Origin of the sequence: Streptomyces sp. NPDC006510 (genome assembly GCF_040611955.1) — a bacterium.
Classification (GTDB): Bacteria; Actinomycetota; Actinomycetes; order Streptomycetales; family Streptomycetaceae; genus Streptomyces.
Map to the genome: position 1 here is coordinate 1 of NZ_JBEXPH010000069.1, position 42,009 is coordinate 42,009.

Annotated in this window: 41 protein-coding genes and 5 pseudogenes; 17 read left to right on the forward strand and 29 right to left on the reverse strand. The window is 69.1% G+C overall.

Features of this window, described 5'->3' with window-relative positions; all coding sequences use genetic code 11:
* Nucleotides 1-91: 91 nt before the first annotated feature.
* The 3 genes and pseudogenes from ABZY11_RS21365 to ABZY11_RS21375 all read right to left on the reverse strand — a co-directional run bounded on the left by ABZY11_RS21365 (nt 92) and on the right by ABZY11_RS21375 (nt 2,048).
* The gene (locus ABZY11_RS21365) at nt 92-724 is read right to left on the reverse strand and encodes a hypothetical protein (RefSeq protein ID WP_356480643.1); all 633 of its coding nucleotides are present in this window, start codon (nt 722-724) and stop codon (nt 92-94) included.
* Nucleotides 725-952: 228 nt separating this feature from the next.
* Nucleotides 953-1,165, reverse strand: coding sequence for a DUF397 domain-containing protein (locus ABZY11_RS21370; protein ID WP_356480644.1), 213 nt, complete (start codon nt 1,163-1,165; stop codon nt 953-955).
* A pseudogene (locus ABZY11_RS21375) lies at nt 1,162-2,048 on the reverse strand (helix-turn-helix transcriptional regulator). Before ABZY11_RS21375 ends, ABZY11_RS21370 begins: the two are co-directional and overlap by 4 nt.
* 324 nt (nt 2,049-2,372) lie before the next feature.
* Here ABZY11_RS21375 and ABZY11_RS21380 point away from each other — a divergent pair.
* The 8 genes and pseudogenes from ABZY11_RS21380 (at nt 2,373) to ABZY11_RS21415 (ending at nt 7,337) form a co-directional block, all read left to right on the forward strand.
* Nucleotides 2,373-3,245, forward strand: coding sequence for a helix-turn-helix domain-containing protein (locus ABZY11_RS21380; RefSeq protein ID WP_356480681.1), 873 nt, complete (start codon nt 2,373-2,375; stop codon nt 3,243-3,245).
* A 439-nt stretch (nt 3,246-3,684) separates the two neighbouring features.
* Entirely contained in the window at nt 3,685-4,149 is a 465-nt protein-coding gene (locus ABZY11_RS21385; RefSeq protein WP_356480645.1) for a hypothetical protein, read from the forward strand.
* Between the two features lie 86 nt (nt 4,150-4,235).
* Nucleotides 4,236-4,424 (forward strand): annotated as a pseudogene (locus ABZY11_RS21390) (DUF6444 domain-containing protein); the annotation flags it as partial.
* 88 nt (nt 4,425-4,512) lie between these two features.
* Nucleotides 4,513-4,632: pseudogene (locus ABZY11_RS21395) on the forward strand (IS66 family transposase zinc-finger binding domain-containing protein); the annotation flags it as partial.
* 157 nt (nt 4,633-4,789) lie between these two features.
* Nucleotides 4,790-5,638 (forward strand): annotated as a pseudogene (locus ABZY11_RS21400) (IS66 family transposase); the annotation flags it as partial.
* A gap of 221 nt (nt 5,639-5,859) precedes the next feature.
* A complete protein-coding gene (locus tag ABZY11_RS21405; RefSeq protein ID WP_356480646.1) occupies nt 5,860-6,432 on the forward strand; it encodes a dihydrofolate reductase family protein in 573 nt (190 codons plus the stop codon).
* Nucleotides 6,433-6,485: 53 nt separating this feature from the next.
* The gene (locus ABZY11_RS21410) at nt 6,486-6,878 is read left to right on the forward strand and encodes an AraC family transcriptional regulator (protein WP_356480647.1); all 393 of its coding nucleotides are present in this window, start codon (nt 6,486-6,488) and stop codon (nt 6,876-6,878) included.
* 48 nt (nt 6,879-6,926) lie between these two features.
* Nucleotides 6,927-7,337, forward strand: coding sequence for a VOC family protein (locus ABZY11_RS21415; protein ID WP_356480648.1), 411 nt, complete (start codon nt 6,927-6,929; stop codon nt 7,335-7,337).
* Between the two features lie 201 nt (nt 7,338-7,538).
* On the opposite strand, the gene ABZY11_RS21420 is transcribed toward ABZY11_RS21415, so the two are convergent.
* Nucleotides 7,539-7,802 (reverse strand): hypothetical protein, encoded by a 264-nt coding sequence (locus ABZY11_RS21420; protein ID WP_356480649.1) that lies wholly within the window; start codon nt 7,800-7,802, stop codon nt 7,539-7,541.
* Nucleotides 7,803-8,279: 477 nt separating this feature from the next.
* A complete protein-coding gene (locus ABZY11_RS21425; protein ID WP_356480650.1) occupies nt 8,280-8,816 on the reverse strand; it encodes an ATP-binding protein in 537 nt (178 codons plus the stop codon).
* 318 nt (nt 8,817-9,134) lie between these two features.
* On the opposite strand from ABZY11_RS21425, the gene ABZY11_RS21430 reads away from it, so the two are divergent.
* Nucleotides 9,135-9,986 carry a helix-turn-helix transcriptional regulator gene (locus tag ABZY11_RS21430; protein ID WP_356480651.1) on the forward strand — a complete coding sequence of 284 codons (852 nt, stop codon included), beginning with the start codon at nt 9,135-9,137 and terminating at the stop codon, nt 9,984-9,986.
* 11 nt (nt 9,987-9,997) lie between these two features.
* Nucleotides 9,998-10,189: a hypothetical protein gene (locus ABZY11_RS21435; RefSeq protein WP_356480652.1), complete on the forward strand. Its 192-nt coding sequence runs from the start codon at nt 9,998-10,000 to the stop codon at nt 10,187-10,189.
* A 64-nt stretch (nt 10,190-10,253) separates the two neighbouring features.
* On the opposite strand, the gene ABZY11_RS21440 is transcribed toward ABZY11_RS21435, so the two are convergent.
* The 14 genes from ABZY11_RS21440 to ABZY11_RS21505 all read right to left on the reverse strand — a co-directional run bounded on the left by ABZY11_RS21440 (nt 10,254) and on the right by ABZY11_RS21505 (nt 22,234).
* Nucleotides 10,254-10,835 (reverse strand): OmpA family protein, encoded by a 582-nt coding sequence (locus tag ABZY11_RS21440; RefSeq protein ID WP_356480653.1) that lies wholly within the window; start codon nt 10,833-10,835, stop codon nt 10,254-10,256.
* A gap of 77 nt (nt 10,836-10,912) precedes the next feature.
* On the reverse strand, nt 10,913-11,527 hold the full coding sequence (locus tag ABZY11_RS21445; protein ID WP_356480654.1) for a hypothetical protein: 615 nt from the start codon (nt 11,525-11,527) through the stop codon (nt 10,913-10,915).
* 31 nt (nt 11,528-11,558) lie between these two features.
* Nucleotides 11,559-12,167, reverse strand: a complete 609-nt coding sequence (locus ABZY11_RS21450) for a pilus assembly protein TadG-related protein (RefSeq protein WP_356480655.1) — start codon at nt 12,165-12,167, stop codon at nt 11,559-11,561.
* The gene (locus ABZY11_RS21455) at nt 12,167-12,397 is read right to left on the reverse strand and encodes a hypothetical protein (protein WP_356480656.1); all 231 of its coding nucleotides are present in this window, start codon (nt 12,395-12,397) and stop codon (nt 12,167-12,169) included. The genes ABZY11_RS21450 and ABZY11_RS21455 overlap by 1 nt, the downstream gene beginning before the upstream one ends.
* Before the next feature lie 254 nt (nt 12,398-12,651).
* Complete coding sequence (locus tag ABZY11_RS21460) at nt 12,652-13,749, reverse strand: response regulator transcription factor (protein WP_356480657.1); 1,098 nt, start codon at nt 13,747-13,749, stop codon at nt 12,652-12,654.
* A gap of 52 nt (nt 13,750-13,801) precedes the next feature.
* The gene (locus ABZY11_RS21465; protein ID WP_356480658.1) at nt 13,802-15,118 is read right to left on the reverse strand and encodes a histidine kinase; all 1,317 of its coding nucleotides are present in this window, start codon (nt 15,116-15,118) and stop codon (nt 13,802-13,804) included.
* 49 nt (nt 15,119-15,167) lie between these two features.
* Nucleotides 15,168-16,055 carry a DUF5936 domain-containing protein gene (locus ABZY11_RS21470; RefSeq protein WP_356480659.1) on the reverse strand — a complete coding sequence of 296 codons (888 nt, stop codon included), beginning with the start codon at nt 16,053-16,055 and terminating at the stop codon, nt 15,168-15,170.
* 14 nt (nt 16,056-16,069) lie between these two features.
* On the reverse strand, nt 16,070-17,008 hold the full coding sequence (locus ABZY11_RS21475; RefSeq protein ID WP_356480660.1) for a type II secretion system F family protein: 939 nt from the start codon (nt 17,006-17,008) through the stop codon (nt 16,070-16,072).
* Nucleotides 17,009-17,018: 10 nt separating this feature from the next.
* Complete coding sequence (locus ABZY11_RS21480) at nt 17,019-18,356, reverse strand: CpaF family protein (protein ID WP_328512241.1); 1,338 nt, start codon at nt 18,354-18,356, stop codon at nt 17,019-17,021.
* Nucleotides 18,357-18,415: 59 nt separating this feature from the next.
* Entirely contained in the window at nt 18,416-18,814 is a 399-nt protein-coding gene (locus tag ABZY11_RS21485; RefSeq protein WP_356480661.1) for a TadE family protein, read from the reverse strand.
* Nucleotides 18,811-19,278, reverse strand: coding sequence for a TadE/TadG family type IV pilus assembly protein (locus ABZY11_RS21490; protein WP_356480662.1), 468 nt, complete (start codon nt 19,276-19,278; stop codon nt 18,811-18,813). The genes ABZY11_RS21485 and ABZY11_RS21490 overlap by 4 nt, the downstream gene beginning before the upstream one ends.
* 15 nt (nt 19,279-19,293) lie before the next feature.
* Complete coding sequence (locus tag ABZY11_RS21495) at nt 19,294-20,577, reverse strand: AAA family ATPase (RefSeq protein ID WP_356480663.1); 1,284 nt, start codon at nt 20,575-20,577, stop codon at nt 19,294-19,296.
* 7 nt (nt 20,578-20,584) lie between these two features.
* On the reverse strand, nt 20,585-21,292 hold the full coding sequence (gene cpaB, locus ABZY11_RS21500) for a Flp pilus assembly protein CpaB (RefSeq protein ID WP_356480664.1): 708 nt from the start codon (nt 21,290-21,292) through the stop codon (nt 20,585-20,587).
* Between the two features lie 75 nt (nt 21,293-21,367).
* On the reverse strand, nt 21,368-22,234 hold the full coding sequence (locus tag ABZY11_RS21505; RefSeq protein WP_356480665.1) for a hypothetical protein: 867 nt from the start codon (nt 22,232-22,234) through the stop codon (nt 21,368-21,370).
* 697 nt (nt 22,235-22,931) lie between these two features.
* Here ABZY11_RS21505 and ABZY11_RS21510 point away from each other — a divergent pair.
* The 3 genes from ABZY11_RS21510 to ABZY11_RS21520 all read left to right on the forward strand — a co-directional run bounded on the left by ABZY11_RS21510 (nt 22,932) and on the right by ABZY11_RS21520 (nt 29,118).
* Complete coding sequence (locus tag ABZY11_RS21510) at nt 22,932-24,668, forward strand: glycoside hydrolase family 18 protein (protein ID WP_356480666.1); 1,737 nt, start codon at nt 22,932-22,934, stop codon at nt 24,666-24,668.
* Between the two features lie 195 nt (nt 24,669-24,863).
* Complete coding sequence (locus ABZY11_RS21515) at nt 24,864-27,062, forward strand: serine/threonine-protein kinase (protein WP_356480667.1); 2,199 nt, start codon at nt 24,864-24,866, stop codon at nt 27,060-27,062.
* A gap of 145 nt (nt 27,063-27,207) precedes the next feature.
* Nucleotides 27,208-29,118 carry a serine/threonine-protein kinase gene (locus ABZY11_RS21520; protein WP_356480668.1) on the forward strand — a complete coding sequence of 637 codons (1,911 nt, stop codon included), beginning with the start codon at nt 27,208-27,210 and terminating at the stop codon, nt 29,116-29,118.
* On the opposite strand, the pseudogene ABZY11_RS21525 reads toward ABZY11_RS21520, so the two are convergent.
* The 4 genes and pseudogenes from ABZY11_RS21525 to ABZY11_RS21540 all read right to left on the reverse strand — a co-directional run.
* Nucleotides 29,061-29,297 (reverse strand): annotated as a pseudogene (locus ABZY11_RS21525) (hypothetical protein); the annotation flags it as partial. The gene ABZY11_RS21520 and the pseudogene ABZY11_RS21525 sit on opposite strands and share 58 nt — an antisense overlap.
* A 140-nt stretch (nt 29,298-29,437) precedes the next feature.
* A complete protein-coding gene (locus tag ABZY11_RS21530; RefSeq protein WP_356480669.1) occupies nt 29,438-29,848 on the reverse strand; it encodes a RidA family protein in 411 nt (136 codons plus the stop codon).
* A 6-nt stretch (nt 29,849-29,854) separates the two neighbouring features.
* Nucleotides 29,855-30,613 carry an IclR family transcriptional regulator gene (locus ABZY11_RS21535; RefSeq protein WP_266415006.1) on the reverse strand — a complete coding sequence of 253 codons (759 nt, stop codon included), beginning with the start codon at nt 30,611-30,613 and terminating at the stop codon, nt 29,855-29,857.
* Nucleotides 30,610-31,677, reverse strand: a complete 1,068-nt coding sequence (locus tag ABZY11_RS21540) for a sugar kinase (protein ID WP_356480670.1) — start codon at nt 31,675-31,677, stop codon at nt 30,610-30,612. Before ABZY11_RS21540 ends, ABZY11_RS21535 begins: the two co-directional genes overlap by 4 nt.
* 182 nt (nt 31,678-31,859) lie before the next feature.
* Here ABZY11_RS21540 and ABZY11_RS21545 point away from each other — a divergent pair, with 182 nt between their 5' ends.
* Both ABZY11_RS21545 and ABZY11_RS21550 read left to right on the forward strand, forming a co-directional pair.
* Nucleotides 31,860-33,143: an alanine racemase gene (locus ABZY11_RS21545; RefSeq protein ID WP_356480671.1), complete on the forward strand. Its 1,284-nt coding sequence runs from the start codon at nt 31,860-31,862 to the stop codon at nt 33,141-33,143.
* 93 nt (nt 33,144-33,236) lie between these two features.
* A complete protein-coding gene (locus ABZY11_RS21550) occupies nt 33,237-34,868 on the forward strand; it encodes a D-aminoacylase (protein WP_356480672.1) in 1,632 nt (543 codons plus the stop codon).
* 33 nt (nt 34,869-34,901) lie between these two features.
* On the opposite strand, the gene ABZY11_RS21555 is transcribed toward ABZY11_RS21550, so the two are convergent.
* On the reverse strand, nt 34,902-35,738 hold the full coding sequence (locus tag ABZY11_RS21555; RefSeq protein WP_356480673.1) for a siderophore-interacting protein: 837 nt from the start codon (nt 35,736-35,738) through the stop codon (nt 34,902-34,904).
* 83 nt (nt 35,739-35,821) lie between these two features.
* Here ABZY11_RS21555 and ABZY11_RS21560 point away from each other — a divergent pair, with 83 nt between their 5' ends.
* The gene (locus tag ABZY11_RS21560; protein WP_356480674.1) at nt 35,822-36,643 is read left to right on the forward strand and encodes a TetR/AcrR family transcriptional regulator C-terminal domain-containing protein; all 822 of its coding nucleotides are present in this window, start codon (nt 35,822-35,824) and stop codon (nt 36,641-36,643) included.
* A gap of 99 nt (nt 36,644-36,742) precedes the next feature.
* Here ABZY11_RS21560 and ABZY11_RS21565 read toward each other — a convergent pair whose 3' ends face one another.
* The 5 genes from ABZY11_RS21565 to ABZY11_RS21585 all read right to left on the reverse strand — a co-directional run bounded on the left by ABZY11_RS21565 (nt 36,743) and on the right by ABZY11_RS21585 (nt 40,290).
* Complete coding sequence (locus ABZY11_RS21565; protein WP_356480675.1) at nt 36,743-37,603, reverse strand: serine protease; 861 nt, start codon at nt 37,601-37,603, stop codon at nt 36,743-36,745.
* A gap of 132 nt (nt 37,604-37,735) precedes the next feature.
* Nucleotides 37,736-38,605 (reverse strand): AraC family transcriptional regulator, encoded by an 870-nt coding sequence (locus tag ABZY11_RS21570; protein WP_356480676.1) that lies wholly within the window; start codon nt 38,603-38,605, stop codon nt 37,736-37,738.
* 160 nt (nt 38,606-38,765) lie between these two features.
* Nucleotides 38,766-39,437 (reverse strand): class I SAM-dependent methyltransferase, encoded by a 672-nt coding sequence (locus tag ABZY11_RS21575; RefSeq protein WP_356480677.1) that lies wholly within the window; start codon nt 39,435-39,437, stop codon nt 38,766-38,768.
* A gap of 91 nt (nt 39,438-39,528) precedes the next feature.
* Nucleotides 39,529-39,858, reverse strand: a complete 330-nt coding sequence (locus ABZY11_RS21580; RefSeq protein ID WP_356480678.1) for a hypothetical protein — start codon at nt 39,856-39,858, stop codon at nt 39,529-39,531.
* Between the two features lie 123 nt (nt 39,859-39,981).
* Nucleotides 39,982-40,290 carry a helix-turn-helix domain-containing protein gene (locus tag ABZY11_RS21585; protein ID WP_356480679.1) on the reverse strand — a complete coding sequence of 103 codons (309 nt, stop codon included), beginning with the start codon at nt 40,288-40,290 and terminating at the stop codon, nt 39,982-39,984.
* A gap of 302 nt (nt 40,291-40,592) precedes the next feature.
* On the opposite strand from ABZY11_RS21585, the gene ABZY11_RS21590 reads away from it, so the two are divergent.
* Nucleotides 40,593-41,804 (forward strand): pyridoxal phosphate-dependent aminotransferase, encoded by a 1,212-nt coding sequence (locus tag ABZY11_RS21590; RefSeq protein ID WP_356480680.1) that lies wholly within the window; start codon nt 40,593-40,595, stop codon nt 41,802-41,804.
* Nucleotides 41,805-42,009: the final 205 nt, after the last annotated feature.

The window sequence follows — 42,009 nt, forward strand, 5'->3', positions numbered from 1 at the left end:
CACCCGGACAGAATGACGCCCACGCGCCGTCCACCACAGCACCCGGACGGCGCGTCACATCACAACAGGGCAAAGGTTGCCTGATGCGGCACTAGTGACCCGTCATGCGGAGCCACTGCATCGTTGTGGCGAGCTCTTCGCCGAAGCCCTCGCAGAGCGCGAGCAACTCGCGACCCGTGGACGAGTCGAGCAGCCCTGCGGAATCGGGGAGAACCCCGAGAGCACCATGGCAGGCGGTCTCGACGGCGATGTGGCGCGACGCGAAATAGCCCTCGCTCGCCCGGTCCGCCAGGTCGGCGAGGTACTGGCGGTGGGCTTCCTCCGCGGGGTGAGAGTAGAAGGAGCCCTCGACGAGACCGTCGAGGTAGTTCGCCAGGCCGGCCGAGGCTTCGACCACTCGCTCGACTTCGTCCACGCCAGGCATGTCCAGCAGTTCGCCGAAGGTCAGCAGGTTACTGATGGTCTCCAACTGGAAGAGCTGGACCGTGTCCGGGTCGACTTCAGACGTGAAGAGCGGGGCCGTGCACAGCTCGGCGATTGCTCGCCGGTATGCGCGCTCCGACTGTTCACCAGGGGGTGATGCTGCCAGTCGGAACAGCGACTCCAGCACGGACTGGTCGACGCCCCACTCTGCATCCAATTCGAACGCGAGTATCGGCGCGCGCCACCGCCACAGGGCCAGGACGGCCGCCTGACGCCGGTGAACGGGCTTCAGGTCCGCCAATCGCTCGATCCGTACCACGTTCTTGAGTCAGCCCTTCTGATCTACCGTCCCCGCCCGCCGCCTTTACCTCGGGACACTGTAGAAGCTGCCGAAGGACCACGTGACCGCCAGGACGGTGCCTGGCACAAGCCAACTGCGGGAATCGGTCATACCGGTTCAGAATGCCCTCTGACAGCAGCGCGCCCCCGCCCGGGCACCGGCCGAGCGGGGGCGCGAGTACGGACGGGATCAGCGCCCAGCGGCGTACGAGACGAAACCCACCCATGCTTCCTCGCCGAAGGCAAGCTGCGGCCCCGGCAAGTTCTTCGAGTCGCGGACGCGCACCGCACAGGACGCAGTCGCCACCTCGACGCAAGAGTCCCCTTCGCTGCTGCTGTAGCTGTAGCTGCTCTTGAACCACTTCAGCTCGGAAGCGGCCCCGGCAGAGGTCTTGCGGATCACGTCTCTCCCAGCAGTTGCTCGATGAAGGCCAGCGACTCCCGTAGCGCGAGAGCCTGGGCCCGGATCATCCCCTAGCGCAGCTCAAGGATCCTGAGCTGCTTCGGATCGGAGACCGGCCGTCCGGCGAAGGCGCCGTCCGACCGCCCCACCGCGGTGCCGTCCTCGAACTTCAATACTTCGACTCCGCCGCCCATTCCTGCGTGATCCTCACGATTGGTCGGCATCACCTGAATCTCGATATTCCTCAACTGCCCGACCTCCAAAGTCGTTCGAGCTGTCGACGCAGCACCATCGTGCCGCCGATGGGACGGCGCAGCGTCACCTCTTCCTGTACGAAGCTGAGCGCAGGGGCGGGTGACCTCTCGAAGACCGCTTGCCTGGCCATACGCGCAGCCAACACTCGCTCCACTTCATCCTGCGAGTACGAGGGCCGCCTCATCTCGAACAGTGCCCGCGCATACTCCGATGTCTGCAGCAGGCCGTGGATGTTGCGGTTGCCGTACAGCCCCATCTCAACAGCACGCTTCTCCATCTTCGTCAGATCCCGGATCTTCTTCGGGTGCCGGACCTCCGCCACGTCCTGTTTCATCGCGGCGATCTTCCCGCGCGCCCCGAGTACTTCGTCCGCCCTGTCCAGGAGCTCCAGCCGGGGGATGCGACGGCCGCCCTCCACCTTGTAGATCTGGTCCTCCCCGTACCCGATCGCGGCCCCGAACTCGCCGGCCCGCAGCCCCGCAGCCTCCCGCCACGCCTTGAGCTGGCGGCCCACCGCCGCGACCACGGCCGCCCCCGACTCGTCGTCCGGGTCGACGTCCCAGCCCGGCTCGTCCGCCCCGCCGTCATCCGTGCCCCACTTCCGATGTGCATGCGGTTCCTGGCCCAACCCCCGGTGTCCCCGGCACGTCACCCCGGACAGCCGGGACAGCACTGGACAAGCACGGGACAATCACCGTACGTAAGGGGCTCGTTGCTGTTCACGGTACGCACACCCCGGCCACGCTGAGCGGCGTGAACCAACACATCACCCGAACCGAACATTCCGCTCCCACCCGGCAGTTCACCGTGCTGCTCTCCCCCACCCGCCGGGGCGCAAAGATCTGGGCCGAACCCAGCCTCGTACCGCGACCGCTCCACCGGGTCGCGGAAACCCACGACCCGGTGAGCCACGTCCCCCGTACCCGGAGACGCCACGCCGTCGTCCGGTGTCATCCACATCAACTTCCGGCATGCCGCAGGCTTCACCGTCATCGGCAACCACCTCGCCCAGCACCGCGGACTCTCCCTCGCCGCGATCGGACTCGCCGCCCACATCCAGTCGCTCCCCGCCGGAGCCAGGATCAGCATCAAGCACCTCGCCGAACACTTCCCCGAGGGCGAAACCCGCATCGCCGCCGCCCTGCACGAACTCGAAGCCCACGGCTACCTCCACCGCAGCCGCGCACGCCTCCCCGACGGCCGCATCATCACCCGCACCGTCTCGTACAACCAGCCCGGCGCGGTCACCCACCCCATCCCGGCACCTCGGCCCCGGACGGCCCCCAGCCAGCCGACCCCGCAGCCCACACCACCGTCACCGTCACGCGTAACCGCTCCCGAACCGCGCCCGGCACCCACACCGCAGCCCGCCCCCGTCCTCGTACCGGCCCCCACGGCGCGCACGACGCCGCCACCGCCGCTCCCCCAACCACAGGAACTCACACCGGAGCTCCGGCGCATGGCCACCGCACTCCTCGCCGACCTACGCCGCCACGCACCTCAACTCGTCCTCTCCGAGAACGACATCCACACCCTCACCCCCGGCATCGCCACCTGGCTCGAACGCGACGCCCACCCCGACACCATCCGCCACACCCTCACCACCGACCTCCCGCGCCCCCTGAAACACCCCGCCAAGCTCCTGCGCCACCGCATCGCGACACTCCTGCCACCACCGCTGCCAGGAGCCCAGGACATCGCACTCGCACGCCCCGGCGTCATCGTCATCCCGCTCCAGAACTGCGACGACTGCGACCGCGCCTTCCGCTCCCGCCACCCCGGCCACTGCCGCGACTGCCGGACAGACCTCCACACAGCCGCCTGACAACCACCAGCCGCTCCACCCGCAACTTCCGGACCCGCCCCCGAGAACATCGCCGCAGCCATCGTCAAACGCACCGCACAGGGCCTGGGTAACCGTCCGGCCACACAACAGCGGAAAATCCTGATGGTCATCTCCCGGACTCCTCAAGGAATGAGCCGTTCCGTGATCACAATCAGACGATGAGCGGCCACTACAGGCACTGACTCTCAGGTGGCAGGTATGAAGGAAGCTGACCAGTCACGTCCGGATCAGGGGGACTTCTGTGCGAACCGCCCACAAGAGATGGATAGTCGTCGCAATCACCATCGCGGCTGCGAGTGGAACATTAGGAACAGCCTCGCCCTCACCCCAGGACAGTTCTCAGAAAACCCGGCTATCCACGAGTGAGGTTGACGAGCTGTCGCAGCTTGCAGGGGAATATCTGCAAGCGCGCGCAGGCATGGTCACCACCACTCCACCCCCGGCAAGAATCTCGGGAATCTCAGCCACCCCGGCCATGGCGAATCGCACCTCGGATGAATTCGCCCAGCTCGCAGCAAAGGGAAAGCGGTACGAGCAGGTGGACGGCGGCTACACAAAGGCCGTCGTAGACGTCACCGTCACGGACTCGTCGCTGGCGGGAACCACCGCCACCATCCAACTCACCGAAGACACCCGGCTCTACATGCCGTTCACGGCCGCAGAAGTCGCCGAAGGGGCGCCCGAGTACGAAGAGTTCTCTCTTCCGCACACGGTGACGTTCACCCGATCCGCCGACGGTACGTGGCTGCTCGCCTCGGACAAGGCCGACACAGGGTCAGGCCCCGCCCCCAGTACGCAGTTGACCGAACCCGATGCGGCAGAAGACACCGATGGCGGCACACCGGACAAGGACGAAGGCGTAACTGTTTGGGACCGCTCGTGAGCTGTAGTGATGCGGTCCGGAGGGTCACCGATATCCGGTAGATTGATCTCGTGTCCTCCGTCCAGCCGCCGCCCTCGTAGGAGGAGTTGGCGACGCTGGTCGTCGAGCTCAAGCTGCTGGTGACCGCGCAGGCTGCGACGATCGCGGAGCAGGCGGAACGCATCGCGGAGTTGGAGCGGCAGGTGGCCGCCGATTCGCACAACTCGTCCAAGCCGCCGTCCAGTGACGGGGCTGCGGAAGAAGCCCGCGCCGAAGTCGCTGCGGCAGCACACGGGGCGCAAGCCGGGCCAGGCCAAGGGCGATTCGGGCGGACGGCTGGAGCAGGTCACCGACCCGGACGTGTTAGTCGATCACCATCCCGAGGTGTGCGGTGGGTGCGGGGAGGGCCTGACCAGCGCGAAGAGTACGGGCTATCGGGCCCGGCAGGTCTTCGACCTGCCCGAGACCGCCCCGCGGGTGACCGAGCACCGGCTGCACCGGGCGGTGTGCGGCTGCGGGCGGACCACCACCGCCGAGGCGCCCGGCGAGGTACCGGCGGCCACCGTGTACGGGCCGGGGGTCCGGGCGGCGATCTGCTGCCTGTCGGCCTACCAGCACCTGCCGGCCCAGCGCCCGGCCGAGGCGATGGGCACCCTGTTTCGCCCTGCCCGTCTCCACCGGCACCGTCCTGTCCGTGCTGGCCCGCGCCCACGCGGGGCTTGCCGACTTCGAGCAGCAGGTCAAGGACCATCTGGCCGCCGCCCCGGTGGCGCACGCCGACGAGAGCGGGGTACGGGTGGCGGGCCGGCTGCACTGGCTGCACGTGATGTGCACCCACCTGGTCACCTTCTACGACGTCCACGCCCAGCGCGGACGGGACGCGATGAACGACCTGGGCATCCTGCCCGCCTTCACCGGCACCCTGGTCACCGACGCCCTGGCCTCCTACATCGTCTACGGCAACGCCAAGGCCCTGTGCGGTGCCCACGTCCTGCGCGAACTCATCGCGGTCACCGAGGACACCCGCCGCGACCAGACATGGGCGAAGGCCGTGACCGACGTGCTCATCGAGGCGAAGGACGCAGTCGCCGACGCCCTGGCTGCCGGACAGAGCGCGCTTGCCCCGGACACCCTCACCGCCTTCCAAGACCACTACCGGCAGGCGGCGTTGTGTGGCATCGCCGCCAACCCCTACTCCGGCACGGGGCCACGGTCCAAGGCCAGAGCACTGGCCGAGCGGCTCAGGGACCGAACTGATGAGTACCAGCGGTACATGACCGACTTCACGGTCCCGTTCGACAACAACGCTGCGGAGCGCGACCTCAGAATGGTCAAGGTGCAACAGAAGATCTCCGGATCCTGGCGGACCCTGACCGGTGCGAGGCGCTTCGCCCGTATCCGCTCCTACATCTCCACCGTGCGCAAACACGGCATCAACCCCCTGACCGCCCTACGCGACCTCTTCGCCGGACGGCCATGGATGCTGCCCGCAACCAGCTGGAACTCCTAAACAGTCACGTCTTCGGCGTCCGCCACATCTGGTCCCGCACCCGCACCATGGAGGAGCTGTACTTCATCGGCGGCTGACTCGTTCGGCGACGACCGATGAGTTTCTCCACTGTCCGCGGTCAATCATTCAGTATGAGTTGGTGCACCGCAGGCGCGAAGCCGGCCGAAGCGGGCACCGGCCGAACTCTCTGCGAATCACGACATGACATTGGGAGACCTCAGATGCGCACCCTGATCAGCACCGCCTTCATCTCGCTCGACGGAGTGGTGGAGGCCCCGGGCGGGGAGTTCGGCTACCGGAATGCGGGGTGGACCTTCAAGGACATCGAGTTCGTCCCGGAGGCCTTCGAGATCAAGGGCCGCGAGCAGCAGGAAGCCACCGCGATGATGATGGGCCGGGTCAGCTACCAGGCGTTCAGCCCGGTCTGGCCGGACATGGCGGACTTCGCCGATTACAAGGTGATGCCGAAGTACGTCGTCTCCACCACCCTCACAGAGGACGACCTGGTCCAGAACTGGGGCGAGACCACGATCCTGCGCTCGCTCGACGAGATCGCCGCCCTGAAGGAGACCGACGGCGGCCCGATCATCATCCACGGCAGCGCCACCCTCAACCACAGCCTCTCGGACGCCGGCCTGATCGACCGCTACCACCTCCTGGTCTTCCCCCTGCTCCTCGGCGCGGGCAAGCGCCTGTTCAGCGACACGGACAAGGACACCCAGAAGCTGAAGCTCGTCGAGCACGAGGCGTACTCCAACGGCCTGCAGAAGAACGTCCTCGACGTCGTCCGCTGAAGCCTGGAGGACTCCGACCGTTGGATACGGATGCTGTGTGGTGTCATGGCTCCGTGAACCGCGCCGTGGAGGAGACCAACCGCCGGATGCTCCGGGCGCGGGACGCGATGGACCGCGCCTATGCGCAGCCGCTGGACGTCCCGGCCCTGGCCCGGATCGCGCACGTGTCGCAGGCCCACTTCACCCGTACGTTCCGGGCCACGTTCGGCGAGACACCCCACCGCTACCTGCAGCGCCGCCGCGTCGAGCGTGCGATGTTCCTGCTGCGGGAGACCGACCGCAGCGTGACCGACATCTGCTACGAGGTCGGCTTCGGCAGCCCGGGGACGTTCAGCCGTACGTTCCACGACATCGTCGGCCGCTCGCCCAGGGCGTACCGCAAGGAAGCGACGGCCACGGGCGTCCCGACGTGTTTCACCATGACGTGGATGCGCCCGAGCAGCTGAGCAGTTTTGGATAAGTTCTTTTCGAGCATGCCCCGTAGCGTGATGCACATGTTCAACGCCATCACGCACTCACAGATATACGTCCTCGACCAGGACGAGGCCCTCGATTTCTACGTCGGCAAGCTCGGCCTGGAGGTCAACGCCGATGTGGACATGGGCTTCATGCGCTGGCTGACCGTCAGCGTCCCCGGCCACCCCGAGCGCGAGATCATGCTGGAGAAGCCGGGCGCCCCGGCCATGTCCGAGGAAACAGCGCAGCAGGTACGGGAGTTGGTGACCAAGGGCGCGATGGGCGGCTGGCTCATCCTCACCACGGACGACTGCCGCAAGACGTACGAGACGCTGCTGGCCCGGGGCGTCGAGTTCACCGAGGAACCCACCGACCGCCCGTACGGAACCGACTGCGGCCTGCGCGACCCCTTCGGCAACCGCATCCGCTTCACCCAGCCGAAGACCTGAGCACACTCCCGATCGCACAGCGGGGGCCGGAGCGAGTTCGCACCGGCCCCGCTCGCGCGTCTCGCAGAGCATGGCTGTCCGGCGCACCCACACCTGCCGCGACCATCCGCAGATGCGCTCCGACCCGGCGCTCGGGATGGCTGCACAAGCGGTTCCCGGCCCGTCCGCGCAGCAGAAAGCATTTTCGCCAAGACCAAGGCATCAGCCATGGTTTGCCCAGAACACGACACCCGTGATCAAGAGAATTCCGCAGCCGAAGACCGCACCGATCCCAGGATTTCTGCGCTGCGCGATGGCCCGGCCGAGCATCCCCAGAACCGGAATCCAGCCAGCCGCATATACGAGCCAGGCGATCTTCTGCATCGATGGACCGGAATCCACCTTGAACAGCACCCACGCCACGAACACAAAAAGCGCTGGCATGGCCCACAGGTTGCGCTCGATCACTTCCTGGCGTTCCGACAACGAAATCCTCCTGGATCGATGAGATCGTGCCCCCTCCCTTCTGGAAGGGGACACGGCCTCCCTGCGGCTTTACTAGAAGTTGCTGATCAAGTACGAGACAACCTCGTCGATCACGTAAGCGGGCGCGGCCTTGCTCGCAGCCTGGCATGTCCGACACTTATCGCGCCGCCGGCACCTACTGACCAGCAAACAAGGGAGGATGTCTAAATCATTGGCCAAATTTTGCCCACCCTGAAATCCCTTCACTGCTTTGCAGCAAATAGATCGGCGGTGCTCCACCTGCCGTAGCGAGGGCGGCAGCTGGACCCCCCCCCCCCCGGTCAGAGGCTGCTCGCCTTCGCCCGGGTGCTCCGACGGCGGAGCCAGTCACGCAGAAGCTCCGCAGCCGCACACGGTCGGCGAGGGCGACACCGGTGAGCCCCTGCCGCTGGCCCGACGGGCGGCCTCCCGCCCGCTCCCCCGACCGCCCCGTAGCCGTCAGCGCGGCAGCACCACCCAGGACTTGATGCCTGCGTGCGGCGAAGATGCCTCGCTGACGCCCCACTCCCCACCCCAGTCGTCCACAACAGCCGCGAGCAGCCAGAGCGCCCGCCGACGCCGCGTTTCGCAGAGCGTGGCCAGGTCGGGTTCGGCGTGATGCGGGTGCTGGTCCCAGACGAGGAGACGGACCGCGTCGTCCCGCTGGCGCAGGGATACATAGAGCTCCTTCCCCGGGCTCATTCTGGCGGTGACCGCGACCAGCTCGTCCACAGCATGCGTGGCCGGCCAGACGTACGGAGCGAGCCCGTGCGCCTCCAGCGCGGCGACGACCACCGTACGGGCGATGAACGCGCTGCGGATGTCACCGGGAAGCGTGAAACTGAGGGCGAGCCCGCGCCCCGAGTGCCCCTTGGGGCGCAGGTAGGGCCGGGGGTACGACTGCGGGTTCGTTTGCGGGGTGGGGTATGGGTACGGGACCGGCATACGCGCCTCGGCGGCGGCCGGACAGAGTGCGGCGCGTGGAGATGAAGGCATGACTGACTCCCCTGATACGGGTGGCGAGTTGGCGGCGTCTCTCTTTCGCGTGGGCGCGCACGGGTGGCTCACGTTGTTGTGCTCCGGACGAGCAGTGGCCTGTCTCCCTGACGCGGGACCGCCCCTCCCAGGGCAGGAGGTTGCGGGCAGGACCGCGTGATGCACTTCCGGCTCGTCGGCATTGCGTGAGCGGTGCAGCACCTAACGTAGCGCTGTGGGGGTAAAATTACCCCTCGCGTCTGGAGAATGAACCCTTTCGTGGCAGCCAGGGGCGCGCACGCGGCAGACTGCCGGTGACCGCATGCGGAAAGGAACGGCATGGCAGCAAGGACGTCTCCTACCGAACGTCAGAAGCGGCTCGGCGCCGAGCTGCGGAGGATGCGCACATCGGCCGATGTCTCCGCCGAGTTCGCGGCCGGACTGCTCGGCGTGGACCGGGGCAAGATCTCGAACATCGAGGCCGGCACACGACCCATCAGCTCGGACCGCCTGCGCACGCTGGCGTGCAACTGCTCCTGCACCGACGAGAAATACGTTGACGCGCTGGTCGACATGGCCCAGCACAGCGGACGCGGATGGTGGGAGAGATACAGGGGACTACTGCCCCAAGGTCTGCTAGACATCGCCGAGTTGGAGATTCACGCAGCACGCATGCGCGCTGCGTACTCCATGCATATTCCCGGCCTGCTCCAGACCTCGGACCACGCTCTGGCTCTCTTCCGAGTGGTTATCCCCCAGCTACCGGAGCGGGAGATCGCGCTGCGACTGGCGCATCGCGTGGAGCGCCAAGAGGTTCTGGACGGGGGCACACCGACGCCGTACACAGGAATCGTGCACGAGGCAGCACTCCGCATGCAGTTCGGCGGCCGCACTGTGGCACGCGCTCAACTCGATCACCTGCTGAAGAAGTCCGAGCAGACGAACATCGCGCTGCTGGTCATCCCCTTCGAAGCAGGAGCCTTCCCCGGTGCCGGGCAGACCGTTCTCTACGCGGAGGGGCCGGTGCCTCAGCTCGACACCGTGCAGATCGACAACTCCCACGGACCTTTGTTCGTCCACTCGGAAGCCCAGCTGAGCAAATACCGGGCTCACCTGGACTGGATGGAAGAGATCGCACTACCGCCGGACAAGTCGCGGGACTTCATCCACACCATCGCACGCCAACTCTGAGGAGATGACAGATGCCGGACGTCAAATGGGAAGACGCGTTCTGCGGCGAAGGGAACTCCTGCTATCGGATAGGAACCGATGAACAAGGCAGCAGCTACATCGCTGTCAGCGGTGCAGAGGAACACTTCCTCACTGACAGCCGCGAAGCACTTCAGCAGCTGATCCGCGACATCAAGGCCGGCAAGGCCGACCACCTGCTGTAAACGCGCAAAGGGCCCGGCACCGCGATGCGCTCGCAGTGCCGGGCCCTTGCTGTGGCGCGGGTCCTCAGGAAGACGTACCGCGCGGGAAGGAGACCTCCACGCGTCGGTTCTTCTTCCGGCCTTCTTCCGTGCTGTTGTCGGCGATCGGGTACTGCTCGCCGTAGCCACGGATCTCGAAGCTGATGCCCGACCCCAGGTCCTTGGCCAGCACCGCGTGCACGGCGTTGGCGCGCTGCTTGGACAGCACGTCACCGTGGGCCGACGAGCCGAGGTTGTCGGTGAAGCCGAAGACGCGCACCTTGGTGGCGTTCTGCTTCTTGACCTCGGCCGCGATGGCCGCGATGCGGGAGTTGGCCGCGGGGCTGAGCTTGGCGCTGTCCTTGCCGAAGAGGACTTCGGCCTGGAGCGCGAACTTGACGTTCGCGTTGCTGTCCTCGCGACGCTCCTCGCCGCCCATGTCCTCGACGACCTGGATGATGTCGAGAACCCTGGCGGGGGCGAGCGTGGCACCGTCGACCATTTTGAGGTCGGGGTCCTGACCGTCCACCTCGACCGGAGGCTTCGAGGACGCCTCGGTTCCAGGCGGAACGCTCGGTCCGTCGTCCGCCAGGGCGGTCGAGGCACCGATGACGGATGTGCCGGCCATAAGCGCAACCGTCGCGATGGCCATGCCTGCGAGCTGGATCGGCCGACGCCTCGTGCGGATGTGTGTCATGGCGTCCGTCACCCAGAGATCTTCAGCGACGTGGTGGCAAACGTCGGCAGGTTGAAGTCGACTTCGGTTGTGGTGCTGGGCGGTGCCGGGAACTGCATGAAGACCGGGACCGACTTTCCGGGCTGGACCGCAGACATCCCGGTCGTGCAGAGGCAGCGCCCATCAGTGTCCCGGAGGATGTAGTAGCGCTTCTTGCCCACCTTGTCCACGAGCGTCGCGCCACCGACGGAGTTGAGGTTGTTGGTGACGATCGCGTTTTCGTTTCCGGCCCATACGGACGGGTTGACAGCGACGTCGCCCTGATTCTTCAGCTCGCCCTGAACCGTCACGAACCCGCCGGAGTCCCTCTTCACCTGGTTCACGACCAACAGCATGTTCTTTTCGCCCTTGGCCTCGGCAAGCTTCACATTCGGGTCCACGTTCTCCCCGGCCGCGGTGTCCTCCTGCTTCTTTCCCTTGTCCTCGTCGGAGGGCTCGGGAGACGCAGGGGAGGACGGCGAGCCGGTGTCCTTTGTCCCTCCGCCGTCCTCGGCACCGCAGCCGGTGACGGCCAGGGCCAGTGCCGCCGTCATCGAGACGGCTGCCACTACCCTTCGGGACTTGATGGAGCGCCGAATGCTCATCGCTTCTGATTCCTTTACTCGTCGTTCACTGTCAACTGTCGACCAGGTGCACGTCAAAGAGAATCTTGCTCACCTGTTTCCAGGGCGGGGGGCTGCTCGGACTGATTGCGAGCATCTCTCCTCCCCTGCACGAGAAGAAGTACATGTCCTGGATGGTGTCGTCGTTGTAGTCGACGGACCTCCACCTGGGACAGCGCCACTCGATGACAGCGGTGGCGTGTCCCTTGGCAAACTTCCGCTTCATGCCAGGAACCACAGACGCACCCACGGGCTTGAGGGTCTTGACCTCAACCTCGATCTCGTCCCGCTCGCCGCCGGGCGACGGACGGCAGTAGTTGACCTTCGCCTCGTTCTCCGCGGCAAGCGCATGAGCCGCAGGGCATCCCAGAACCGGGTGCCCCTGCAGGAACATGTCCAACATGCTCTCGGGAAGTGAAGCGAGGAACGGGGCCTCGAACTGCTCGCGGGACTGCTGGGCGGCAGCCAGTGCGGCAGCGTCCGCTGCTCCCTGGGCCCCGTTGCGCAGGGCCGCGGCCTTGCCGACGGTAAAGAAGGCAAACGCGAGAAAGAGCAGGCCCGCCACCATCACAACGTAGATGGGGAAAGCCTGCCCTGCCTCGCCGCGAAGTTTCGCGATCATTAGCCGGCCTTGATCTGGTCCACCAGCTTGGAGATCTTGCTCGAGATCGATCCGCCGATGCCCGAGGCCGCGATCGCACCGATGATCGCCACGACCACCAGGATGATGCCCAGGTACTCGAACGCCGTCTGGCCACGGTCCATGTTCGCGTAGCGCTTCTGGATGCGGGTCACGGCGGTGTTGGCCCAGCCGTTGATGCGAACGGCGGTCTTCAGGGTGATGTCCGACATGGTGTTCCCCTCCGGGTTCGGCCGACCGATAGCCGGCCGACTCGCACGTTTCCTGGGTGTCGCCTGCGGTACCGGCTTCCTCCTGGCCGGTGCCGCTGGCGACATGAGAAACATACGGCGACGCGCCCCGCTCGCCGGAGGGTCCCAGGGCCCATTCCCGGGCCCAAAGCGTCCGTTGGGTCTTCGTCACCGATACGTGCAGCCGGGCCCCACGCCCCGCACATCCCGTCACGGCCCCGCTCCCGGCCTGCTGCTCAGCCACGGTGACCACCGGCCTCGCGCGCTCCTCGCCCCGCTGAGGGAGCCGTGCCGAGCCAGCGGGCGATGGCCTCGCTGCGGCTCGCGCTGTGCAGCTTGGTGAAGATGCGGTTGATGTGGTTCTTGACCGTCTTCTCGCTGATGAAGCAGGTGGCGGCGATCTGCTGATTGCTCATGCCGGACGCGATCAGCTCCATGACCTCCACCTCCCGTGAACTCAGCCCGTACTGCTGCCTGTTGAGTGCCGCGCCCGGTTCCCCGGTCATGGAAGACTGTGCCACAACTGGTTGCATCTGCGAAAGACCCTGCGGTGTACGGACGGGTCGCGGCGCAGGTGGAAACGGTTCCGGCTTGGGCGCGTGTGCAGGCGCACCGTGTTGCTGAACGGAACTCGGGGCGTGGCCGTCGTACCCGGGCCCCTGGTAGGGAACACCTGTGGTCAGTGCCGTTCCGAGCCCCTCCGGAAGCGATCGCGACTGCGGTCCCGGGCCCTGGCGCATGTGGGCGAGTAGGGCGTTGGCCGCGGTGGCGGTGAAATGTGCGCGGCCGTCCCTCGTGTCGCGTACTGCCTGCACCAGCTGGTCGGCCGTGAATTCGCCGTGTACCAGATAGCCACTCGCGCCCAGACGCAGCGCCTCGTGGACGATCTCGTTCTCACGGCTGTAGGTCAACATCATCACGGGTGCGACCTGCACGAGGTGCGGCAGCGCGGAGATGCCGTCGACACCGGGCATCCGAACATCGAGCAGGACGACATCCGGGCGGTGCTGGACGGCCATGTCGTAGGCCTGGCGGCCGTCCGCGGCCTCCGCGACGACGTCGATGTCGTCACGGCCGGAGAGCAGAACGCCGAGGCCGGCCCGGACCACGGGGTTGTCGTCGGCGACGACGACCCGCAGGGCGCCGGGGGTGGCCATGGGCGCGGCCGGAGGGAAGGGAGGCATGGGCTCGGATGCCGCGGACTGCTGGGGAACGGGGAACGCGTTGGAACTGGGCTCCGAGTTGAGCGGGGTGACGTGCGAGGACGTGTGCTGGGACGCGTGGTTCTGTGCGGCCCAGTTCTGGCCCGACGCGCGGGAGACGTCGTCCGGCATCTGCGACCTCCTCTCAAGGGTCTATGGGGGGTGAGGGCGGAGTGTGAGCGGTTCAGTCGGGCTGCTCCGCACCGGAAACGGCGAGCAGAGCGGCGATCGGGAGTTCCAGGCGTACCTCGGTTCCCTTGGCTGCCTGCCCCTTTCCGATACGGATGCGGGCGCCGATGGACGCGGCGCGCTCGACCATTCCGACCAGGCCGAAGTGCCCGGCGTGTCGGAGGTCGTCGAGCGTCGTGCCCGGGGGCAGGCCACGCCCGTCGTCGTACACGCTGACGCGCAGGACGTCGCCCTTCACACCTGCGAGTACGACGAGGTAGGTGGGTTGTGCGTGACGGTGGGCGTTCTCCATCGCCTCGGAGGCGATGGTGAGCAGTTGGCGGGCGACGACCTGGGGGACGTGCGGTATCGGTGTGTCGTTGAGAAGCCGGAACGTCGCGGTGAGTCCGTGACGTCGGGTGAAGTCCTCCGTCCGGGCCCGGAGTTCACGTACGACGTCCACGCCGCCGTCGAGTCCGGATTCGCGGCGCAGGTCGGAGAGCAGTTCTCGGGACTCGGCAGCGGCGCGGCGGGCGGCACGGGCGACCAGTTCGGCCTGGTGCTTGACGGTGAGCGGGTCCATCCGGTCGGAGGAGACCGCCAGGCCGTCGGCTGCCAGTGCCAGACCGTGCAGGGTCTTGGCCACCGAGTCGTGCATTTCCCGGGCGAGGCGAGCACGTTCGCCCTCCACCGCCTCGCTGACGGCGAGCCGCGCCTTCGTCTCGGTGAGAGCCTGGCTGGCGGTGCCGAAGCGGAGAAGTAGGTTGCGCAGAGTGACTCCGACCGCCCCGGCAATCACGCAGAAGCCCGGAAGGAGGAACGCCGTCGCATTGGACGGTTCCAACTTCGGGTCGGCCCCGTAAACACCGAGGACGATCGCGGTCTGGAGCGCCGCGAAGACCGCGGCACCCCGCCAGCCGTAGACCAGCCCGGCCAGCAGTGGGGTGCAGACAGTGACGTAGGCGAGAGTGGATTCCGGCGAGGCGGTGATCAGCAGCAGAGCGCCGAAGAAGGCGTCTATGCCGAGCAGCCAGGGATGGCGGAGCAGGACGGGGCCGAAACGTTCCCAGTCACGGAACAGAACATAACTGCCCATGAAGGTGCTGAGAATGGCGGAACCGATCAGCCACGTGGCCAGGCCCGAGGCGGCGTGGTCGATCGCGAACGGCGTGGCCACGGCGATCATGGCGAGCCGAAAGCCGAAGACCTGGCGGCACATCGCCTGGAGCGCGTTGAGCTGGATCGCGAATGCCGGGCGTGATCCGGGATCGGCGATCGCCTGGCGCACCTCGGCGTTCAGTCCGTTCTGGATGCTGCCGAGCTGGAACGACATGGCGTGTCACCTCCCTCCGCCGGTCTGCCCACCGTCCGCCTCGTTCACGTCATCCGCCCATGAGGGCGCTGAAGTCGACGTTGACCCCGTAGACGAATCCGACCGTCAGCATCACCAGCGTTCCGGGAAGAAGGAACGTGGTGACCGCGAAGGTCGCCTTGGGAACCGCCCTGGCCGCCTTCCGACGGGCGTTCTGGGCGTCGGTGCGCCGCATGTCGTTGGCGATCTGGATCAGCGTCTCGACGATCGGCGCGCCGAGTTCCTCGCCCTGCTGGAGCGTGGTCACGAACATCGCGACCTGCTCCGAGTCATTGCGCTTGCGCAACTGCTCGAAGGCCTCACGGCGGCTGACACCCATGTCCATCTGGCGCAGGGTGATACGGAGCTCGTCCGCCCAGGGCCCCTCGTACTTGTCGGCGACCCGGGCCAGGGCCTGCCGGAAGCCGAGGCCGGCGGATACCACGACGGCGAGCACGTCGAGGAAGTCCGGAAGCGTCCGGTCGATGTGGTCACGGCGGATGCGGACCGCGGACCAGATGCCGACCTCGACCCAGAACAGTCCGAAAGCGATCAGCACCAGGGAGAGGAAGATCTGCCCGCGGATGATCATTGAGAAAGCGCCGAGCAGACCGAGTCCGCCGTAGACCGCTCGGCGGGCAGCGTAGCGGTCGATGGTCAGACCGCCCGGGTTACCCGCCATGTCGATCTGGCGGCGCTTCTTGTTGACCGCCTTGGGGCCCATCATCCTCAGCACCATGGGGGCCCAGCGCATGCCCAGACGGTCGATGCCGGAGCCGACCGCACTGGTACGGGTCGAACCGACTTCCAGAGCGATCGCAAGGTCACCGGGGAGCTTCGCATCGGCCCGGTACATGCGGACACCCGCGATGGCTCCGAAGACCGCGAGCCCTACTACGCCTGCCAGGAGCAGATCCATGTGTGCACCGCCCATCAGACGTCGATCTTGGACAGGCGGCGGATCACGAGGAATCCGATCGCGTACAGGGCAAGGGAGACGATCACCGCGACCTGGCCGATGAGCGCACCGGTCATACGGTCGAGGGCGCCGGGCATGACCGCGTTCATCAGGAGCATGGCGCCCAGGCCGAAAGCGGGAACGGCGTAGGCCGTGACCGTCACCTGGGAGAGCTGGGTCTTGACCTCGCGTCGGGTCTCCTTGCGCTCCTCCAGCGTCTCGGTGAGGTTGCGCAGCGAGCTGACGACCGTACCGCCGGCCCGGTTGGACAGGACGAGGGTGGTGACCAGGACGACGAGTTCGCGGGAGGGCAGCCGGTCGGTCAGTTCGCTCATCGCGTCCTCCAGCGATTCACCGACAGCGAGGCGGCGGGCGACCCTGGCCAGCTCCTCGCCCGCCGGGTCCTCCAGTTCATCGGCGGCCATGCCGATGGAGGTGCGCAGCGCCAGGCCGGCCTGGGTGGCGTTGGCGAGGATGCGGGCGAGCTCGGGGAGCTGATTGATGAAGTGCTCGGTGCGTTTGGTCCGTTGCCAGTTCAGGAAGGCGTTGGTCCCCCAGAGGCCGATGAGCGCGGCGACCGGCCCGAAGAAGCTGGCGAGCATGGACGAGGCGATCATCCAGAGCCCGGCCAGGGCGACGACGGCGTAGACGAAGAACTCGCCCGGCGTGATGTCGAGGCCGGTGGCAGCCAGCTTCAGTTCGAGCTTCCGGCCCAGGCCGGTCTTCCGCAGTCGGCTGTCCAACGACCGGAATCGACGGCGTCGGCCGGTCTCCGGAATATGACCGGTGTGCGAAAGACGGTCTACCAGGGCATCCCGGTCGGCCTTGCCACCGGAGTAGGCGTGCAGACCCACGACGCCCGTGACGCCGGCGAGCAGCGTGACGCCGATGGTGAGAAGAGGGAGATTCGTCATGGCACGGTACCTAGTTGGCCTCTCGGGTGGCGAGCTGTTCGGCGGAATCGGCAACCCCGAAGGCCTGCGGGATGGGCTGGCTGGCCATGTAGAGGCGCTCGGCGATCTTGCGCGGGATCGGGAGGTACTGGAATTCGCCGTTGATCCGCCCTTCGGCGTCCATCGGCTGTGCATTGAACCGGGCGACGGACACGATGCGGTAGGGGTCGCGGCCGTGCGAGTCGAGGACGGCGATCTCGGTGATCTTGCGGGAACCGTCGGCGTGCCTGGTGAGCTGGACGATGACATCGACAGCGCTGTTGATCTGGTCGTGCAGCGCCTCGAACGGAATCTCGATCTCGGACATCGAGGCCAGGGTCTGCAGACGCATGAGCGCGTCCTCGGCGTTGTTGGCGTGGACAGTGGCGAGCGAGCCGTCGTGACCGGTCGACATCGCCTGGAGCATGTCGAGCGATTCGCCACCACGGACCTCACCGACGACGATGCGGTCGGGGCGCATACGCAGGGAGTTGCGGACCAGGTCACGGATGGAGATCTGGCCCTTCCCCTCCACGTTCGCCGGTCGGGACTCCAGCCGGATGACGTGGCTCTGCTGGAGCTGGAGCTCGGCGGAGTCCTCGATGGTGACGATGCGCTCCCTGTCGGGGATGAGGCCGGAGAGCGCGTTGAGGAGCGTCGTCTTCCCGGTACCGGTGGCGCCGGAAACGATGATGTTGAGCTTGGCCTGGACGAGTCCGGACAGCAGGATCAGCATCTGCTCGTCGAGCGAGCCGACGTTGATCATTTCCTGGAGCGTGAAGGCCCTGGGGAACCGTCGGATGGTCAGCGTCGCACCGGTCAGCGACAGGGGCGGGATGATGACGTTGACACGTTCACCACTGGGTAGACGCGCGTCGACCATGGGGTTCGACTCGTCGACGCGGCGGTTGACCGTCGACACGATGCGTTCGATGGTCTGCATCAGCTGCTCGTGCGAACTGAAGCGCATCGGCAGCTTCTCGACCTTGCCGCTGCGCTCGACGAAGATCTGGTCCGGTCCGTTCACCATGATTTCGGTGATGGACGCGTCTTCGAGGAGCGGTTCCAGAATGCCGAGCCCGAGGGCCTCGTCGACGACCCGGCGGATCAGCTGGGTGCGTTCGACGGTCGAGAGGACCGGCCCCTCGCGGCTGATGATGTGGCTGAGCACACGCTCCAGCCGCGCTCGCCGGTCTGCGGCGGCGAGCGAGGACATCTCGGCCAGGTCGATCTCTTCGAGCAGCTTGGCGCGGTAGGTGGCCACCATGTGGCTGTCCTCCCGCGCCCCGCCGTTCTTCTCGGGGGCGGTCATGCGTGCCCGCAGACTCATTGCGTAACTCCTCGCTCAGACTTGCTTGTGGTGCTCCGGTTGTGCGATGCGGGCTCCGCTCACCCTCGCGGCATGGTGGAGCTGCGCTTGGCCCAACCCCAGTCGTCGATACCGGGAACGACGGAGGGGATCCTCACGCGAGTGGTGTACGTCACTTCGCCGGACCCACCATGGCGTCTGAACTTCGCGTTCTTGTGGCTGCCGAGCCAGTCACTCATCGCCTCGCGGCCCGCCCGCTCGGAATCCCCGCGCGGCACGTCCTGGGTGGCGGTACGCGCCGCCGCGCGGGCACCGGTGCCCGCCTGGTTGGCGGCGTACGCGGCGACCCCCAGCTGAATCGCGAAGAGGCCCACCAGGAGCAGTAGCGGGATGAAGCCCATGTATTCAATGGCGACTTGACCGCGGTCCCGGCGATGTGCCGCGGTCCTCTGACCCGGCGTGTGTACGCGCATGCTCATCGCTTGGCCTCCAGCGGCGACGCGGCGTTGCCCTCGATGGTCATCGGCCAATTGAGTACGCCGGGCACCAGTACCGGTACCCGAAGCTTCACCGTGGCCTTGTACAGCGCGCCCGAGCTCTCGCACTTCGTCCGCTTCATCGACTCCCGCCAGACCTTCGGCAGGTCCTCCTCGGCCGCGTCCCGGCACGCCTGTCCTCGCGTGCCCTCCGAGATGGCGCCCTTGTGTGCCGCTTGGTCCGCCGAGTTCCCCGCCAGGGAGAACGTGTAGCCGATCAGCGCGCACTGCCAGAGCGCGATCAGCAGCAGGATGATCAGCGGTGTGACACCCAGGAACTCGATCGCGGTCTGGCCACGGTCCCGCTTGCGGCCGAGCAACTGACCGCGGATCCGGCCCCACGCCGGGGAAGGATCACCGTGGAGCCTTCCCCGTATCTCCGTGTCTCTCGTCTCGGTAAGTGCCATTGGTCAACTTGCCCCCTAGGTCGTCGGCCGTTTCCGGGAGTCGCCGTCGCGGTCGCGTCGGCGCCCGATCGAGCCTCGGTCGTTCTTGAACTTCGCGCCGGTCTTCGCGCCGTTCTTCTCCTTCTCAGGAACCTTGACGATGCCGAGCTCGCCCGCAAGGGCCCAGAGGGCCTGTTTGACCGTGCTCTTCGAGTCGAGTTCGTGCAGTCGGCCGGCGTCGACGACGGCCTGGAGTTCCTTGAAGTTCGCCGGAATCGCGGTGTTGGCCGTGCTGGTGCCGGTGATCTTCTCGATCAGCTGCGGCTGGATCTCGGTGTTGCGGATGAAGCGGTTGACGACGGTCGTCGTCTCCTCCGCCTTGCGGATCTGGAGCCGGTCCCACATCCGTACGACCCGCTTGGCACCGCGCACCGCGATCACATCGGGTGTGGTGACCAGCAGTGCCGTGTCGGCCATCTCGATGGCCGCCGCGCTGGCGCCCTGGAGCTGGCTGCCGCAGTCGACGATCAGGACCTCGTAACGCGACCGCATGGCGCTGACGATCTGCCGGGCCGAGCGGTCGCTGACCTCCTCGGCGCTCTCGCCCTCGCTGGGCGCCAGGAGCAGCGCCAGACCGGTGTTGTGGCTGAACACGGCGTCGGACAGGACGCGTGGCGATATGTCGGTGATCGTCGACAGGTCGACGATGGACCGTCGGAACTGCACATCGAGGTACGAGCCGATGTCACCGGCCTGGAGGTCCATGTCCACCAGCGCGACGCTGCGCCCGGATGTCTGGGCCGCCAGGGCCAGTTGTACGGCGGTGACGGTGGTCCCGACGCCGCCCTTGGCGCCGCTGACCGTGATGACCGTACCGCCGGGGCCGGTGAAGACATCGGTGCCGGTGGTCAGGTGACGGCGGACGCCGACGGACCACTGGGCGGCGGATTGAACCCGGTTGGCCAGTTCCTCGTAACTCAGGGGGAGGGTGACGACGCCTCGTGCGCCCGATTCCATCGCGGACGAGAACAGGCCGGGGGTGACATCGGCGGTGATCAGCACGACCCCGATGGCGGGGAAGCGCAGGGAGACCTCCCGGATCAGTTCCAGCGCCGGCACCGGCCCGATCCGCTCGTGGACCAGCACGACCTCGGGCAGATCGTCGAGTGACTCGCCGGCGAGCCGGGCGAGGGCGTCGATGAGCTGGGTCGAATCACTGACCGGAGTGGCCGGCTCCGCGTCGGGGAGCTGGCTGAGCAGGGTGGTGACGGATCTGGCCGCGTCGACGTCACCGACGGCCGGGAGGATCCTCGTGGTCATTCGATCCTCACTTGTCCTTGTCGAGCGTGTAGGTGCGGTCACCCGGGCGGATGGTGCTGTCGCTGCCGGAGGCGAGGAGCGCGAGGCGTACGTGCTCCGCGAAGGACTCGGCGTAGGCGATGCGCTGGGTGTCGAGCGTGTTGAGCGCGAAGGTGATCGGGACGGCCTCGGTGCCCATGTTGGACTTGCCGTCGTGGCTGGGCTCCAGGGCGGTCAGCTTGCCGACGTCCAGCACCTTGGCGTTGGAGACGATGACCTTCGACTGGGAGGGATCGCCGTCGCGCTCACCGGCGAAGGTGGCGTAGATGTTGACGGTGGCACCGGGGGTGATCTTGCCCGCGACGCCGGTCGCGGCGTCGATCATGATGGCGATCTCCTGCTCCCCGGGCTGCAGCTCGGGACGGCGCTGCATCATGTCGGACTGGAGCAGCGAGCCCTTGCGCAGCTGGGTGACGGCGATCTTGCCGTTGACCTCGGAGAGGTCCGTCACCGCGTTGGTGGACAGCCAGCGCTTGGGCATCGAGATCTTTTCGAACTGCCCGGAGGACAGGGCGGTATAGGGCGCTACGTCGGACTTCAGCTGGTAGGCCGAGACCTCCGGCCCGACCTTGGAGTTGACATCGCTGATCACCGAGAGCACGCCGGCGAAGGCGCCGAAGGCGCACAGAACCGACAAAAGCAGGAGTATCACGCCGCGGCGCTGACGGGAGTTCATGGGCCGGACAACCTCGTTCGATTCGGATGCGTGGGGCAGCGGACGGAAGGGCGTCTACGGAGGAAAGCGGAAGCGCTAGGACTGCGGTGGTGCGAGCGCTCCATGGCTGAGGACACCGGCAGAGTGCATTCGGTTCTCCGCTGCGGGTAGCGGGGAGGAGCAGAACCCGCAGAGGTCACCGATGAGTTCCATTCCGCACCAGTGGCAGTTCTCACGGCGCACGGAGGCCACCAATTGGTACAGGACGGAGATGTCTGGCAGGTAGGCGGCGAATTCCACCAGTTTTCCGGTTCCCCACCATGCCGGGGAATCGGACGGAAGTGCGGACTCGTGAATGGACTGGACCTGCCACGCGGGGGCGAGGGTCTCCTTCACCCACTCCGACTGCGACTGCCCCTTGGCGGTCATCAGATGGGTGGCGAATTCCGGGCCGGTCGGCGGGTCCGCCTTCGGGCCGACCTTGACGAGCTGGGGCTCGGGCCCCGCGACCACGGCGAACTGGGAGCCGGGCACCCAGGACTTGGCATGGGTCCTGAGGTCGACCGGGACCCGGTCGAACTTGGTGACCGAGTGGAGCAGGGCGCCCGCGTGGATGTAGTGCGTCAGCAGCCGGGCGGCGGAGGCGACCACTCCGGGGCTGAAGTCACAGATGGACAACTGGCGCAGCTGCCTGACGAGTACGGCGACGCCCAGCGGCGGGAGATCCACCTTGACCAGGGCGATGCGGTCGCTCTCCAGGACGGAGCGTACTGAGTAGAGCCTGCGCTCGTGGGCGGGCGAGATGCCGGTCGGGTAGACGGCGACGACATAGCCGTGCTGTTCGAGCAGCACGTGCATGTCACCGATGGCCATCTCCAGCGCCTGGGCATCGGGTGCCTGCAGCAGGGCGGCTGTCGGTGTCTGCTGATCGGTCGGAGGTAGTACCAAGTCAGCACTGGTCACTGCTATTGCGGTCGGCACGCTGTTCCCCGTTTCGGCTCCGGCCGGACGCCGGTCATGACGTCGGCCGCAATCGCTCCTGCTCCGCGGTTCTGCCTCAGCACTTTATCCACGTCTTACCTGGCAGAGAACACTTTTCGGAGGCCAGTCCGACAACGTGTGCGAGGCGCCCGCGTAACGCCCCGGTGCTAAATCGGATCAAATCGAAAACCGTCAACTTCTGTACAACTGCGGAGGGTTACCGATCAACCTTGCCGTTACCCGGGCCGGGAATTCATTTCCGCACGTCAACACGGATGCGGAACCTCCCGCACCGGCCCCCGCGGAGGGCCGGTCCGTCACTGTCCGGGCACCCTCGCCGCATCACCCGCACGTGGCCCCGCGAGGTCAACAAAACGTCAATTCACAGGGAGCGCGGGGCCGATCCGGAGCCCCGGCGGAGGTACTCGCGGGCCTCCGGCGGACCGGTCCGGGAGCGACCGGGCGGACCCGGTCGTCGCAGGTCCCGTTGCCAGAGGTCTTGACAACTCGATTGGTCTGGACCAGCTTTGTCGGCCAGCGGTGGCCACCGTTCCTCAACTCCACATCCCCTTCTTCTCCCCGTCACCTCCCGGACGGCCCGGAGTCCGCCGGTCCACCCCGCCGGCTCGTCCCCCGGTACTCCCGGCAGGCATCCCCAACTCCCCCACGGAGGCAGCAAGTGGAACCTTCCCCCGGTAACGGCCACAGAATCCGCAGGCGGTACAACCGTCCCCTTGTCGGCGCCGTCGCGGCCGTCCTCGCGGCCGGCGCGCTGACCGCCACGGGTCTCGCCGGAAACGCCCAGGCCGCCGATATCAACGTCGCCAAGAACGCGGGCTTCGAGTCCGGGCTCGCCAACTGGACCTGTTCCGGCGGCAGCGGCAGCACCGTCTCCTCCCCCGTGCACGGTGGCACCGCCGCCCTCAAGGCCACCCCGTCCGGCCAGGACAACGCGCGGTGCACCCAGACCGTGGCCGTGAAGCCCGACTCGACGTACACGCTCAGCTCCTGGGTGCAGGGCGGGTACGCGTACCTCGGCGCCAGCGGTACCGGAACCACCGACGTATCGACCTGGTCCCCCGGCTCCGGCAGCTGGACACAGCTCACCACCAGCTTCAGGACCGGCCCCGACACCACCTCGGTCCAGGTCTACACACACGGCTGGTACGGGCAGGCCGCCTATCTGGTGGACGACGTCTCGGTCAACGGCCCCGACGGCGGGGGCGGTACCGACCCGGAGCCCACCATCCCGTCCGCCCCGGCCGGGCTCGCGGTCGGCGCGACCACCTCCTCCTCCGTGGCCCTGTCCTGGAACGCGGTCTCCGGCGCGACCGGCTACACCGTCTACCGCGACGGCCAGAAGGCGACCACGACCACCGGGAGCTCGGCGACCGTCACGGGGCTGGCCGCCGACACGGCGTACCAGTTCGCGGTCACCGCCACCAACGCGGCCGGTGAGTCCGTCAAGTCCTCGACGGTCGGCGGCCGTACGGCCAAGGAGGGCGGCGGCGAACCCAACCCCGGCACCTCCGTCCCCAAGCATGCGGTGACCGGCTACTGGCAGAACTTCAACAACGGCGCGACCGTGCAGAAGCTCAGCGACGTGCCCGCGAACTACGACATCATCGCGGTCTCCTTCGCCGACGCCACCGGCACACCGGGCGCCGTCACCTTCAACCTGGACACGGCGGGCCTGAACGGCTACACCGTCGACCGGTTCAAGGCCGACATCAAGGCGAAGCAGGCGGCCGGGAAGAACGTCATCATCTCGGTCGGCGGCGAGAAGGGGTCCGTCTCGGTCAACAGCGACGCCTCCGCGACCAACTTCGCCGACTCGGTCTACTCGCTCATCCAGGAGTACGGCTTCAACGGTGTCGACATCGACCTGGAGAACGGTCTCAACTCCACGTACATGACGAAGGCGCTGCGCTCGCTGTCGCAGAAGGCGGGCTCGGGCCTCGTCATCACGATGGCCCCGCAGACCATCGACATGCAGTCCACCGCCGGTGAGTACTTCAAGACGGCGCTCGGCATCAAGGACATCCTGACCGTTGTCAACATGCAGTACTACAACAGCGGTTCGATGCTGGGCTGCGACGGCAAGGTCTACTCGCAGGGCTCGGTGGACTTCCTCACCGCGCTCGCCTGCATCCAGTTGGAGGGCGGCCTCGCCCCGTCCCAGGTCGGCCTCGGTGTGCCCGCCTCCACGAGCGGCGCGGGCAGCGGTTACGTCCCGCCGTCGGTGGTGAACGCGGCCCTGGACTGCCTGGCCTCCGGCACCAACTGCGGCACGTTCAAGCCCTCGAAGACGTACCCGGGCATCCGCGGCGCGATGACCTGGTCGACCAACTGGGACGCCAAGTCGGGCAACGCCTGGTCGAACGCGGTCGGTCCGCACGTGCACGGCCTGCCGTAGCCGTCGGCCGCACCTCCTGACCAGCAGCGCCGCCGCTCCCCCGGCGGCGCTGCTGCACGTTCCGGGTCCGGTGGCCGTCCCGGACCTGTCCCGGACCGGCAACAGAGTGCCCGGGACTTCCTGCATCCCATGGCTGTTCGGGCGCGCTCGTGGCACCGTTGTGGGGCTCGATCGTGGTGCGACAGGGGGAGGGACATGGCCGGGGCGCGGGTGCAGGCACTGGGCGCGGGCGATCCGGCGACGCTCGGACCGTACCGGCTGATCGGACGGCTGGCGTCCGGCGGCATGGGGCGGATCTATCTGGCCCGCAGCGGTGAGCGCGGCAGCCGGGGCCTCGTCGCCGTGAAGACACTGCTGGCCGAGGGAAACGTCGGCGAGGTCGACCGCCGGCGCTTCGCCCGTGAGGTATCGCTCGCGCAGCGGGTCGACAGCGCGTACACGGCGCGCGTACGGGACGCCGACGCGAACGCCGAGCGGCCCTGGATGGCCATCGACTACATAGCCGCGCCCCCGCTCTCCGAACTCGTCCGCACCTGCGGGGTGTTACCCGCGTCGGCCGTGCGATGGATCGCCGCCGGAACCGCGGAGGCACTGGTCACCCTGCACGGGGTGGGCATCGTCCACCGGGACGTGAAGCCGCAGAACGTGCTGCTGCCGCTGGAGGGCCCCCGGGTCATCGACTTCGGCATCTCGCACGCCAGTGATCTCACGCTCACCGGTCTCACCCTGGGCACGATCGCCTTCACCTCGCCCGAGCAGGCCCGCGGCGAGGCGTCGACCGCGGCCTCGGACGTGTACTCACTGGGCGCGACACTGTTCCTGCTGGCCACCGGACGGCCGCCCTACGCCGCCGACGGCGACACCCTGCGGCTGCTGGCCCGCGTCCAACGCGGCGAACTCGACCTCGACGGCCTGCCGAAGGAACTCGTCGCGACGATCCGGCCCTGCCTCGCCACCGACCCCGCCGCACGCCCCGAACCAGCCGACCTCCTCGCCCGCTTCCGCAAGGACCAGGCCGGCCTGCCCGCGACCCACAGCGGCACCCGCTGGCTGCCACCGCGGTGGACGGAACTGATCGGCGCGTACGCGACCCAGGGCCTGGAACTCGCGAACGACCGCCATACGGGCCCGGCGGACCCGACCGTCGACGAACGCACGAACGTGGTGCCGCCGCCCCGCCCGACGATGGTCTACACGGAGGAGCGCAAGGCCCGCGCCGCCCGCGACCGCGCCCGCCGCGAACGTACGCGGCAGGAGCTGGCGGCGCTCGCGGCACTGGCGGAGCGGCAGCGGGCGGAGCAGGCCGAACGGGAACAGGCGGAGCGCGAACAGGCCGAACGCGCCGTACGGGAACGGGCGGAGCGGGAACGCGCGGAGCGGCAACGCGCGGAGACGGCTCGCCTGGAGGCCGAGCGCGCCGAACGGGAACGGGCCGCGCAGCGGCGGGCCAGGCTGGAACGGGCCGCGCAGGAGCAGGCCAGGCGGGAGCGGGCCGAGAGGCAGCGCGCCGAGCAGGCGGCCCGTGCCGCTCGGGCTCGTGCGGCCGCATCCACCACCGCCTCCCCCACGCCGGGCACGCGGCGCACGACGCCCCCGCCGGCCGCTCCTTCGGGCGGCTCCTCGAACTGGGGCTGGCTGATCGCCATCGCCGTGGTCGTCGCGCTGGTCGTCTGGCATCCCTGGGAGACCTCGGGGAACGGGAGCGGCAGCGGCGGGTCCACTTCCGGTGCCGTCACGGCCGGCAGCAGCCTCGGCACCCATTCCGAGGACGACACCGGCACCGGCGACAGCGAGAGCGGCGACGCCTCCGGAGGTACCGCGGACGAGCCGGACAGCAGCACCGACGAGCCGTCTCCGACCCCCACGCCCACTCCGACCCCGACGCCGACCCCCACCCCGGACGCCACCGACCTGGCGTTCCGCGCCGTGCGCGCCGGTGACTGCCTCGACGTGTACAGCGACGGGCACGGAAAGATGAGCGCCGAGACTCCGGTCCGGGTCAACTGCCGGGCCCGGAACGCCTACATGCATGTCAACCGGGTCACCTCCCGGTCCGGGGACGCCAGCTCCTGCGACACGGGACAGGGCTTCACCTGGTGGCACAAGTCCGGTGAGGACGGGATCGGGCGAACGCTCTGCCTCGACCGGGTGTACCAGGTGGGCCAGTGCTTCCCCGCACAGGTCCGGGGTGCCGTCAGCGCCGATCTGACGGTGGTGCTGGCCTGCAACTCGTCGACCGTCCCCCGGGCCGGCCAGTCGATCCTCCGGATCACCGGGTTCTACCGGGCCCCCTCGGCCGGCACCAATTGGACCTGCCCTGCGGGGCGCGGGGAGCGGTTCTGGTACTGGCCGGTGAACAAGGGCCGCAGCATCATCTGCGCATCGGCGGCCTGAACCGGAACAGGACAACGCAGCACAGCGTCCCCCTTCGCCTGTCCCGGACCGTCCGCGCACTGTCCGGGACAGCCCGACCCGTGGTCCCCCGGGGGTTCGCGTGCCACCGTGTTGGGGGGCGCGGTTGTACGACAGGGGGAATGACATGGCCGGGGCGCGGGTTCAGGCGCTGAGCGGGGACGATCCGACGGTTCTCGGGCCGTACCGGTTGACCGGGCGGCTGGCATCCGGCGGCATGGGGCGGATCTATCTGGCCGTGGGCGGCCCTCGGAACGACGGCGGGCAGGGTTCCGGGGAACTCGTCGCGGTGAAGACGCTGCTCGCCGAGGGGGAGGTCAGCGAGGTCGACCGGCGGCGCTTCGCCCGTGAGGTGAAGCTCGCGCAACGGATCGACAGCGTGCACACGGCACGCGTACGGGACGCCGACGCGAACGCCGAGCGGCCCTGGATGGCCATCGACTACATAGCCGCGCCCCCGCTCTCCGAACTCGTCCGAAGCTGCGGGGTGCTGCCCGCGTCGGCGGTGCGGTGGGTGGCGGCCGGCACGGCGGAGGCGCTGGTCACCCTCCACCGGGAGGGCATCGTGCACCGCGACGTGAAGCCGCAGAACGTGCTGCTGCCGCTCGACGGGCCGCGGCTGATCGACTTCGGCATCTCGCACGCCGACGACCTCACCCGTACCGGCCTGACGCTGGGCACGATCGCCTTCACCTCGCCCGAGCAGGCCCGCGGCGAGGCGTCGACCGCGGCCTCGGACGTGTACTCACTGGGCGCGACACTGTTCCTGCTGGCCACCGGACGGCCGCCCTACGCCGCCGACGGCGACACCCTGCGGCTGCTGGCCCGCGTCCAACGCGGCGAACTCGACCTCGACGGCCTGCCGAAGGAACTCGTCGCGACGATCCGGCCCTGCCTCGCCACCGACCCCGCCGCACGCCCCGAACCAGCCGACCTCCTCGCCCGCTTCCGCAAGGACCAGGCCGGCCTGCCCGCGACCCACAGCGGCACCCGCTGGCTGCCACCGCGGTGGACGGAACTGATCGGCGCGTACGCGGCCCAGGGCCGGGAACTCACCCGCGCGAGCCGGACCGGCCCGGAAGCCCCGACCGCGGACCAGCGCACGCGAGTGGTACCGCCGCCGGACCCCACCCGGATGTACACGGCGGAACGCGAGGCGCGGCTGCGGGAGCGGGAGCGGGCCGCGCGGGAACGGGAACGCGCCGCGAAGGAACACGAGCGCGCGGAGCGCGAACGTGCGGAGAAGCGGGCCGCACGGGAACGGGCCGCACAGCGCGCCCGTGCCTCGTCCTCGTCGGAGCGCCCCAACAAGCCCAAGTCCCAGCCCGAGCCCGAACCGACGCCCACGCCCGCCCCCTCGCCGACACCGACGCCCAAGAAGTCTTCCGGCTTCGGCTGGCTGTTTCTCGCGTTCGTTCTCTTCGTGTACTTCGTCTGGCAGCCCTGGGAGACGGACACCAGCAGTACGTCGACCACGGGCAGCGCCTACGGCTCCACCGCGAGCCGGACCGCTACGCCCACACCCACCCCCACCCCGACCGCCGACGCCACGGACCGGGCCTTCCGGTACGTACGCAGCGGCCAGTGCCTCAACGCCTACGACGACGGGCACGGGAACTGGAACTCCACAGTGCCCCTGCCGGTCGACTGCGACTCCGCCAACGCCTATGTCTTTGTCACCCGTGCCTCCTCCACCGGCGGTACCCCCGACCCCTGCCCTTCGGGCAACGGCCGCGGCAGGTGGTACCACCGCGCGAACGACGACATGAACACGACGCTCTGCCTGACCCGTCAGTTCCGCAAGGGCCAGTGCTTCCCAGCCGATCTGAAGGGCAACGGCAACGCCGATCTGCTGGTGGTCTGGAGTTGCAGCGCCGACAAGGTGCCCGTCGCGGGGCAGTCGATCGCGCAGATCACCGGCTACTACCGGGCGCCCAAGTCGTTCAGCGGCCAGATCTGTCCGACGGACAACGGGCGGCGCTACTGGTACTGGAAGGTGGACGGCGGCAAGAACATCGTCTGCGTCAGCCAGGCCTGAGTCCACGTCGGCCAGGACTTCAGGGTGTCGCGTCCGGAGATGCCGAAGTACTTCGACACCATCCAGAAGCCGCCGTCGTTCACGTGCGAGGCGAAGATCGAGTCGGCCGAGATCGCCATGATGATCAGCGCCAAATGGGCCTGCGACAGGTCCTGTCCCTCGACCAGGGGGACGACGATGCGGCGAGCAGCATGCGTAACTCCTTTGTCGGAGAGGGTTTTCGGGTGTGGGGGAGCGCGGCACGGCGCTCCCGTGGGGCGGGGCGCCGTGCCGCGCGCGGTGGTGCGTCGGTGCGGGTGCGGCAAGTGGATCAGCTGGTTCAGCCGAGTACCGCGAGCGCGTCGATCTCGATGAGCAGGCCCTTGGGGAGGCCGACGTAGACGGTCGTGCGGGCGGCGGGGGCCGCCTTGAGGTCCTGCTCGCCGAAGTAGGCGTTGTAGATCTCGTTCATCTCGGCGAAGTGGTCCACGTCCGTGAGGTAGACGCGCATCATCATCACGTCGTCCCAGCTCGCGCCGCCCTCCTCCAGGATCGCCTTGACGTTGGCGAAGGTCTGGAGGGTCTGCTCGCGCAGCGTGGGACCGGCGGGGGTCGGGGCCTGGCCCTCGACCGCTGGCAGGAAGCCGACCTGGCCTGCGACCTGGAGGATGTTCCCCTTCTTCACCCCGTGCGAGAACTTCGCGGGGGGCGTGGTGTGGGTGCTCGGGGTGAGGGCGGTCTTCTCGGTCATGGCTGTTCAGGCTTTCTTGGGTCGGGTGGTGCCGGAGTACTCCCGGCTGATGGAGTCCGCGGTGCGGCGCACCAGCGGGAGCAGGGTGAGGAGTTCCTCGGCCGTGACGACGACATTGGGCGCGGAGACCGACATCGCGGCGACGACCCGTCCGTCCGCCCCTCGGATGGGGGCGCCGACGCAGTTGATGGACTCCTCGTGGCCGCCGAGGTCGGTGGCCCAGCCCTGTTCGCGGACGACGGTGAGTTCCTTGAGGAAGGCACCGGCGTTCGGGGTCGAACGGGACGTGTACATGGGGTAGTCGAGCTTCTCGGCAACGGCGCGCCGCTCGGGCTCGGTGAGGTCGGCGAGGAGCAGCTTCGCGACGGCGGCGACGGTGATCGCGACGGGCTTGCCGATCCGCGAGTACATCCTGACCGGGTAGCGGCTCTCGACCTTGTCGATGTAGAGGACCTCCTGCTCCTCGTACACCGCGAGATGCACGGTGTGGCCGCAGCTCTCGTTGAGTTCGACGAGGTGGGGGTGGGCGATCTCCCGTACGTCGAGGTTCTCGACGGCCTCCTGCGCGAGGGCGAAGAGACGGGCGCCGAGGCGGTAGCGCTGGTCCTGCTGGCGGTAGACGAGTCCGTGCTCGTGGAGCGTACGGAGCAGGCGCAGTGCCGTGGACTTGTGGACGCCGAGCCGCTCGGCGACCTGGCCGAGGTCGGCGGGTCCCTGGGCGAGCAGCGGCAGGATGCTCAGCGCCCGGTCGACGGTCTGACTCATGTCGTACGTACCTCCTGGTCCTCCCCCGTCCACCCGGGGCCGAGACGAAGTCTCCCCCAGGCGTCGTCGTCCAGTGCGGCGAGGGCGTCGGCGTGCGCGCGGGCCGGCGGTCCGGTGAGGTCGCCGGGGACGGTGAGGACGGCGGCGGCCATGAGGTGGCCGTGCCGGACGCGGTCGCGTACCGGGAGGCCGCGCAGGGTGGCGGAGAGGAACCCGGCGGCGAAGGCGTCGCCGGCGCCGACGGGGGCGACGACGTCCACCCGGAGGGCGGGGACGGTGGTGACGCTCCCGGCCTCCGGGGCGCGCGAGGAGCGGGGCGCCGAGAAGACCGTCGCGCCCTCCGCTCCCCGCTTCACGACCAGCACCTCCGGCTCCGGCAGCGCCGCGCGGATCGCCTGCGCGCCCGTCACCCCCCACGCCTCCTCCGCCTCGTCCTCGCCGACGAAGACCAGGTCGCTGCGGCGGGCCAGGTCGAGGAGCACCTCGGGGGACGCGTCGGCGTCGCGCCACAGGCCCGGCCGGTGGTTGACGTCGAAGGAGACCAGCGGGCGGCCGGGCCGGGGCGAGGTCAGGTCGTGGAGCAGGGCCAGGCAGTCGGCGGAGAGCGCCGCGGTGATGCCGGACAGGTGCAGGACCCGGGTGGCGGGCAGCGTCTCGTACGGGATGTTCCGCGGGGACATCGCGGACGCCGCGGACCCGGCCCGGTAGTAGGCGACCTCGTGCACGTCGGTGGCCCGGTCGGTCGCGGTGCGGAAGTAGATCCCGGTGGGCCGCGACGGATCGCGCCGCACTCCGGAGGTGTCGACCCCGTAGCCGGCGATCGCCTCGACGAGGTGGTCGCCGAAGCCGTCCGCGCCGACCCGGCTGACCCAGGCGGCCCGGTGTCCGGCGGCGGCCAGCGCGCAGGCGACATTGGACTCGGCGCCGCCGATGCCGCGGCCGAAGGAGGGTACGTCGGCGAGGCGTCCGGGCTGCGACGGCAGGAACGTCACCATGGACTCGCCGAGGCACACGACTTCGGCGGCCGTGGCGGCGTCGGCGGTCCTGGCCGGGGTTCCGGGCACTCGGGGGCTCCTCGCGGGTTCGGCGGTTCGGTGGTGGGGCAATACGGCGGGCGGCGGCTCGGGGTGCGGTGCGGGTACTCGCCATTGACCCGGTGTCGGCTCGGATGTTAGACAGCGTCAAGCGATATACGCAATGGGTGTTGCATATAGTGCAACGACGACTTCGATCGAGGAGGCCCCCCTTGGCCGCCGACCGTCCTGTGTCCGGACTTGCCGACGAGCTGGTCGACCACCGCTTCAAGGCGCTCCCGCCCGACGCGGAGGGCCTGACCGTCGGCGCCCTCGCCGCCGAGCGGCGCAACCTCTTCACGGGCGGCTTCACCACCCCGGTGCTCGCCCTGTCCGCCGAGTCGGTCGAGCACAACCTCGCCCTCCTGGAGACGTACGCGGAGCGCCACGGCCTCGCCTTCGCCCCGCACGGCAAGACCTCCATGTCCCCGCAGCTCTTCGCCCGCCAGCTGGAGCACGGCGCCTGGGGCATCACCGCGGCCGTGCCGCACCAGGCGCGGGTCTACCGGGCGTACGGAATCCGGCGGATCTTCCTCGCCAACGAGCTCGTCGACGCCGCGGCCCTGCGCTGGCTGGCCCGCGAGCTGGACTCCGACCCGGAGTTCCGCTTCATCTGTTACGTCGACTCGGTGCGCGGCGTGGAGCTGATGGACGAGGCGCTGCGCGCGGCGGGCGCCTCCCGCCCCGTCGACGTCGTCGTGGAACTGGGCGCGGGCGAGGGCGCGCGCACCGGCGCCCGTACCGAGGCCGACTGCGCGGCGGTGGCCGACGCGGTGGCGGCGACCGGCACCCTGCGGCTGGTGGGCGTGGCCGGTTACGAGGGCGAGGTGCCGGAGGCGTCCGGCGAGCGGGTGCGCCGGTGGCTGCGCCGGCTCGTCGCGCTGGCCGTCGACTTCGACCGCGCGGGGCGCTTCGCGGCGTCCGGCGAGCGGATCGTGATCAGTGCGGGCGGCAGTGCGTGGTTCGACGCGGTGGCGGACGTGTTCGCGGAGATCCCCGGGCTCTCCGCGCCGGTGCTGAAGCTGCTGCGCTCGGGGGCGTACGTCTCGCACGACGACGGCCACTACCGTCACCTCACCCCGTTCAACCGGGTGCCGGAGGAGGGGGCGCTGCAGCCCGCCTTCCGGCTGTGGGCGCAGGTCGTCTCGCGCCCGTCCGCCGAGCAGGCGTTCCTCAACGCGGGCAAGCGGGACGCGGCGTACGACCTCGACCTCCCCGAGGCACAGGTCGTGCGGTCCGGCCGGGACGGCGCGGTCCGGGCCGCGGCGGGCGTCTCGGTCAGCGGTCTGTCGGACCAGCACACGTGGGTGCGTACGGAGCCGGGTGCGGAGCTGGAGGTGGGTGACTGGGTGGGGATGGGTCTGTCGCATCCGTGCACCAGCTTCGACAAGTGGCAGTTGATCCCGTTGGTCGCGGCGGACGGCACGGTCACGGACTACATCCGCACGTTCTTCTGATCCCCGCGGGGCGGGCCTCTGCGGGGGCTCCGCCCCCGGACCTCCGCTCCTCGATCGCCGGAGGGGCTCAATCGCCAGTTGTCAGGAGCCCACATGGACCTGGTCATCCGTAACGCACACGTCGTCGACGGCACCGGTACGCCCGGCCGCCTCGCCGACGTGGCGATCCGGGACGGCCGGATCGCCGAGATCCACCCCGAACACGCCTCCGGGCCCCGCCCCTCCGCCCGGCGCACCCTCGATGCCGACGGGCTCGTCCTCTCGCCCGGGTTTATCGACATGCACGCGCACAGCGATCTCGCGCTGCTCCGCGACCCCGACCACAGCGCCAAGGCCGCGCAGGGCGTCACGCTCGAAGTCCTCGGCCAGGACGGCCTGTCGTACGCCCCGGCCGACGACCGGACGCTCGCCGAGGTCCGCCGTGCCATCACCGGCTGGAACGGCAGCGGTGACGACATCGACTTCGACTGGCGCACGGTCGGCGAGTACCTGGACCGGCTGGACCGCAACTTCGACGGCCGGGGCATCGCGGTCAACGCCGCCTACCTCATCCCGCAGGGCACGGTCCGGATGTACGCGGTGGGCTGGGAGGACCGGCCCGCCACCGGGGCCGAGCTGGACCGGATGAAGGAACTCGTCGCCCGGGGCATGGCGGAAGGCGCGGTCGGCATGTCCTCCGGGCTCACCTACACCCCCGGCATGTACGCGAACGATTCCGAACTCACCGAACTGTGCCGGGTGGTGGCCGAGTACGACGGCTACTACTGCCCGCACCACCGCTCGTACGGGGCGGGCGCGCTCGGCGCGTACGAGGAGATGGTGCGGCTCACCAGGAACGCGGGCTGCGCCCTGCATCTCGCCCACGCCACCATGAACTTCGGGGTGAACAAGGGCAGGGCCCCCGACCTGCTCGCCCTGCTCGACGACGCGCTCGACGCGGGCGCCGACATCTCCCTCGACACCTACCCGTACACCCCTGGCTCCACCACGCTCGTCGCGATGCTGCCGAGCTGGGCGAGCGAGGGCGGGCCCGAGCCGGTGCTCACCCGCCTCGCCGACGACGCGACGGCGGAACGGATCCGGCACCACATGGAGGTGCTGGGCTCGGACGGCTGCCACGGCGTGCCGATCGAGTGGGACACGATCGAGATCTCGGGGGTGAGCGTGCCCGCTCTCGCCGGCCATGTGGGCCGTACGGTGGCCGAGTCCGCCCGGCTGCGCGGCGAGGCGCCCTGGGTGACCGCGCGCAGACTGCTCATCGAGGACCGGCTCGGCTCGACGATCCTCCAGCACGTGGGCCACGAGGAGAACGTGCGGCAGATCATGCGCCACCGGGTGCACACCGGGGGCAGTGACGGCATCCTCCAGGGCGACAAGCCGCACCCGCGCGCCTACGGCACCTTCCCGCAGTATCTCGGCCGGTACGTGAGGGAGTTGGGAACCCTTTCGCTGGAGGAGTGCGTCGCCCACCTCACCTCGCGCCCGGCACGGCGGCTGCGGCTGGCCGACCGCGGGTACGTCCGCGAGGGCTACCGCGCCGACCTGGTCCTCTTCGACCCGCGGACGGTGGCGGCGGGCTCGACGTTCGAGGAGCCGCGTACGCTGCCGACCGGCATCCCGCACGTACTGATCGACGGCCGGTTCGTCATCGAGGACGGCCGCCGCACCCAGGCACTGGCGGGCCGGGCCGTCCGGGGAACGGGGCGCACCCGGGGCGGCCCATGACGCCCCCGGCCTTCCCCCCGGCCCCTCCTTCGCCTACTCCCCCGCCTGCTCCTTCGCCCAGGCCAGGTCCTCCTCGGTCGGGGCGTCGTCCTGGGTGAGGCTGCGCCGCCAGTACCCGCTGAACTCCACGGCCTTCCTGGGCAGCCCGCGCTCCTCGACCAGATGGCGGCGCAGGGCCCGTACCGCCCCCGCCTCACCGGCCAGCCACGCGGCCCCGGTCCCGGCGGGCAGCCGGGCCGCCCGCACCGCGTCCGGCAATGCCCCGCCCCGGTCCCGGTGCACCCAGTGGACGGTCACGTCGCCGGGCGAGCCGAGCGGCTGCTCCTCCGCCGCGTCGGCGACCTCGATCCAGGCGAGCGCCCGCGCCCCGGCCGGCAGGGACTCCAACAGGGTCCCGATCGCGGGGAGCGCCGTCTCGTCGCCGGCCAGCAACAGCCAGTCGGCGGCGGGCAGCGGCCGGGCGTACAGCGACGACGGGCCGACCATGCCGAGCACATCGCCCGGTCGGGCGTCCCGGCCCCAGCGGGCGGCGGGGCCGTCGTCGCCGTGGAGCACGAAGTCGACCGTCATCCGGCCGGTCCGGCGGTCGTACCCCCGGACGGTGAAGCTCCGCATCAGCGGGCGCTCGGTTTCGGGGATCGCGAGGTACGCCTCGTACCACCGCATGCCGTACGTGTCGTCGGCATCCGGCTCCGGCAGCCGGGGCACGCCCTGCCCCTCCCTCGGGAAACAGAGCTTCATCTGCTGGTCGGGGCGGTCCTCCATGAGCTCCGCCGGCGCGTCTCCGGTGAAGGTGACGCGCGCCGTTCGCGGAGTGATCCGCTCCACTCCGACGACCCGTACGTACGACACGGTCAACGCCTGCCCCATAGCGACGCCCGCCTCTCCGGCTGATAGTTTACGGCGTAAGGAATTACCCGGGAGAAGTTACTTTACGGCGTAAGGAGTCGCAAGTGGTGGTCTTTGCCGGACAGGGCGACGCCCGCCGATCGATGTCCCTGCTGTGGCGTGCCGACCGGCCGGAGCCCCAGGACCGGCGCCCCGGCCCCGGCCCCCGGCCGGTGCTGAGCGTCGACGCGATCGTGACCGCCGCGATCGCCGTCGCGGACGAGGACGGCATGGCCGCGCTCTCGATGCGCGCGGTGGGCGAGCGGCTGGGCCGCACCGCGATGGCGCTCTACACCTACGTCCCCAGCAAGGGCGAGCTGCTGGACCTGATGTACGACGCGGTCCACGCCGAACTGCCCACGGAGTACGACGAAACCGGCAACTGGCGTGCCGGGCTGACCGATTGGGCGCGGGACACGCTCGAATTCCACCTGCGCCACCCCTGGGTGCTCCAGGTCTCCCAGGCCCGCCCGGTCCTCGGCCCGCACGAGTACGCGGGGCTGGACACCCTCGTGCGCCTGCTGAACGCGACCGGACTGGAAGCGCACCTGCTGCGGCGGCTGGTCGGCACCCTGTCCCACTTCGTGCGCGGCTGCGCCGGGACGGTCGCCGAGGCGCGGCAGGCCGCGGCGGTGACGGGCGAGTCGGACGAGGAGTGGTGGTTCGCCCGCTCGGCGCTGCTGGGCGAGGTGGCGCCCGACTTCGCGGACCGTTATCCGAGCCTGGTCGCGATGGAGACCGGGTCCGCCCCGGGGTCGCCGGCCCCGGCGCCCGGCGAGGCGGCGGTGCCGTACCTGGAGCGCGAGGCGCGGGAGACGTTCGACGTCGGGCTCGGGGTACTGCTCGACGGAATCGAGGCGGCGATCGGGCGCACGACGGCGCCGTGATTCGCGAATCGCCGCCGCGACGCCCGGCGTCGGGCATCGCGGCGGCGACGGGTCGACTCCGGCCCGGGCCAGAAACCGAACCAGCGACCGCAGATCACGTCACGGCTTGGGCAGGGCACACCCCGGACGGTCGAGGTCGAACTTGTTGCCGGTGCCGATGCAGGGCACGATGCCGTACGTCTGCTGGGCGTAGTTGATGCCCTCGCGCACCGTCACATTGCCGCTCTCGTCGACCTCGCACGGGTTGTTGTCCGTGCACTCCTGACCATCCTCGTTGCCGGTGTTGTTGACGGCGACGACCTTGCCGGTCGCGTTGTCGATCACCGGGGAGCCGGACGTACCGCCGATGGTCTGGCAGGCGGAGGTGTAGCGGACCGAGTCCTTCCAGGTCCACTCCCCTTCCTTGAGGCGGTAGACGAAGCCGTCGACGTTGCAGGCGTACGTGCGCTTCCAGTAGCCCGACACGACGGTGATCGCGGTGCCCTGGACCGGGTGCGCGGTGTTGAGCTCCAGCGCCTTGATGCCGTAGGTGCTCTCGATCTGGGCGTAGGTGCTGGTGAGTTCGTACACCGAGATGTCGGTGTCGGTCATCGTCCCGTACGCGATCTTGCCGGCCCGCAGGGTTCCGACGCCGCTGCCCGAGGCGTTCAGCAGGGTGAAGCTGCGGGTGGACGGCTGGTCGAACACGACCTCGCCGGGGCCCGGGAATCCGGACTCCATGCAGTGCCCGTTGGAGAGCACGAGCGCGGGGTCGCCGGGCTGGGAGTCGGGGGTGCGGACGACGGAGCCGGAACAGTTGCTGAGCGCCACGGTCCCGGCGAAGTTGACCGCCTTGGGCCGGGCCTTCTCCTTGACCGCGGTGGGCGCCGCCGCTTCGTGGCCGGTTGCCGCGGTTGCGGGCGCGACACCTGCCCCGAGGAGCAGGACGGCGAACAGCGCACCGACGAGAGGCTTCTTCATGTGGGGGTCCCCTCAAGTGACCTGAGCAGGGGTCCTGATGGCCCCTACCCACCGAAGTTTCCTTCGGATTTGACATGCGCATGGTGGCGCACTGGAGGGGGCCCCACAAGGGGCGGTTTCAAGCCGTCGGTCTCAGGCGGCGGTCGGCTCCACCGGGATCCACAGCTCAGCCGATGCCTCCCCCGCGACCGGCGACGGCCCGACGCGCAGGATCTCGGGACCGGGCCTGCTCCGGTACGGATTGGACGGGAACCACTGGGTGAACACGTCCCGCCACAGGAACTGGAGCGCCTCGGGATAGGGTCCGGAGTTCTCGAAGACGGCCCATGTGCCCGCCGCGACCACCAGCACATCCAGGTCATCGGGCGTCGCCTCCGCTCCCGTCACCACCGCGTGGTAGTAGTCGAATTCGGTCCCCTCCGCACGGCTCTCCGCGAGGTTGTCGCTCACCTGGACGATGCCCTCCGGCTGCTGATCGGACAGCGCCGCGATGCGCCCCACGGTCTCCGTGCCGATGCCCCGGATGAACTCGGCGATGGCCAGGTTGACCCCCTCGTGCACGAGCGGAACCCGCACCTTCTTGCCGACCACGCGGAACTCGCCCTTCGCCACGATCCGGTACTCCATGCTGCTGCTCCCTTCGACCACGAGACGGAAGGACATCCGGGGCTGGGACCGCAGAACCGCACCGGTCCGCCGGGCCTCGCCCGGACCGACGCCGTGCATGGCCCGGAACGCCCGCGCGAACGCCTCGCCCGAGGAGTAGCCGTAGCGCACGGCGACCTCCAGCAGCGTCCGCTCCCCGTTCAGCACCTCGGCGCCCGCGAGCGTCAGCCGCCTGCGTCGGACGTACTCCGACAGCGGCATCCCGGCCAGCGCGGAGAACATCCGCCGGAAGTGGTACTCCGACGTCATGGCGATCCGGGCCAGCTCGGCCGCCTCGATCCGCTGATCGAGGCGGCCCTCGATGTGCTCCATGGCCTGGTTCAGCTTCTCCAGCACCCCGGCCTCCTTCCCTTACGGACACCCACGTTAGGAAGAGTGCACCCCGGCGCACCCGACACTCCGTGCCCGGATCGGTCGGGTCGGTCGGATCGGTCGGGTCGGTCGGATCGGTCGCGCCAGTGCGCCGAAGCGGGCCGGATCGGTACGGTGCGACGCCTCAGCGCCTCGTGTTTCGGCCGTCCGCTCGCGCCGCCTTGAGCACGTCGTACCCGACGAAGTCGAACATCCGGTGCCCCTGCGGGAGTTCGCGCGGCTCACCGGTGAAGCGGTGTGCGCCGACGCCGTACCCCGCGTCCGGTTCGGACAGCCACTGTCGGTCGAAGCCGCGCTCCTCGAACCACTCGCAGACCAGCGGCACCCGGTCGGGCGCAGCGCGGTTCCTCGTCCAGACGACGGTGCCGCCGGGTCTGCACAGCCGGGTGCAGATGTCGATGGTGTGCTCGATGTCGGCATCGACGATGTTGCCGAACACGCCGCAGACCAGCACGAGATCGGCCGGTGCCAGATCGAGATAGTGATCGGTGAGCGAGGCGTCGCCCGTCACCACATCCACCTGGGTGAGCCCCGCATTGCGGGCCAACTCCCTTGCCGATGCGGTGTTTCCGGGGTCCAGTTCCACCAGCCGGGCCCGGACGTCGTCGCGCCGGGGGTGGTCCGCCAGCACGCCGACGAGGTCGCGGCCCTGGCCGGCGCACACGCTGATCACCCGCAGCGGACCGGGGGATGCGGTGTCGAGGGCGTCCCGAATCCGGTCCTCGACGGCCCGCAGCCGCCGCGCCAGCCATGAATCGGGGATGTCGTACGCGTCGTGCCAGGCCTGCCAGTCCATGGCGGGGACCCTACGACGGGGGTGCCGGGCACGTCATGCGATTTCTGCCGGGGCCCGTCGCCCCTGTACGACGGGAGCGGCCGCCACAGGGCTACGCGGCCTCCGTCGCGGCCGCTTCCCTCGACAGCCGCACCGCCCGGCGCAGGCTCAGGCCCGGCTCGGCCCTGCGCAGTGCCTTGACCGCCACGACCGCGTCGAGCGGACCCCGGTGACCGCCCGCCCTGATCCGGCGCCCCGCCCAGCGGCCCCGCACCTCGGCGTCCGGTGCGCCGGCCGCGCCGGCGACCACGGCGAGGGCCCGCTCCATGCCTGGGCGTTCCTCCGCGCCCGCCGTCTCCAGCGCCTGCCGGAGCACCGCACCGATGGCTGCCGCGTCGCGCGCCACGACCACGGCCATATCCTGCTCCCCGTTTCCGATCATGCGGTCCTGGTCCCCGGGAGGAGTTGCTCTCTCACCCGGGTCGAGCCACATCCGAGGTACGGAGGAGGCGCCGGGGTCCCGAAGACCCTTCTGTTCTGCCTTCCGCACCCGCATGTCCCTCGGTCAGGCCGCGTGCGCTTCGAACCAGAGAGAGCCGAGGTCATGGCCGGGCGTGAGGCGCACATCGGCATCCAGGGCGGCTGCGAGGCTCCTGAGGAGTTCGATCGTCGGCGCTGTACCGCCCTCCTCGATGCACTCGATGTCGTCCTCCTCCATGCCGGTACGTCCGGCCGGCTCGGCCACGCTGAGCCCAAGCGCGGTGCGGCGGCCGTAGAGAGCCTTACCGAAGGCCGGAGCCTCTCGAATGGCAATCCGTTCCGGATCCTCCGTCCGGACACCCGAGGCAATCCAGCGGCTGTGCTGTCCGGCCATCGCGCTTTCCTCAAGTCGCACGGATCGCTCATACGACGGTCGACCGGACGACGAGCCCATACGTCACGCCCGCACGCCCCGAACGCCTCCCGCGTCGTGGCGCATCTCACCCGTCCGTGTCCGTCACGCCCCCGTTCCACCGCATTCGAAGCCCCGCCCCCGTCCCCGCCCGGCGTTCCCACGGTCCCGGACAGTGGGCGCATGGCTATGGAAGACGGGGCGGGCGGGCGGAAATACCCGGGTGGGGCAACCGGACGCGAAAGGCCGGGCAGCGCGCGGGGCGCGGTCGTAAGCTCCCAGACATGCAGGTCATCCAGTCCACGAAGCTCGCCAACGTCTGTTACGAAATCCGGGGCCCCGTGCTTGAGGAGGCGATGCGGCTGGAAGCGGCCGGTCACCGCATCCTCAAGCTGAACACCGGCAACCCTGCCGCGTTCGGGTTCGAGTGCCCGCCCGAGATCCTCGAGGACATACTGCGCAACCTCTCCGGGGCGCACGGCTACGGCGACGCGAAGGGGCTGCTGTCCGCGCGGCGGGCGGTGATGCAGCACTACCAGACCAAGGGGATCGACCTCGACGTCGAGGACATCTACCTGGGCAACGGTGTCTCCGAGCTGATCCAGATGTCGATGCAGGCGCTGCTCGACGACGGCGACGAGGTCCTCGTACCGGCTCCGGACTATCCGCTGTGGACCGCTTCGGTGTCGCTGGCCGGCGGTACGGCCGTGCACTACCGGTGCGACGAGCAGTCCGACTGGATGCCGGACCTCGCCGACATCGAGCGGAAGATCACCGACCGCACCAAGGCCCTCGTGATCATCAACCCGAACAACCCGACGGGTGCGGTGTACGACGACGAGATGCTGCGCGGGCTGACCGAGATCGCCCGGCGCCACAACCTGGTCGTCTGCTCCGACGAGATCTACGACCGGATCCTGTACGACGGCGCGACCCACACCCCGACCGCGACGATCGCCCCCGATCTGATGGTGCTCACCTTCAACGGGCTCTCCAAGAACTACCGGGTGGCCGGGTACCGCTCGGGGTGGCTGGCGGTCTGCGGCCCGAAGGCGCACGCCTCCTCGTACATCGAGGGGCTGACGATCCTCGCCAACATGCGGCTCTGCGCCAACATGCCCTCGCAGCACGCCGTGGCCACCGCGCTCGGCGGGCGGCAGTCGATCGACGACCTGGTGCTGCCCGGCGGGCGGATCCTGGAGCAGCGCGATGCCGCGTACGACCTGCTGACGCAGATCCCGGGCGTGACCTGTGTGAAGCCGAAGGGGGCGCTGTATCTCTTCCCGCGCCTGGATCCCAAGGTCTACAAGATCAAGGACGACCGGCAGATGGTCCTCGATCTGCTGCGGGCCGAGAAGATCATGGTGGTGCACGGCACCGGGTTCAACTGGCCGGAGCCCGATCACTTCCGGGTGGTGACGCTGCCGTCGACCGAGGATCTGACGGACGCGGTGAGCCGGATCGGGCGCTTCCTGGACGGATACGGCCAGCCGTAGGGCCGGCCGCCGGGGATTCCACAGGAACCAGGAATCGAACTCGGACAACTTTAGACTAATTCCAAGGTAGGATGGTTCCACTGCAACACCAGGAGGCCATCCATGTACGAACCGATCCGCACCAAATCGGTCCACACACCGGCCGACCACGCCGACGACTTCCCGCACCGTTCCCGCGAGGAAGAGCTGGACATCCAGCTCGCCG

Bases quoted from the DNA above. Each gene is read 5' to 3' on its own strand.
- ABZY11_RS21515 (WP_356480667.1), top strand. From the start codon at position 24,864: ATGGCCGGGGCGCGGGTGCAGGCACTGGGCGCGGGCGATCCGGCGACG.
- ABZY11_RS21425 (WP_356480650.1), bottom strand. From the start codon at position 8,816: ATGCCTTCATCTCCACGCGCCGCACTCTGTCCGGCCGCCGCCGAGGCG.
- ABZY11_RS21575 (WP_356480677.1), bottom strand. From the start codon at position 39,437: ATGGACTGGCAGGCCTGGCACGACGCGTACGACATCCCCGATTCATGG.
- ABZY11_RS21495 (WP_356480663.1), bottom strand. From the start codon at position 20,577: ATGACCACGAGGATCCTCCCGGCCGTCGGTGACGTCGACGCGGCCAGA.
- ABZY11_RS21445 (WP_356480654.1), bottom strand. From the start codon at position 11,527: ATGAGCATTCGGCGCTCCATCAAGTCCCGAAGGGTAGTGGCAGCCGTC.
- ABZY11_RS21465 (WP_356480658.1), bottom strand. From the start codon at position 15,118: ATGTCGTTCCAGCTCGGCAGCATCCAGAACGGACTGAACGCCGAGGTG.
- ABZY11_RS21450 (WP_356480655.1), bottom strand. From the start codon at position 12,167: ATGATCGCGAAACTTCGCGGCGAGGCAGGGCAGGCTTTCCCCATCTAC.
- ABZY11_RS21550 (WP_356480672.1), top strand. From the start codon at position 33,237: ATGGACCTGGTCATCCGTAACGCACACGTCGTCGACGGCACCGGTACG.
- ABZY11_RS21480 (WP_328512241.1), bottom strand. From the start codon at position 18,356: ATGAGTCTGCGGGCACGCATGACCGCCCCCGAGAAGAACGGCGGGGCG.
- ABZY11_RS21405 (WP_356480646.1), top strand. From the start codon at position 5,860: ATGCGCACCCTGATCAGCACCGCCTTCATCTCGCTCGACGGAGTGGTG.
- ABZY11_RS21590 (WP_356480680.1), top strand. From the start codon at position 40,593: ATGCAGGTCATCCAGTCCACGAAGCTCGCCAACGTCTGTTACGAAATC.
- ABZY11_RS21530 (WP_356480669.1), bottom strand. From the start codon at position 29,848: ATGACCGAGAAGACCGCCCTCACCCCGAGCACCCACACCACGCCCCCC.
- ABZY11_RS21490 (WP_356480662.1), bottom strand. From the start codon at position 19,278: ATGGCACTTACCGAGACGAGAGACACGGAGATACGGGGAAGGCTCCAC.
- ABZY11_RS21475 (WP_356480660.1), bottom strand. From the start codon at position 17,008: ATGACGAATCTCCCTCTTCTCACCATCGGCGTCACGCTGCTCGCCGGC.
- ABZY11_RS21580 (WP_356480678.1), bottom strand. From the start codon at position 39,858: ATGATCGGAAACGGGGAGCAGGATATGGCCGTGGTCGTGGCGCGCGAC.
- ABZY11_RS21435 (WP_356480652.1), top strand. From the start codon at position 9,998: ATGCCGGACGTCAAATGGGAAGACGCGTTCTGCGGCGAAGGGAACTCC.
- ABZY11_RS21430 (WP_356480651.1), top strand. From the start codon at position 9,135: ATGGCAGCAAGGACGTCTCCTACCGAACGTCAGAAGCGGCTCGGCGCC.
- ABZY11_RS21455 (WP_356480656.1), bottom strand. From the start codon at position 12,397: ATGTCGGACATCACCCTGAAGACCGCCGTTCGCATCAACGGCTGGGCC.
- ABZY11_RS21585 (WP_356480679.1), bottom strand. From the start codon at position 40,290: ATGGCCGGACAGCACAGCCGCTGGATTGCCTCGGGTGTCCGGACGGAG.
- ABZY11_RS21535 (WP_266415006.1), bottom strand. From the start codon at position 30,613: ATGAGTCAGACCGTCGACCGGGCGCTGAGCATCCTGCCGCTGCTCGCC.
- ABZY11_RS21555 (WP_356480673.1), bottom strand. From the start codon at position 35,738: ATGGGGCAGGCGTTGACCGTGTCGTACGTACGGGTCGTCGGAGTGGAG.
- ABZY11_RS21415 (WP_356480648.1), top strand. From the start codon at position 6,927: ATGTTCAACGCCATCACGCACTCACAGATATACGTCCTCGACCAGGAC.
- ABZY11_RS21565 (WP_356480675.1), bottom strand. From the start codon at position 37,603: ATGAAGAAGCCTCTCGTCGGTGCGCTGTTCGCCGTCCTGCTCCTCGGG.
- ABZY11_RS21385 (WP_356480645.1), top strand. From the start codon at position 3,685: ATGGTCACCACCACTCCACCCCCGGCAAGAATCTCGGGAATCTCAGCC.
- ABZY11_RS21520 (WP_356480668.1), top strand. From the start codon at position 27,208: ATGGCCGGGGCGCGGGTTCAGGCGCTGAGCGGGGACGATCCGACGGTT.
- ABZY11_RS21470 (WP_356480659.1), bottom strand. From the start codon at position 16,055: ATGGATCTGCTCCTGGCAGGCGTAGTAGGGCTCGCGGTCTTCGGAGCC.
- ABZY11_RS21440 (WP_356480653.1), bottom strand. From the start codon at position 10,835: ATGGCCGGCACATCCGTCATCGGTGCCTCGACCGCCCTGGCGGACGAC.
- ABZY11_RS21485 (WP_356480661.1), bottom strand. From the start codon at position 18,814: ATGAGCATGCGCGTACACACGCCGGGTCAGAGGACCGCGGCACATCGC.
- ABZY11_RS21460 (WP_356480657.1), bottom strand. From the start codon at position 13,749: ATGCCGGACGACGTCTCCCGCGCGTCGGGCCAGAACTGGGCCGCACAG.
- cpaB (WP_356480664.1), bottom strand. From the start codon at position 21,292: ATGAACTCCCGTCAGCGCCGCGGCGTGATACTCCTGCTTTTGTCGGTT.